The sequence below is a fragment of the Paenibacillus sp. 2TAF8 genome (assembly GCF_052114825.1).
Taxonomy (GTDB): Bacteria; Bacillota; Bacilli; order Paenibacillales; family Paenibacillaceae; genus Paenibacillus.
In genome coordinates, this window is the sequence record NZ_JBFRFN010000020.1 from 57,456 (window position 1) to 110,618 (window position 53,163).

Annotated in this window: 46 protein-coding genes and 1 pseudogene (1 of these 47 cut by a window edge); 29 read left to right on the forward strand and 18 right to left on the reverse strand. The window is 46.0% G+C overall.

Annotated features, from left to right (window positions below):
* Positions 1-301: the 3' end of an MFS transporter gene (locus AB4Z30_RS23510; protein WP_441929867.1), read on the forward strand. The gene continues 977 nt to the left of window position 1, outside the view; 301 of the gene's 1,278 nt are visible here — the last part of the coding sequence; the start codon falls outside the window, past its left edge; it ends in the stop codon at positions 299-301.
* Positions 302-308: 7 nt separating this feature from the next.
* On the forward strand, positions 309-662 hold the full coding sequence (locus AB4Z30_RS23515) for a hypothetical protein (protein WP_441929868.1): 354 nt from the start codon (positions 309-311) through the stop codon (positions 660-662).
* Between the two features lie 384 nt (positions 663-1,046).
* On the opposite strand, the gene AB4Z30_RS23520 is transcribed toward AB4Z30_RS23515, so the two are convergent.
* Positions 1,047-2,096, reverse strand: coding sequence for a glycoside hydrolase family 53 protein (locus tag AB4Z30_RS23520; protein WP_441929869.1), 1,050 nt, complete (start codon positions 2,094-2,096; stop codon positions 1,047-1,049).
* A gap of 379 nt (positions 2,097-2,475) precedes the next feature.
* The gene (locus tag AB4Z30_RS23525) at positions 2,476-2,703 is read right to left on the reverse strand and encodes a hypothetical protein (protein ID WP_441929870.1); all 228 of its coding nucleotides are present in this window, start codon (positions 2,701-2,703) and stop codon (positions 2,476-2,478) included.
* Positions 2,704-2,947: 244 nt separating this feature from the next.
* Between AB4Z30_RS23525 and ppk1 the strand changes: the two genes are divergently transcribed.
* Entirely contained in the window at positions 2,948-5,029 is a 2,082-nt protein-coding gene (ppk1, locus tag AB4Z30_RS23530) for a polyphosphate kinase 1 (RefSeq protein ID WP_441929871.1), read from the forward strand.
* Here the strand turns inward: ppk1 and AB4Z30_RS23535 are convergent.
* Positions 4,989-6,518, reverse strand: a complete 1,530-nt coding sequence (locus AB4Z30_RS23535) for a Ppx/GppA phosphatase family protein (protein ID WP_441929872.1) — start codon at positions 6,516-6,518, stop codon at positions 4,989-4,991. The two genes, ppk1 and AB4Z30_RS23535, sit on opposite strands and share 41 nt — an antisense overlap.
* A gap of 24 nt (positions 6,519-6,542) precedes the next feature.
* Complete coding sequence (locus tag AB4Z30_RS23540; protein ID WP_123064687.1) at positions 6,543-6,797, reverse strand: hypothetical protein; 255 nt, start codon at positions 6,795-6,797, stop codon at positions 6,543-6,545.
* A 235-nt stretch (positions 6,798-7,032) separates the two neighbouring features.
* Here AB4Z30_RS23540 and AB4Z30_RS23545 point away from each other — a divergent pair, with 235 nt between their 5' ends.
* The gene (locus tag AB4Z30_RS23545; protein ID WP_441929873.1) at positions 7,033-7,692 is read left to right on the forward strand and encodes a YheC/YheD family protein; all 660 of its coding nucleotides are present in this window, start codon (positions 7,033-7,035) and stop codon (positions 7,690-7,692) included.
* Between the two features lie 356 nt (positions 7,693-8,048).
* Complete coding sequence (locus AB4Z30_RS23550; protein ID WP_024632651.1) at positions 8,049-8,192, forward strand: sporulation histidine kinase inhibitor Sda; 144 nt, start codon at positions 8,049-8,051, stop codon at positions 8,190-8,192.
* Positions 8,193-8,213: 21 nt separating this feature from the next.
* On the opposite strand, the gene AB4Z30_RS23555 is transcribed toward AB4Z30_RS23550, so the two are convergent.
* Both AB4Z30_RS23555 and AB4Z30_RS23560 read right to left on the reverse strand, forming a co-directional pair.
* Entirely contained in the window at positions 8,214-8,465 is a 252-nt protein-coding gene (locus AB4Z30_RS23555) for a hypothetical protein (RefSeq protein ID WP_441929874.1), read from the reverse strand.
* A 93-nt stretch (positions 8,466-8,558) separates the two neighbouring features.
* The gene (locus AB4Z30_RS23560) at positions 8,559-9,560 is read right to left on the reverse strand and encodes an NAD(P)/FAD-dependent oxidoreductase (protein ID WP_123064685.1); all 1,002 of its coding nucleotides are present in this window, start codon (positions 9,558-9,560) and stop codon (positions 8,559-8,561) included.
* Between the two features lie 507 nt (positions 9,561-10,067).
* Here AB4Z30_RS23560 and AB4Z30_RS23565 point away from each other — a divergent pair.
* Together AB4Z30_RS23565 and AB4Z30_RS23570 are read left to right on the forward strand one after the other, a co-directional pair.
* The gene (locus AB4Z30_RS23565; RefSeq protein WP_441929875.1) at positions 10,068-11,261 is read left to right on the forward strand and encodes an NAD(P)/FAD-dependent oxidoreductase; all 1,194 of its coding nucleotides are present in this window, start codon (positions 10,068-10,070) and stop codon (positions 11,259-11,261) included.
* Positions 11,258-11,512, forward strand: coding sequence for a hypothetical protein (locus tag AB4Z30_RS23570; RefSeq protein ID WP_293199034.1), 255 nt, complete (start codon positions 11,258-11,260; stop codon positions 11,510-11,512). The genes AB4Z30_RS23565 and AB4Z30_RS23570 overlap by 4 nt, the downstream gene beginning before the upstream one ends.
* 359 nt (positions 11,513-11,871) lie before the next feature.
* On the opposite strand, the gene hemQ is transcribed toward AB4Z30_RS23570, so the two are convergent.
* A complete protein-coding gene (hemQ, locus tag AB4Z30_RS23575) occupies positions 11,872-12,618 on the reverse strand; it encodes a hydrogen peroxide-dependent heme synthase (protein WP_441929876.1) in 747 nt (248 codons plus the stop codon).
* A gap of 227 nt (positions 12,619-12,845) precedes the next feature.
* Between hemQ and AB4Z30_RS23580 the strand changes: the two genes are divergently transcribed.
* The 4 genes from AB4Z30_RS23580 (at position 12,846) to dnaI (ending at position 17,196) form a co-directional block, all read left to right on the forward strand.
* On the forward strand, positions 12,846-13,139 hold the full coding sequence (locus AB4Z30_RS23580; RefSeq protein WP_441929877.1) for a YuiB family protein: 294 nt from the start codon (positions 12,846-12,848) through the stop codon (positions 13,137-13,139).
* Between the two features lie 382 nt (positions 13,140-13,521).
* Positions 13,522-15,057 carry a helicase DnaB gene (locus AB4Z30_RS23585; protein ID WP_441929878.1) on the forward strand — a complete coding sequence of 512 codons (1,536 nt, stop codon included), beginning with the start codon at positions 13,522-13,524 and terminating at the stop codon, positions 15,055-15,057.
* A 112-nt stretch (positions 15,058-15,169) separates the two neighbouring features.
* The gene (locus AB4Z30_RS23590; RefSeq protein WP_441929879.1) at positions 15,170-16,084 is read left to right on the forward strand and encodes a tetratricopeptide repeat protein; all 915 of its coding nucleotides are present in this window, start codon (positions 15,170-15,172) and stop codon (positions 16,082-16,084) included.
* A 161-nt stretch (positions 16,085-16,245) separates the two neighbouring features.
* On the forward strand, positions 16,246-17,196 hold the full coding sequence (dnaI, locus tag AB4Z30_RS23595; RefSeq protein WP_441929880.1) for a primosomal protein DnaI: 951 nt from the start codon (positions 16,246-16,248) through the stop codon (positions 17,194-17,196).
* 240 nt (positions 17,197-17,436) lie between these two features.
* Here dnaI and AB4Z30_RS23600 read toward each other — a convergent pair whose 3' ends face one another.
* The gene (locus AB4Z30_RS23600) at positions 17,437-18,849 is read right to left on the reverse strand and encodes a fibronectin type III domain-containing protein (protein ID WP_441929881.1); all 1,413 of its coding nucleotides are present in this window, start codon (positions 18,847-18,849) and stop codon (positions 17,437-17,439) included.
* A gap of 204 nt (positions 18,850-19,053) precedes the next feature.
* Positions 19,054-19,209, reverse strand: a complete 156-nt coding sequence (locus tag AB4Z30_RS23605) for a YqzM family protein (RefSeq protein ID WP_110897381.1) — start codon at positions 19,207-19,209, stop codon at positions 19,054-19,056.
* A 270-nt stretch (positions 19,210-19,479) separates the two neighbouring features.
* Here AB4Z30_RS23605 and trxA point away from each other — a divergent pair, with 270 nt between their 5' ends.
* Together trxA and uvrC are read left to right on the forward strand one after the other, a co-directional pair.
* Positions 19,480-19,797: a thioredoxin gene (gene trxA / locus AB4Z30_RS23610; protein ID WP_090919457.1), complete on the forward strand. Its 318-nt coding sequence runs from the start codon at positions 19,480-19,482 to the stop codon at positions 19,795-19,797.
* A gap of 357 nt (positions 19,798-20,154) precedes the next feature.
* A complete protein-coding gene (uvrC, locus tag AB4Z30_RS23615; RefSeq protein WP_441929882.1) occupies positions 20,155-22,242 on the forward strand; it encodes an excinuclease ABC subunit UvrC in 2,088 nt (695 codons plus the stop codon).
* Here uvrC and AB4Z30_RS23620 read toward each other — a convergent pair.
* Positions 22,211-23,908 carry a CPBP family intramembrane glutamic endopeptidase gene (locus AB4Z30_RS23620; RefSeq protein WP_441929883.1) on the reverse strand — a complete coding sequence of 566 codons (1,698 nt, stop codon included), beginning with the start codon at positions 23,906-23,908 and terminating at the stop codon, positions 22,211-22,213. The genes uvrC and AB4Z30_RS23620 overlap by 32 nt on opposite strands.
* A 453-nt stretch (positions 23,909-24,361) precedes the next feature.
* Here AB4Z30_RS23620 and AB4Z30_RS23625 point away from each other — a divergent pair, with 453 nt between their 5' ends.
* Both AB4Z30_RS23625 and AB4Z30_RS23630 read left to right on the forward strand, forming a co-directional pair.
* The gene (locus AB4Z30_RS23625; protein ID WP_441929907.1) at positions 24,362-25,681 is read left to right on the forward strand and encodes a TrkH family potassium uptake protein; all 1,320 of its coding nucleotides are present in this window, start codon (positions 24,362-24,364) and stop codon (positions 25,679-25,681) included.
* A 33-nt stretch (positions 25,682-25,714) separates the two neighbouring features.
* Positions 25,715-26,386: a potassium channel family protein gene (locus tag AB4Z30_RS23630; RefSeq protein WP_441929884.1), complete on the forward strand. Its 672-nt coding sequence runs from the start codon at positions 25,715-25,717 to the stop codon at positions 26,384-26,386.
* Between the two features lie 113 nt (positions 26,387-26,499).
* Here AB4Z30_RS23630 and AB4Z30_RS23635 read toward each other — a convergent pair whose 3' ends face one another.
* Positions 26,500-27,423, reverse strand: a complete 924-nt coding sequence (locus AB4Z30_RS23635; RefSeq protein WP_441929885.1) for a LysR family transcriptional regulator — start codon at positions 27,421-27,423, stop codon at positions 26,500-26,502.
* A gap of 334 nt (positions 27,424-27,757) precedes the next feature.
* Here AB4Z30_RS23635 and AB4Z30_RS23640 point away from each other — a divergent pair, with 334 nt between their 5' ends.
* From AB4Z30_RS23640 to AB4Z30_RS23665, 6 genes are all read left to right on the forward strand, one after another.
* Positions 27,758-28,426, forward strand: coding sequence for a succinate dehydrogenase cytochrome b558 subunit (locus tag AB4Z30_RS23640; protein ID WP_441929886.1), 669 nt, complete (start codon positions 27,758-27,760; stop codon positions 28,424-28,426).
* A gap of 128 nt (positions 28,427-28,554) precedes the next feature.
* Positions 28,555-30,297 carry a succinate dehydrogenase flavoprotein subunit gene (gene sdhA / locus AB4Z30_RS23645; RefSeq protein ID WP_441929887.1) on the forward strand — a complete coding sequence of 581 codons (1,743 nt, stop codon included), beginning with the start codon at positions 28,555-28,557 and terminating at the stop codon, positions 30,295-30,297.
* A 388-nt stretch (positions 30,298-30,685) separates the two neighbouring features.
* Entirely contained in the window at positions 30,686-31,450 is a 765-nt protein-coding gene (sdhB, locus tag AB4Z30_RS23650; RefSeq protein WP_441929888.1) for a succinate dehydrogenase iron-sulfur subunit, read from the forward strand.
* A 191-nt stretch (positions 31,451-31,641) separates the two neighbouring features.
* On the forward strand, positions 31,642-32,598 hold the full coding sequence (locus AB4Z30_RS23655) for a metallophosphoesterase (protein ID WP_441929889.1): 957 nt from the start codon (positions 31,642-31,644) through the stop codon (positions 32,596-32,598).
* Between the two features lie 31 nt (positions 32,599-32,629).
* The gene (locus tag AB4Z30_RS23660) at positions 32,630-33,361 is read left to right on the forward strand and encodes a metallophosphoesterase family protein (protein WP_441929890.1); all 732 of its coding nucleotides are present in this window, start codon (positions 32,630-32,632) and stop codon (positions 33,359-33,361) included.
* Positions 33,362-33,506: 145 nt separating this feature from the next.
* Entirely contained in the window at positions 33,507-34,091 is a 585-nt protein-coding gene (locus AB4Z30_RS23665) for a GNAT family N-acetyltransferase (protein WP_441929891.1), read from the forward strand.
* A 691-nt stretch (positions 34,092-34,782) separates the two neighbouring features.
* On the opposite strand, the gene AB4Z30_RS23670 is transcribed toward AB4Z30_RS23665, so the two are convergent.
* Positions 34,783-35,592 carry a histidinol-phosphatase gene (locus AB4Z30_RS23670; RefSeq protein WP_441929892.1) on the reverse strand — a complete coding sequence of 270 codons (810 nt, stop codon included), beginning with the start codon at positions 35,590-35,592 and terminating at the stop codon, positions 34,783-34,785.
* A gap of 220 nt (positions 35,593-35,812) precedes the next feature.
* Entirely contained in the window at positions 35,813-36,715 is a 903-nt protein-coding gene (locus tag AB4Z30_RS23675) for a LysR family transcriptional regulator (protein ID WP_441929893.1), read from the reverse strand.
* A 447-nt stretch (positions 36,716-37,162) separates the two neighbouring features.
* Between AB4Z30_RS23675 and AB4Z30_RS23680 the strand changes: the two genes are divergently transcribed.
* The 5 genes from AB4Z30_RS23680 to AB4Z30_RS23700 all read left to right on the forward strand — a co-directional run bounded on the left by AB4Z30_RS23680 (position 37,163) and on the right by AB4Z30_RS23700 (position 42,256).
* Positions 37,163-37,621, forward strand: coding sequence for a chemotaxis protein CheX (locus tag AB4Z30_RS23680; RefSeq protein ID WP_441929894.1), 459 nt, complete (start codon positions 37,163-37,165; stop codon positions 37,619-37,621).
* Between the two features lie 58 nt (positions 37,622-37,679).
* Positions 37,680-38,453 carry an SDR family NAD(P)-dependent oxidoreductase gene (locus tag AB4Z30_RS23685; RefSeq protein WP_441929895.1) on the forward strand — a complete coding sequence of 258 codons (774 nt, stop codon included), beginning with the start codon at positions 37,680-37,682 and terminating at the stop codon, positions 38,451-38,453.
* 436 nt (positions 38,454-38,889) lie between these two features.
* Positions 38,890-40,257, forward strand: coding sequence for a DEAD/DEAH box helicase (locus tag AB4Z30_RS23690; RefSeq protein ID WP_441929896.1), 1,368 nt, complete (start codon positions 38,890-38,892; stop codon positions 40,255-40,257).
* A 25-nt stretch (positions 40,258-40,282) separates the two neighbouring features.
* Positions 40,283-41,035, forward strand: coding sequence for an ABC transporter ATP-binding protein (locus AB4Z30_RS23695; protein ID WP_441929897.1), 753 nt, complete (start codon positions 40,283-40,285; stop codon positions 41,033-41,035).
* Between the two features lie 3 nt (positions 41,036-41,038).
* The gene (locus AB4Z30_RS23700) at positions 41,039-42,256 is read left to right on the forward strand and encodes an ABC transporter permease (protein WP_441929898.1); all 1,218 of its coding nucleotides are present in this window, start codon (positions 41,039-41,041) and stop codon (positions 42,254-42,256) included.
* Between the two features lie 177 nt (positions 42,257-42,433).
* On the opposite strand, the gene AB4Z30_RS23705 is transcribed toward AB4Z30_RS23700, so the two are convergent.
* The 3 genes from AB4Z30_RS23705 to AB4Z30_RS23715 all read right to left on the reverse strand — a co-directional run bounded on the left by AB4Z30_RS23705 (position 42,434) and on the right by AB4Z30_RS23715 (position 44,861).
* On the reverse strand, positions 42,434-42,559 hold the full coding sequence (locus tag AB4Z30_RS23705; RefSeq protein ID WP_208606778.1) for a YjcZ family sporulation protein: 126 nt from the start codon (positions 42,557-42,559) through the stop codon (positions 42,434-42,436).
* A 219-nt stretch (positions 42,560-42,778) separates the two neighbouring features.
* Positions 42,779-44,077, reverse strand: coding sequence for an aminotransferase class I/II-fold pyridoxal phosphate-dependent enzyme (locus AB4Z30_RS23710; protein WP_441929908.1), 1,299 nt, complete (start codon positions 44,075-44,077; stop codon positions 42,779-42,781).
* 166 nt (positions 44,078-44,243) lie between these two features.
* Positions 44,244-44,861, reverse strand: coding sequence for a pyridoxamine 5'-phosphate oxidase family protein (locus tag AB4Z30_RS23715; protein ID WP_441929899.1), 618 nt, complete (start codon positions 44,859-44,861; stop codon positions 44,244-44,246).
* A gap of 257 nt (positions 44,862-45,118) precedes the next feature.
* On the opposite strand from AB4Z30_RS23715, the gene pdxR reads away from it, so the two are divergent.
* Together pdxR and AB4Z30_RS23725 are read left to right on the forward strand one after the other, a co-directional pair.
* Entirely contained in the window at positions 45,119-46,576 is a 1,458-nt protein-coding gene (gene pdxR, locus AB4Z30_RS23720; protein ID WP_441929900.1) for a MocR-like pyridoxine biosynthesis transcription factor PdxR, read from the forward strand.
* A 60-nt stretch (positions 46,577-46,636) separates the two neighbouring features.
* Positions 46,637-47,422 (forward strand): AraC family transcriptional regulator, encoded by a 786-nt coding sequence (locus tag AB4Z30_RS23725; RefSeq protein WP_441929901.1) that lies wholly within the window; start codon positions 46,637-46,639, stop codon positions 47,420-47,422.
* A gap of 459 nt (positions 47,423-47,881) precedes the next feature.
* On the opposite strand, the gene asd is transcribed toward AB4Z30_RS23725, so the two are convergent.
* Complete coding sequence (gene asd, locus AB4Z30_RS23730; protein ID WP_441929902.1) at positions 47,882-48,676, reverse strand: archaetidylserine decarboxylase; 795 nt, start codon at positions 48,674-48,676, stop codon at positions 47,882-47,884.
* An 84-nt stretch (positions 48,677-48,760) separates the two neighbouring features.
* Entirely contained in the window at positions 48,761-49,891 is a 1,131-nt protein-coding gene (locus AB4Z30_RS23735; protein WP_441929903.1) for a YheC/YheD family endospore coat-associated protein, read from the reverse strand.
* Positions 49,892-50,242: 351 nt separating this feature from the next.
* Here AB4Z30_RS23735 and AB4Z30_RS23740 point away from each other — a divergent pair.
* Positions 50,243-53,163 (forward strand): annotated as a pseudogene (locus AB4Z30_RS23740) (hypothetical protein); the annotation flags it as partial.

Sequence of the window (53,163 nt, forward strand, 5' to 3'; positions counted from 1 at the left end):
TGCGTTGATTCTAGTCATGTTGATGGGGCCGTTTGCTGAGCTTGCAATGATCAACCGGCGTACGTTAATTCAGAGTAGTGTGGCTGATCTGATGCTGCCCAAGGTTTTATCGGCTCAAGCCTCGATGATGCATCTCGTATTTTGCATATCTTTGCTAGGCATGGCCTGGCTTGCTGAATACATTGGCATCGTCAACCTCTATTTGTTTGCAGCTGTATTGACGATTTTAGCCATTGTAGCTGGTTTACTGAATTACCGGGCTTTTCAGGATCAAAAAGTTCATCGTCAAATGATGAATTAGGGGGAGAATGATGGTGGTTAATGATGAGTTACTAGAGCGAAAGCCTGATCGTTTCAGACTACCGGGAAATAGGATTCGTTTCATATCTGCATTTCTTTTTTCAGTAATTATCGGGATGATTTATACATGGTTAATCGTTAATGAAACGACAAACGGGTATCTCAGAGCAATTTTGCCAAGTACAGATGGAGCCGATCTCTATCAATATCTTCCGGTCATCTTTCCTGCATTTGTATTTTCGTATATTGTACAGAGAAAACACATGATTCTGATCGAAAATATATCGTTTAGCTGTATTCAAGCGATTATTGCTATCCTCAGTCTTTTTGCATCTCTTATTTCTGTTATGGTGTTCGTGTAATTTCGAACAGGATCATTTGAACTCGCACCCGGAACGCTCAATCGTAGCTCCCTTCAAGCACCCAGTCTATAGGGGGACAACACTAACGCTCTTCAACGTCAAAAGGCGCTATCCCTAAGGGGAAGCGCCTTTTGTGAATCTTATCTTACTCCCGTGAAAAGACCAGGCACGTTTTTAGAAGCCCTTTCCTAAGGAGCAGCGCGTAGTGGAGGGGGCGGGATCGATTCTGGAGAAGCGGAGCGTTCGCGTTTGACCTCGGATTTCCCCCTATGGAGGGGGAATTCAAACAGAAATCCGAGGACAACCAGCGATCGAAAGAACGCCCCGTTCCTGTAACGTACACCCGCAGCCCCCTCCCGCGCATGAGGCTTCTAACCTCTGTGCTTAGTCAATGAACCCTTCCATGGTAGCTGTTGGCATCATATTCGACTGCCATGCACCTTTGGTATATCCCGCATTATAACCTGGAGTAGCTTGTGGTTCCCAGTAGAATACGCCTTTTCCTTTGCCACCGGGCAAATTGCGAATTTGATTTTTCATCGCTGCGACAAAGCTTTTGCCTGCCGCTGCCTGATTGTTGTCCATGCCAATTTCGGAGATCATGATTTCTTTGCCATAACGGTTGATCATATCCTTTGCATTGTTGACCGTCTTGGTCACCGCTGTGTTCCAGCCAGAAGCGGAAGGGTAGAGGGACATCGCGATCATGTCAAAGTTAGCTCCATTATTGATCAGTCCTCCGATGTTCCAAACAAACAAAGCATTATCGTCTCCGTTTGCAAGGTGCACCATCGTTTTGGTACCGTTGCTTATGGATTTTACAGCATTATGTCCTGTATTCACGAGCCATGCATAATTTTTCATGTTGACTGAAGCTTTGCCATCCTCCCATAACATACCATTGTTCGTTTCGTTACCGATCTGTACCCAGTCCGGGGTAACGCCCTTGCTTTGCATCGTTGTCATTACATCACGGGTATGGTTCCAGACAGCGTCCATCAATTGTTGGAACGTATAGTTTTTCCATGCGGCAGGTTTGGTTTGTTTGCCCGGGTCTGCCCAGGAATCACTGTAATGGAGCGTGAGCATGACGCTCATGCCCGCATTTTTGGCGCGTTGTGCGAGAGAAGCAGCGCGATCTTTATTCATGTAACCGTTACCATAATCATTCGAAGGATTAACGAATACCCGGATGCGGACGGAGTTAATCTGGTAATCCTTTTTCAAAATATCAATGATGTCCCGTTGTACCCCGTTTTTATCTTTCCACTTGTAGCCTTGAGCTTCCATGCTGGGAACCCAGCTGATATCGGCTCCCTTAGCAAAACCCGGTGCAGCGCTGACGTGCTGGCCTGCAGGCAGCAGGACAGAAGTAAAGAATAAAACAAATGCCAATAAAAATCTCACTTTGGAACCCCTTACATTTCTAAACATGACAACATGCCTCCTCGGTTATAAGTTGAGATGCATCCTCATTATAGCCTTCGGAAATCATGCTCCTAAAGGGTCCGTTTCCAATATTTTGGTTGTTTTCTTAACTTTCCATCTTTTTCACACGTTACATCTCTATGCATTATAAAAAAGACAAAACAAAAAGCCGTCCGAAGACGGCTTTTCTACCCGTGGCGCTTTTTTGAAACATTGATCCGTATCCCGCGCCTCCATTACCATCCAATTTATTTGGAAGTAGTGGATCGGGTAAGGGACACGTTCAACATGTGATTAGATATGTTGACGCACCTCCTTTCCTTGTGGCAAGAGTATACAACACTCTGTTTCGGAAAGCTAGTCTTTTTTTCATATTTACGCAAAATTATTTTTCAGTTTGAAACATCGTCGTTTCCCGTGCATAGTGGCTTTTTGTTCCATCGTCATTGCGAATCCGTACACTGTCATCACTGATCTGCTCCACAATGCCGCGGCCAACTTCGCAATATACCCCTGCAGGATCTTCTTGCCATGCGGTAACTACACATTGAGACAGGGCAGCGGTAAAAAACTCAATATTTTTTTGTAACGTTCTAGGTTTGTTCGATTTCATGAGATACTCCTTTAAAATGACTTAAATTTGGGATAACAACAGCCGATCAAATCACACTGATATTCACTTTACCTTGTCTATTGTGCTTTGTAAAGGGATGGAAAAAGTTACGGTCATGAGTTATCATTTACATAAATTTAACATTGCGTTAACATTCCGATGACGCTTGGAGTCGATTACGAATAGTACAATTATAGTAGACGTTCAAATAAGAATTGACATGCATCACATTCGGAGGCCATACATGCATAAAGATATTAAAACAGGCAACTATGTTAATCGTGATTTGAGTTGGGTTGAATTTAATCGGCGTGTGCTTCAGGAGGCACAGGACTCCACAACGCCTATGCTGGAGCGGATGAGGTTCCTTAGCATCGTTGCCAGCAATCTGGATGAGTTTGTCAGTGTCAGACTCGCAGAGACCAAGGAGAAGATTAAGGCTGGATTCACACAAAAGGATTTCACAGGTTATGCTCCTCCGGGGCTGTATCGCAGGTTAATTAAACGAACCGGGACCATGGTCGCGGAGCAATATAAAACGTATCATGAGCTCATTCGCCTTCTCTCCAAGAAAGGTGTGAACATCCAGGAGTATGCGGATCTTAATGTTACACAGCAACGGGCAATGGATCAATATTATCATGACATTATTTTTCCGGTGCTTACGCCGATGGCTATCGACCAGAGCCGGCCTTTTCCGCTGGTACACAACAAGTCCGTTTATCTGTCCATAATGCTGCAAAAAGAAGATGAGCAGGATGGCGAGCCGTTTATGGCGATCGTGCAGGTACCTTCGAATCTTCCTCGCATTGTGAAGGTTCCCCTGAGGGCCAATAGCAAGAAAAAAAGTTTCATTCTGATCGAAGACCTGATTAAACAGCATGTGCATACCTTGTTCAGCGGATATGTATCGCTGGCTGTGCAGGAGTTCCGGGTGACGCGAAATGCGGATCTCTCCATTAATGAAGAAGAAGCGGAAGACTTGCTAGAGGCCATCGAAAAAGAGCTGCGCCGCAGACGTCGCGGAGCGCCCGTCAGGCTGGAAGTGTGCAAGGATTTCCGTAGTGACGCACTACAGGAGCTGCAAGAGGAGTTTGAAATTCAGGATCCGATCTTTGAAATTGACGGACCGCTGGATCTCAGCTTTTTGGCTGGATTTGTGGATAGCCTCGAAGGTTTCTCTCATCTGAAATATGGTCCTGTACAACCTGTATATCCGCCTGAGTTCCTGCCGAGAGAAAGTCATTTTGAACTGCTTCGCAGACAGGATGTGCTGGTTCATCACCCGTATGAATCGTTTGAACCCGTAACAGATTTTATACTGGAAGCTTCGGAAGATCCACAGGTTCTGGCCATCAAAATGACGCTATATCGGGTAAATGGTGACTCACGTCTTATACCAGCGCTTGCGCTCGCTGCAGAGAGCGGTAAGCAGGTTACCGTTGTTGTGGAACTGAAAGCCCGATTTGATGAGGAACGGAATATTGCATGGGCTCGGAAACTGGAAAAGGCAGGCTGTCATGTCGTTTATGGTTTGGTCGGCCTGAAAACACATGCAAAAATCATTCTCATTGTACGCCGGGAGCAGCAAGGGCTACGGCGATATGTTCACGTTGGTACGGGGAACTACAACGAAAGCACTGCCAAAGTGTATACGGATGTAGGTTTGTTCACCTCTAACCCAATCATTGGCGAGGATGCATCCGAACTGTTTAACGAGATTACCGGTTATTCTGGTCCGAAGGCATTGCAAGCATTCCGTGTTGCGCCAGATGGCATGAAGGACGAGTTGTTCACATTGATTCGCAGAGAAACAGAGCATGCATTGAAGGGGAAACGTTCTCGAATCATTGCCAAGATCAACTCTTTATCTCATCAGGAAATGATAGATCAATTATATGTAGCTTCGCAGGCAGGGGTGCAGATCGATCTGATTGTTCGCGGTGTGTGCTGTTTGCGTCCGGGTGTAGAAGGGCTGAGCGAGAACATTCGTGTGATTAGCATTGTGGACCGTTTTCTAGAACATTCCCGGTTGTTTTACTTCGAAAATGATGGTAAGCCTGATGTTTTCATTTCCAGTGCAGATTGGATGTCACGTAACTTAAATCGACGCATTGAGCTCATGTGTCCTGTATTTGATCCTTCATTGAAAAAGATGCTGGTGGATATCCTGAATTTGTCGCTGAATGACAATGTGAAGGCCAGAGAACTTATGCCAAACGGCAATTATATATTTGTGAAAAATGAAAAGCCCCCGCTGAGAAGTCAGACGGAGGCGATGGGAATTATCCCTTGGAAGCCTGCTGAGTGGAGTGTTTTATCGTAACTCCCCAGGCTTCCTGTAAATCTTTAACGGCATCTTCTAGACTGTTTAATTCCAGTAAAGGCTCGTCTGTACAGGTCAATGTGACCAGCAGCGAGTCTTTTTCTTTGACTGCGTGAATGGCAGCGATGCTCTCCGCACGGTTGATCGCTTCGGCTGCTCGGAGCAAAGAGCCGATACGGTGAGCATGTTGTGCATCCGAATCTTTTAGAATATCCTCATGCTTCTGCAGCAGTTGGGGTGTTCTTTTTTTTGGATGATAATCAGCTGCAATAGCACTAAGAATCGTTTCCCTGTGGGAAAGACCATAGATGCTTGCATTCATAATCCAGTATGCCGAGTGCTGTGTATACCGAAAATAGTTAATCTGTTTACCAGCCATGTGCAGCATGGAGGAGGCGTACAGAATTCGTTCATCAGATTCATCAGGTGCAGCCTCCTGCAACGCGGTGTATAAGTGAACTGTATCCTGATGGATCCGGTTCAGACGTTTCTCTGGGATCGGCGGGCCATAGTGAAGGAAATTGCGGATACTGTCTTTCAGTGCATCCGGCGCGGCAGGCTGACCAGATGCGAGATAGTCTCTCAAGAGGCCGTCACGAAGTCCTGCTCCGCTCACCACATAACGATCTCCCTGGATGATACGGAAGATGGTACGCAGGATCAGTACGCCAGGTACGATAATGTCAGCCCGATCCTTGGCGAGACCCGGCACCTTTTTGCGTTGGGCCGAAGTAAGATAGGGCAAGGAATGGGCGATATTTTCCATCGCTTCTTGTCTAATCTCATAATGATGTGACACTGGCAGAGAGTACTGTGTCCGTTTTTGTTCTACTTTTGCGAGTGTACGCATCGTACCGCCCAGTCCGATCAACGGCAAACCGGGATGTTCCCGAATCCAGTCCTGCCCCTTTAATGCCTCGATAACGTTATTGCACAGTGCGAGTTCATTGGCTTCGGTCCATTGATCCTCGCCTCCATAACGGGCATGAGAATTCACGGCACCGATCGGCAGGGACACGCTGTGCAATCTTTCGCGATTGCGGAATACGGTGATTTCCGTACTGCCGCCCCCGATATCCACAACAAAACCGTCCTTCAAATCAATGGACTGAATCACGCCCAAAAATCCGTAATAAGCCTCTCGATCTCCCGAAACACATTCAATAGTAAGTCCAGTCTCATTTTCTAGCCAGGAAATAATCTGCGCGGCATTGGTTGCATTGCGGATAGCTGCTGTCGCGGCTGCCCGAATCATTTCCGTTTGATAAGCTTCGCAGGTAGCTTTGAATTGCCGCAAAATAGTCATCGCGGATGTTAAAGACTGCCTTTGAATGCTGCCATCCGGTTCAACAACCCCGCTTAGTCTGGCAGCATATTTGTCTTCATGAATAATGCGGTACGCTCCATCTTCACTCAATTCATAGATCACTAGACGAATGGAGTTTGAGCCAATATCAACAATTCCAAGTGTTTTATTATTTCGTGTCATAAGCATCTCCTTCTACAAAGTCAGTTACCCGTAATGCAACAGGGCAGCCATGGCTTCCGGTGAGCCTGGAGGCGTGGCAGAGAAGGGCGTGGTGAACATCACGACGATGATAAAGACGATGAAACAGGCAAATAAAATACAACTTAGGGCAAAGCCACGATTGCGTTTTTTGATAAACAGACGAATCCCGATTACGAAAAGAAGTACTGTCACCGCGACCAGTACAATCGACATTGCGAAGTAGGCTACACCATAAAGTGATTTGAAAAATGCTTCCATGTCTTCTGAACGCTCCTTAGAACCTCATTTTTAGCTAATACAAGTCATTCTTTAGTAGCATACGACAGATTGAACCGTTTGAAAAGTAAACCGGCGTTTGTCCCGGAATCCGTTGCACGAAGCAGGACATGTTCCACAGAAAAGGGGCCCCTGCCTTGGACAATCATCCAAGAAAATCATCCATGGGTTGAGTATGTATAAGGAAGGAGCATTGTTTCAGAGAGGAGATCAACCCATGTCGAGACAATTAGCAAGCAAATGGCGGAAGACGGCTGCATTAATAAAATATCCGGTGGCTGCTGATCATATTCCGCAGACAAAAGCATTTAATTCAGCTAATTTGCTGTTTATGTTGCAACGTTACGGAATGGTATACATTAAACCCGTTGTTGGCGGTGGAGGATATGGCGTAATCCGAGTATCCAGCAGTGGTGGGGTCTACAGGTATACACATATGAAGGTTAGTCGTTCTTTCGCCAGCTTTAGACAGATGTATCGTTCCCTTGTGCGGGTAAAGGCAAAACGAAGATACTTGATCCAACAAGGGATTCATCTTGCAACCATTCACGGAAGACCTGTGGATTACAGAGTTAAGGTGGTCAAGACTGCGCAGGGCTGGGTATTTCGTTCTTTGGTTGGAAGACTTGCCCGTCCGGGTTTGTGTGTGACAAATCTGAGTAAGGGAGGAACGATGCTGTCCGGCAAAAGAGCACTAGCCTTATCGCTGCCTCACATCGCTAATCGGCATAAACGGCAGGAGATGCGTTCATTGACGCTGACTTGTACACATATTATGGAAACGCAGTTCCCTGGCATTGGTCAGCTGGGATTTGATTATGGTTTGGATCACTCCGGCAGAATATGGATTTTGGAAGTGAATACCAGACCTCAATGAAAATTGCTGGAAAGTCTAAAGAAAACGTAGGGAAAACCGATAGTATATACAAGAGAAATCGGTTGAAAAGCGTTTGAAAATTTTCGGTTTTGGGTAATACAGTCGGAGCATCGAAGGAAAATATGAAAATATCTCTAATTTTTCTGTTTATCCTGAATTTCATAGAGATGCTATTCATCCTGTGTATAATTAATGTCCACATTATCCACCCATATATATTCTATGTTTTTTCCAATTATCAACAAACTATGCACAGGATTTCCACATGTTGTTGTGGATAACAAGAACGCTTGTTCTCTTCCGTGATCTCTGATATGATAGTTTTGAGGAAAATAAAGGAAAGGTTGTGGCGGGAAATGGCTATGTTATCCGATGAGATGTTGTTGGATTCCTACCATAAAGCGATCGAACTGGATCTCGAAAGAGATTTCATCGCGCTGCTATTGGCAGAAATCCATAAGCGCAAACTGGGTACTGACGTATCTGCCATACTTCACTAGAGATCCTCATTGCAGGCAATGTTACAGGTTTCCGGACAAGTCCCATAAAGAGACAGGCAGCAGTGTGCTTGTTTGACAATGGTGACAATACAACAAGTGATTGCAAACGCTCTCGGTTTCGTCTGCCATGTCAGAGGAAGCCTGAAGTTCGTAGGGGCTGTATGGTCCGGTGTAGTCTTCTAATTTGCCGCATTCTGACAGTCCCTGAAGGCAGTGGGGACAAGCCTGCTCCGGTACAACCAGACCGTTACACAGCGGGCATATATAAGACAAGGGTATCCCTCCTGATTATGAGATTGCTCAGGAGTAAGATACCCTTTTTTGTGCCATATTATGTGATTTCTCTTATGAGGTGAAGTCTTTACATTAACGTTTCATGTTACTGCTGTGTCCAGGAGACAACTTGGCATCTGGATCGAAGTATACTTTTGCATTATTCACTGCAGTAGGAGCTTCGCCGAAGCCAACAGCAATCAGTTTCAACTTGCCTGGATATGTTGTAATATCTCCGGCAGCAAAGATGCCAGGTATAGACGTTTCCATGCGTGAGTCCACAACGATGGAATTGCTATCAATTTCGATACCCCATTCGGCAATCGGACCAAGGGATGAGACGAAACCAAAGTTAACAATGACATCATCCACTTCGATTTCTTGTGTTTCTTTCGTTTTAACATGCGCGAGAGTAACCTTCGTAATCGTGTCATCTCCGTGAAGTTCCGTAATTTCGGTTGGTGTGACAACGTTGACTTTGGAATTCATCAGGTTTTCCACACTGTGCTCATGTGCACGGAACTTGTCCCGGCGGTGAATCAAAGTAACTTGCTCAGCAATTGGCTCAAGCATAAGTGCCCAGTCCACAGCAGAATCTCCACCGCCGCTGATCAAAACTTTTTTACCTGCAAAAGCGTTTAAATCACTGATGAAGTAATGCAGATTGGTTTTCTCAAACTTTGCTGCACCTTCCAGTTCAAGGCGTCGAGGTTCAAAGGCACCGACACCAGCTGTAATAATAACGGCTTTGGCATGATATTCATTCTCATCTGTCTTTACGATGAAATGCTGTTCTTCTTTTTTCTCCACCGATACTACTTTTTCTTCCAGACGAATGTTCGGGTTAAAGTGGTTCATCTGCTCGATCAGGTTGTTAACCAGTTCCTGAGCAGTTACTTTTGGGAAGCCGGCTACATCATAGATGTATTTCTCTGGATATAGGGCAGCTAGCTGTCCACCAAGCTGAGGCATACTTTCTACCAGCGTAACGGATGCCTGACGCATACCTCCATAAAATGCAGCGAACAGGCCCGCAGGACCGCCGCCGATAATAAGCAAATCGGTCATTTCATGACCGGATGTCTGTGCAGTCAACAATCAACAACACCTTTCTTATTTTAATAGGTAGAGACCAGTTATTATTTTTGCAAATTACGTAATATAATCTGCATGGGTGCAAAACGTTCTTTCCTATTATAAACGGTGTAATCTGGGTTGCAAAGTTAGCTGGATCACTAATTCGAGAATAATTGATGAAGATATGGTGAGAATAGGATGAAATTGGAAATGAAAGGTTATGAAAAATAACAAAAAAAACCTTGATCTTTGCGTCAAATACAGATATCCTTGACCTGTACTATGTGTTTTTTTGTCAAAATAAGAGTGATGTAATCGGGTCGAGACACTCCTTGTGTTTTGTGGAAACTTGTGGTTAATTTCACAACTAAAATCGATGATATGCGTATAGAGTTTCAAAACCATTCATGAAGTTTACATTTGTCGTCATAATGGATAAGACCTGAGCAATACTTGTAAGTAAGAGCATTTTGCATTCCACCTATGGAAAGGGAGGGTGCGAGCGAAACCGGAAGGAGTACAGATATGAGCAGCATTCCCAAAATCGTCATTCTCGGAGCGGGATATGGCGGCATTCTGACAGCCCAGCGGCTGCAGAAGGAACTGAACTATAACGAAGCCGACGTCACCTTGGTGAACCGGCATGATTATCATTATATTACAACCCATCTACATATGCCGGCAGCTGGCACGGATAAGATAGAACATGCGCGAGTTTCGATTTCCAAACTGATTGATGAGTTCAAAATTGATCTTGTGAAATCATCGGTGAAGGAGATTCGTCTTCAGGACCGTAAAGTTATTCTGGAGGATGGTACGTTGTCCTACGATTACCTAATTATTGGACTGGGCGGAGAACCAGAAACTTTTGGTATACCGGGTATGCTTGACCATGCGATGACGATTCGCAGCATCAACTCCGTAAGGTTGATTCGGGAACACATCGAATATCAATTCGCGATGTACAAAAACGATAACAAACGAAACCGTATTCGTTTCGTTGTGGGTGGAGCCGGTTTCAGTGGAGTGGAATTTGTCGCAGAACTTGCAGACCGTATCCCGCAGCTATGCAAAGAATTTGACGTGGACCCAAAACATGTACACATCTATAATGTTGAAGCTGCACCTTCGGCATTGCCGGGATTCGATCCGGAACTTGTGGAGCATGCAATGAACGTACTGAAGAAAAAAGGGGTTACGTTTAAAATTGGTGTTCCGATTAAGCAATGCCTTCCTGATGGTGTAATTATTGGTGAAGGCGAGAAAATAGACGCAGCCACAGTCGTATGGACTGGCGGCATTCGTGGAAATTCCTTACTTGAACAGGCGGGGCTTGAAGTGATGCGTGGCCGTGTAAAGGTAGATGAATATTTGCGTGCTCCTGGGCATGAACATGTGTATGTAATCGGGGACAACTCCCTTGTGTTTAACAAGGAGGGCAGACCGTATCCGCCAACAGCACAGATTGCGATGCAGCAGGGTGTGAATTGTGCGAAAAATATTGTCGCAGCCATTCGCAACAAGCAGCCTCAGCCTTTTGAATTCACCAGCAAAGGTACCGTTGCCTCTTTGGGTAAAGGGGAAGCAATCGCTGTCGTTGGGGATAAAAAATACAAGGGCTGGAAGGCGGCGCAATTGAAGAAATTGGTGGATATGCGCTATTTGTTTATCATCGGAGGTATTCCGCTGGTCTTGAGGAAAGGACGGTTTTTCGGATGAGACATTGCAGTGTACAGGTACGTGGTCTGTTAACCCGTGAGGAACTGGATCGCTACAACGGCCTGATGCAGGTTGGCGGTTATCTGGAGGAACAGAATCAATATGACTTGGCTTACATCGTTCAGAAAGAAGTGGACATTCTTATCCTGCCAGCGATTGAACGGCTGAAGGAAAAGGGCCGTGACCGTGACCGTGCGACTGCTGAGTTTCTCGAATCTCTGAAAGCGGTTGATGAAGAGGAGCAGGATTAAGATTTTATTAAGTTCTAAAAAGAGTTTACACTCGCACACTTCGATGACAGAATAACCTTTCAATCGCTGTTATTCCCGAATTTTTTGATTCCCTTTTTTAAAGGGGAAAATTCGGTGATAAAGGCGAGCGCTTCGCTTTTCCAGGTTTTTTCTGTCCTCTCCGTTTTTTGTGTAAACAATGAGTTCAACTAAAACAAATCTAAATCAAGCTTGAAGTTAAGTAATACTGAAAGACTAAAAAAAATCACCGCGGAGCAATACGTCCGGCGGTGATTTTTTATGCTGTCCTTAAAATATAAAAAATCGTTCAGCCTACCTTAAGAGAAGGCAAGCTGGACGATTCTTGCATGTATAAAAAATTACAGCTTGAGCATCTCTTCCAGTGTGTTTTCATTCAGCAAGCTTCCGACATAGAAGGAGCCAAATTCGCCATAACGTGCACTGACTTCATCAAAACGCATCTCGTACACGAGCTTTTTGAATTGAAGAGCGTCATCTGCGAACAGGGTAACGCCCCATTCCCAGTCATCAAATCCGACAGAGCCGGTAATGATTTGTTTAACCTTGCCTGCATAGCTGCGACCGATCATGCCATGACTGCGCATCATAGTGCGACGCTCATCCATAGACAGCATGTACCAGTTGTCGTTCAGTTCACGCTTTTTGTTCATCGGGTAGAAACAAATGTATTGGCGCTGTGGCAGAACTGGCTTAAGACGGGCAATAATTTCCGGATTTTGCATCGGATCTTCGCCTTCTTTGCCAAGATAGTTACTCAGTTCAACTACACTTACATATGAATAAGCCTTGGTTGTGTACTGGGCAAACGTTGTTTTGTTGAAAGCGTTCTCTACTGCTTTCAGATCTTCCAGCGTTTCGCGCAGATGCATCATCACAAAGTCTGCCTTCTGGCCGACGACCGTATAAACAACGGTACTGCCTTGGGAAGCCTCCTCGACATTTTTCCATTCGTTCCAAAACTCCTGAAGCTCGTCCAGGGCAACAGCACGTTCTTCATCGTCGGCTGCTTTCCAGGCGGTCCAGTTCATCGAGCGAAAATCATGCAGGGCATACCAGCCCTCCAGGGTTGATGCGGCTTCGTTCATGGATATTGTTCCTCCTGCGGATTATATTTCCAAATCCCGGTAAGGGATGGTTTAGTGCTTTATCGTTATATTGTATCTCAATATGAAGCAGAAGGGCAAATGATCTTCTCGTGAAAATCGGTAGATTTGTCCAGAAAGTTCGTTGCTTCGCCACATTTTTTGCGGTAAACTTACTACTATCCAGAAGGGAAAACCGAAAGTGCGAAAGAAGAGGTGAACGTCAGCCGATGCAGTTTATACCGGTGCTCGTATTAATGGTATTATTTTTTGTTATGATGTTTGGTATCGGTTTCATATTGAATATGCTTATGAAAACCACCTGGTTTCCTTCCTATTTGTTCGTCATCGTTATTTTGCCTGTGGTGGTGTACTCCCTATGGGATCATTCGTCTACGCTCGTATCACATCTGGGATCTTTCCAGATCGTTGATTACATGACAGGGGTTGCAGGTTTGGCGGGGGCGATCATCAGTGGCTGGACGATTCAGAAGCTTCGTCTGGGCGGCTATCGTATGTTCTGATGGCTGGAAAGTGAAGGGAATTGCCATACGGAATGAGAAAAGTCTTGTCTTTGACGCAAACGCTTACGCGTACAAAGGGAAGGCTTTTTTGTTGTGTTGAACGTTGTTAAGCAATATTTGTCCGCTTTTTTTCATATACATTAATTGAGCAGGTTCAAACTATTTCCCTTGTAATCTTGGACTGCAGCTTTTATAGTATTCTAGCGACTCTTTGAAGTGAGTCACTTGAAAATTCGCCCAATTTTGCGAAAACGTGAACGATGTCGACCTAGGACGAAACGGAGTGAGAACGGGTTCGTTTTTTACCTGTTTTTGAACATTTGAGGATCGGACATTTATGATAGAATAGAAAAACAACGTTTGGGAAGAAGGAGATCAGGCTATGCGCATGAAGAATTTGCATCATTATACGGAACATCATCGCTACTGCGTATACAGGGAGTTTGGGTTAAGCGCCCTGGACGACCGCATGCTCACAGGAGCTTACCAGCCTATGGTAGGTGCTTTTGCGGTTGGCTTGTATCGGCTGTTATTTCAGCATCTTCCCGGAGAACAGGTCGGTTATTCCCCACTTGAGCAGCAGCGTAGGCTGTTCATGACATTGGGGCTGGAACCCAGCGAGAAAGGACGTAAATATCTGGTCGAACAGGCATCCAAGCTGGAAGCAGTAGGTCTTCTGCAGACGTCGAGGGTCTATATTCCAGAAAATGATGATTACATCTATGAGTATGAACTGCAACCGCCGCTCTCGCCGGCAGAGTTTTTCCGCACACAGCATCTGACACTGCTGCTTCGGGACAAAATTGGCAAGTTTGCTGTATTGTCGCTGCGAGCTGGTTTTTCGGCAGTTGAAAATGGGGATGCACCTTACGTTGTAGCTAATAAAGAAAATATCTCAGTTCCTTTTTACGATATATTTGAGCTCAATACACATGTGATTGATTATGAGCTGGAGCAGGCATTATCCGAAGTGTCCACCTCGGCGCAGCGAACAGGCACGAATGATACAGCCGAGGAGAACACGCTGAATTATGCTGATATTATTTTACGATTCCCGCGTGAGTCTGTGAACCGTCGTTATGTGGAACAGCTGCGCTTTGATCATGAGCAGCTTGGGATCGTCAATTATGTGGTGAACAAATTTAGCCTTAGTGTGCAGGATGTGTGTCGTCTGCTGGATGAGGATGGTGTCTTCAATCCCCAAGGCCAGCTGTTACTGGATGATCTGCAGCACAAAGCAAGCATGCAATTCAGACAGACCAAGAAACGTCAGGAACAACAGACGGTACAAGCCGCCAAGGTGGTTGCACTTCGGCAGCATATGGAGGAGCCGCAGCCATATACCGATTCTGGCGAACCGCCGGTAGAGCACGTTGTACAGATGGAGTATTATGTCGAGGTGCCGCCGCAATTTTCAACCAAATGTGATATCCATCAATATAATATGATGCTGCGTAACGAGCCGTATACAAGGTTGCTGCAGACGTTCTTCCCAGGGGCTGTACCGGATAATCTGGTTGATATTTTTGAGAAAATCGATCTGAGTTACAAATTGCCTGGGGAAGTGATCAATGTATTGATCCATTATTTGATGGCATTGCTTGTATCCGGTGGCGAGCAGCGAATTAACCGTAATTTTGTAGAGGCGATTGCCTCCAATATGTTGCTCAAGCAGGTTAATACGTATGAGAAGGCTGTGCAATATATTCGTGATCAGGCGAAGGTGAAAGGCAAGCAGGCTGCAGGAGCAGCTGGAACCCGTACCCGTACATACGGCAAAGGAACCAAAGCCAAACCCGAGATTCCGATTGTACAAGACATAAGCCATGATGGGGATAACGTCTCGGAAGAAGAGTTCGAAGAGATGATGCGGTTTGCCCAGGAGATGCAGGCGAGTAAGCAAAAAGGAACATCATAATAGAAGAATACAGGCGGGTCCCTTGTAAGAGGTGACTCGCTTTTTTTAATCAATATAGGAACAGCCTGTTCATCGAAGATGCACACGTCAATTGAGAAGGAGGAACCGTCCATTGAGTACGAATCAAAAAGCTATCGAATGTCTTGAAAATAATGATTATGATACGGCGTTGAATCTATTCCAGCAAGCATTGAATGAATCAAGAGATGTTCAGTCTTTGACAAATCTGTCCTGGATCTATTATCACGAAGAGGGGGATATCGAAGCAGCTATTGAATTGGCTCAAGAAGCAGTGAAGTTGAACCCGACCTCTCATTTTCCTTATAGTCTGCTGGGCGAATTGCTCGTGGTGAAGGAGAGATGGGAAGAAGCTACGACCGTATTAACGAACTCTATCCATATGGAACCTTCCAAAGAGTCTTACAATAACCTCGCAATTGCCAAATACTATCTGGGAGAGTGGGATGAGGCTTCCGTTTTATTTTTGAAAAGTGCTGAAGCTTCTGATTATGCCATGTACAGTCATATCCACTGCCTGATCAAGATGGGTAAAACAGATGAAGCAAAACATAAACTGCATGATTTCTCAGTAAATGATGATGATTTTGTTGGAGAAGTACATGTCGCAGAATTGTACTTGGAGCTTGCATGTTTTTCCGAAGCCGTGCATTGGTTTGAAAAATCTTGGAACACTTATGATAAGTCGCCCCACTGGGTATGCGGATATATCTATGCTTTAATTCAGGCCAATGCAATGGAACGTGCGGTTGAAATTGCAGAAGAATGCATTCGGCTAAAACAAAATGACATTGAGCAAGAAGAGGCAGAAGTGTGCGATGAGAATTGGACAGAAAGTGACAAGGCGGCATACCTGATTCGATTGCAAAATGAGAAACAGGAATACGAACATATGATTGAACAAATTTCTTCGGGATTTGCTCCGCCATTTCAATTGACGACATCTTCAAGCTCCAGATGTTACTTATTCGGTTGTACCAGACATGGTCATTCGGAGTATACGAATTAGAATAGCCATGGAATCATTCGGTGCTGTAGTTTTTCCAAATGTATCAGTTGAGTTATTGTCCGCTTTTCTATAGAATGAACAGTACGAATGATTGAACATCAAGTGATAAGTATGTCCCATTATTCAATAGTATAGATACTTTCAAAAGGGGGCTTGAAGCCATGGAATCCTTGGGAGGACTGCTTCAGCAGCTGAACCCTTCCTTTCGTGAGCAGTCGCGGCGAATTATGGCGGATTTGTTGGAAGACCCGTATGTGCGCGAGTTCCGCGCAGGTCATCCTGAACTGAAAGATACACAGCTCATGCCCGATCTGAGCAAGCTGTTTCAGTATGCCAAAGATTCGAAGAACTGCGCGAATTGTCCGGGACTCGACAACTGTCCCAACGATTTTCAGGGTCATTTTTGCAAACTGGAAGTAGAGAACTTCAACGGTAAACCCGAAATTATAGATATTAAAGCACCTTGCTCGAAACAGATTGCCCGCCAAAACGAACATATCATCAAACAGCGGATTCGCAGTTTCTATGTGGATGAACGTGCACTAAGTGCTGGCTATAATGATGTGGAAATTATGGGTAAAGATCGCATGCGTGCGCCAGCGGTGAACCGGGTGCTTCGTTATATCAGCGAGGCCAAAGCCAATGGACTTTCAACGCAAGGGCTTTATCTGGAAGGTTCGTTTGGAACTGGCAAGACGTTTCTAATGTGTTATCTGCTGCATGAGCTTGCAGTTGCAGGTCATACGGGCGTTATCATTTATATGCCGGACTTTGTGGAAGATCTGAAATCCATGATCAGTGAAGGACAGAAGCTTAAGGAAATGACGGATGTTCTGAAAAGCTGTGACCTGCTCATCTTTGATGATATTGGTGCAGAGAACCTGAACCCATGGGTACGGGATCATGTGATGGGCTCGATTCTCAATTATAGAATGAATCGCAAGCCAACGTTCTATACGTCCAATTACAACCTGGAAGGGCTAGAGAAACACCTGAGCTTTACCAACCGGGATGGCGAGGAAACGAACAAAGGTCAACGTCTAATGGATCGCATTCGTCCATTTGTGGATGTTATTCAGGTTCGGGGCGAGAACCAACGGGGGAAGAGTTGAACTGATCTGCTAAAAATCTTTGAATCAGAGTAACCTGAAATCATTAGAACTGTTTCGGGTTTAACAAAGTAAAATGGAATGTAGTACAGAGATTTATTCCGAAGAGGAATATTTATAACATTCTCTATAATAAATATAAGCCCTTTCGAATTCCTATTATGGAAGCGCAAGGGCTTATATTTGCAATGATTATTAAATTAGAGGACACTTTCTATCTAAAGTGCTTGTTTACGTATCGCTTTATTCGTTATTCTCAACCTCATACTCATCAACGTCAAAGGATAAAATTTTATCAAATATTACATATTCAGTTCTAGTTTTGAAGGGGCCTTTGTTCCAGTTCTTCGTGAATTTATACATAGATGAGCCCGTACCAGCCTCTTTCTTGTTAAACCACTCGATAAAAGCCTGAACTTCTACCATGGTTAAATCATACTCTTTGATCTGTCCACCGGATACATAAATTGTAAGAAGTGCTTTAGTTTTATCAGAAGCGTGTGGAGTAACATTAATTGTTTCACTTTTACCGAGTTCGTTTCCGGATGAATCAACTGCAGTGACTGTGAAATTGTAATTCGTGCCGTTCGTTAATTCTTTTACTTCAAAAGAAGTTTCAGGTGCTGGTATTAATGCGATAAATTCATTATCTTTATATACCTTATAGCCTGTAATATCACTATTTGATTCTGCAACCCATGTTAGTGTTACAAGAGAATCACCTGCTTTTCCAACTAAACTTAATGTTATCTGAGGCGGAGTAGTATCTGAAATTTGAACAGTCACAGATGCAGATTTCACAGATTCGTTACCATTCAAATCAACTGCACTGATTTGATATGTATACGGGATACCAACTTCTCTTTCGGTATCTAAAAAGAAACTGCTTGTTAAGAGTGTTGTATTAATTTTTTTACCGTCTCTATAAATATTGTATCCTGCCAAATCAGATTCAGTATTATCAGACCAATCAATTTCTATCTGCTTGTTACCAGGGACTAAAACTACATTTTTAGGAACTGCGGGAGCTACGTTATCTATAGGAGTTATTGATATTGTTGCTTTAGTACTTTCTTTACTACTACTTACCGAAGTAACACTGAAATTATAAGATGTCCCATTATTTAAACCATTCACGACATATCTATCTGAATTGATTGGAGTCGTATTTTGCTTAACATTGTTTAGGTATACATTGTATCCAATTACATCGGAATTGGTTGTTTTATTCCATTTGAGACTTACCGTTTTATCACTAGCAACACCAGTAAGGTTTGTTGGAACAGGAAGTGGTATAGGGCTTGTACTAGTAATCTTATTTATTGGTATTGGTATAATCGCTGTTTCAAATGCACCTGCCCCATAGTACATACCAGTGACAGATTCAACCTCAGTGAATTTCAAATACCTTACTGTGTGTGCTTCAGAATATGTAATACCGTTGTTGTTCTTTAGAGCTCCATGGATTTCAAATTCCCCCTTATCATTATAAAGTTCAAATCTTGAAGTGCCAGAACCTTCAAACCTTAAACTTTTTATGGAAACATTACTACCGATATCTATGTACTTTGTACCAGCTGCAGAAATGAACCCTGCCGGAGTTAGACATAGAACCACTAAAATCATCATTAACCAAATTAAATTCCTTTTTCCCATATAATATTCCTCCATTACTTATGAATAGGAATATTATACTAAAATGAAAATATTAAGTATAGTCCTAAAGTATTAGTTTGAATAAGGATCTACACCGGATTTACAATTAATAGCTAACTAAAATTTCAAAAAAGCCTGGCTTTCGCAATATGCGAGAACCGGGCTTTTTTGGTCTGTGAGAGCCTGAGTACTGACTTGAACATCCTATTCGGTTAGGAATTTGAAAATTACCATACCAAAGAAGATGACAGTCATCAGGCCGCCCATACCGACAACGCCCATAATCAGATCAAAGAGATCGTTACGCGGCTCCTCGTTCACATGTTCACGCGGGTCGGTCATCCGAATATTAGCGTCCATAGGTTTGCCTCCTTATGAGGATTGACAGCTTGGCCTGCAAGCAGGGCTGGGGCTCCAATCCGGAGTAATTTTAGTATACTTGGAAAAGAAAGCGTTTGTAAAGATTTTGCAGATGGGCTGTTGCACCTGTAATTGTGAAGATTTCATGTTGGGAAGATGAACATTACCTGTTCATTTCACATGTCTAATCCACATGTGTTATACTGGAAGTGTCGTTCACGACGTTACAGGTTAAAATAAACCGTAAGTATATATAAGGAGGACAATTTCATGGCTATTGTTAACGTATCCGATCAATCCTTTAACACGGAAGTCGAAGGAGAAGGAACGGTTCTGGTAGATTTCTGGGCGCCTTGGTGTGGTCCTTGCAAAATGCTCGCTCCAATTCTGGAAGAACTGTCCACAGAAGTTGGCGATTCCGTAAAAATTGCTAAAGTAAACGTGGATGAGAATCCAGAATCTGCTTCCCGTTTCGGCGTAATGAGTATTCCAACATTGATCTTCTTCAAAGACGGTCAACCGGTTGATAAAGTGGTTGGTCTGAACTCTAAAGAAGCTCTCAAAGGAATCATCGAAAAACATCAATAAGCAGCAAGCCAAAACACGAATAAGTGCAGGCTGACACATCGCCTCCGGTTTACATGCCGGAGGCGTTTTGCGTCGAAAAGCTTGATACAGGACAATATAAAAGTAAAATATAAATGATGTGAAAATTTATTTATATTTTATAATTGAATTAAAATGAAACTGGAAATTTACATGATTAACGGAGAGGACAGAAATGAACAGGAGAAACGAAGTGGGCGCGTTTATCACCGGATTTTCCCTTTGAAAAGGGAATCAAAAAATCTGGGGATAACAGCGATCGAAGGTTCATTCTGTCGTCGGAGTGAAACATGTAAGGTGAAGGCTTCAATTTTTTCGGAAGGGAGGACTCACCGAATTATGGATCCATTTATGCAGGAGCTAAACGAGCAGGAGAAGGCGCTGGAGCAGATTCGCCACAAGCTCGCATTGCTTCCTGATCTGCCAGGCTGTTACTTGATGAAAAACAGTGAAGGCACGATTATTTATGTTGGTAAAGCTAAAGTGCTCAAAAACCGCGTACGCTCTTATTTTATTGGCAGTCATAATGGAAAGACGCAGCGTCTTGTATCCGAAATCCGTGATTTTGAATACATCGTGACCGGTAGCAACATGGAAGCACTCATTCTGGAGTGTAACCTGATCAAAAAACATATGCCGCGTTACAACGTGCTACTTAAAGACGATAAAACATTTCCTTATCTTAAAATAACAAATGAAAAGCATCCACGGCTCGAAGTGACCCGCCGAGTGCTGAAAGATAAAGCCAAATACTTCGGTCCCTACCCGAACTCATATGCGGCACACCAAACGAAAAAACTGCTGGATCGGATGTATCCGCTCCGCAAATGTGGTGTGATGCCGAAAGAAGTCTGTCTGTATTACCACATGGGCCAATGCCTTGCTCCTTGTGTAAAGGAAGTGGGCAAAGAGCAGTATGACGAGATTTCCCAGGAGATTGGATCATTTCTAAGCGGCGGGCATGAAGAGATTAAAAAGGACTTGCAGCGCAAAATGCAGGAAGCGGCCGAAGATTTGTATTTTGAACGTGCCAAAGAACTGCGTGACCAGGTTATCGCGATTGATGCGATCATGGAAAAACAGAAAATTACGATGGCGGATGCCAGAGACCGTGACGTCTTTGGATTTGCGATTGATAAAGGCTGGATGTGTGTCCAGATTCTATATATGCGTCAGGGGAAAATGATCGAACGTCATGTGTCTACCTTCCCGTTTTACGGTGAGGCCTATAATGATTTCATGTCCTATGTAACCCAGTATTATAGTGATAACCCGGCTTTGCCACAGGAAATTTTGCTACCGGAGATGCCAAAAGAACTACTCTCTGGCGAGGCAACAATCGATACTGCAAAAGGGAGTCATACGAATACATCCGAGGATAAACATTCTGAGGGGGCAGTTGAATCCACAGAGGTTGAAGTGAAAGCGGGGATGAACCAGACCGCTGCTTCGATGCCGCTTGTTGCCGAGACACTTGTAGCTTATGGGGCAGAAGCAACCGAGGAAGAAAAGAATAACGCATCCGATTCACTGGAACCGTCAATCGCCAAATTGCCGTCCGAGCTCGAGGACCCGTCCCAAATGGCTGCTTCTCTGCAAGAATGGTTGGACATTAAAGTGTACATCCCGCAGCGCGGACTGAAACGCCAGATGATCACGATGGCACTCGACAATGCACGGGTGGCATTGGAAGAGAAGTTCCGCCTCATTGAGCGTAATGAAGAGCGGACATCCAAAGCATCCGAGGGATTGGGACGCTGGATTGGACTGGATCAGCTGCGCCGGATTGAAGCATTTGATAACTCGAATATTCAGGGGACGAATCCCGTATCGGCCATGATTGTATTTACCGATGGTAAACCGGACAAAAAAGAATACCGTAAATATAAAGTGCGTTCTGTCGAAGGACCGGACGATTATGAAACGATGCGAGAAGTCATCCGCCGCCGTTATGAGAGAGTGCTTAAGGAAAATCTGACCCAGCCTGACCTGATCGTGGTCGATGGCGGTAAAGGGCAAATTTCGGCTGCTGTGGATGTGCTTGAAAACGAACTGGGATTATTTATTCCGGTGTGTGGATTGGTGAAGGATGCCAAACACAAAACATCACAGCTGATGATTGGCAATCCACCGGAGGTGATTGCTCTGCCGCGGGATAGCCAGGAGTTTTATCTGTTGCAGCGGATTCAGGAAGAGGTTCACCGATTTGCGATCTCATTCCACCGCGAGCAGCGTGGTAAATCGATGGTTACGTCACGGCTTGATGCTATTCCGGGTATTGGGGAGAAGCGTCGCAAGCTGCTGTTGAAGCACTTTGGCTCTTTACGCAAAATAAAAGAGGCCAGTGTCGAAGACTTCCGGCCTCTATCTATTGGAGATAAACTAGCAACTCAGATTATTGCAGCACTTCGTGATGAGGAGTCGTGACATACGGCTTCTCTTTTTGTTTGGGATTAAAATGGTAGACCACATATCCAACAATAGCCGGCAACACAATCCAGAAAATTCCGGCGCCCATGTTCAGTGCGTCTCCCATGAAAATCAAGCTGAGTCCCATCAGCAAGCTGTCAAAGATGACATGGGCGAAAACAACAGCAATGAAGCCGTGACGCAGCATGATCAGACTGAACAACAGTCCAATAACAGTCAGTTCGATCGGTCGTGTAATAACCGGATAGATCGGATACAGCGTATGTCCAAGTGCCCAGATGATGGTAGGAATCAGACAGGCGATAAACGTGTTACGTACAACCTTTTGCATCATGCGAATACCAAACAGTCGATATACCGCCTCTTCGCCAATACCGGCCATCCACGCCATAATCGGGAAGATCCAGGCATATGTCATGTTATATGTCGATTGATCTGCCGAGGTTGTAGACCATGTGCCAATGCTGCGTTCCAAAATAAAGAACAGAACGGATTGTACACCAAGCAGAATGAATGCCCATAGATAACCGGCATACATACTGTGTAGTACATATTTGCCGTAACCGGGCTCCTTGGCACGAGGCCATGGATTCAAGCCGATTTTGCGCCACATGCCGTCTCCGGCTACAAGCGACAGATAGATCGTAGCACTCATCACGATTGTTATGCCAGTTTGGATGAGCATAAGGAATACTAACATGAAGCCAGAAAGCCCCTGTGCCTGAAAGAGAGGCAGCATGTTCAGTGTACCGATCATAGAAGCTGCAAAGTACACCAGTGACAATACCACGCCTCGTTTGAACGATGTATTTGCACGAGCCAGAATGCTGTAAATGATGGCAAGCACCCCGAGGACAAATGTCAGAAAGGCGTAACCACCATAAGTTAACCAGTTGGCTAACTGGGTCTGGTCTTTAACATAATCTGTATGAGATTTCGGTACAGAGAATCCTGGATCGAACGAACGGACAGCCCCATTTTCAAATGTAAAATTCAATTCTAGCTTGGAGTTGCCAATCGTTTTACTTGCATCCGTGTACTTCAGACCTGGCTCGCCATCTCGTGTATCCAGTTGGAGTGTCGGGATGTCATATCCGAATTCTTTCAAAACTCCAGCCGCAAGATCTTCTTTTTTGTTCAACGGCACATTGCCTTCTGCAAGCGACTCTGAAGTTCTTCTGATACCCTGTTCTTGCTCTGATTCAACGGCCGTATACAGGGACGAAGGCAGCACGCGTTTGAAAGCGACCACTTTACCTGTTTTCATATGTACGTCAACGTTAAGGTAACCGCCTCTGTCCTGATCAAGCAAACGCACACGGTATACATCGTAAGGATAAGCTGCTTCCCACTTCTGATTGTATGTGCTGAGTTGCTTAGTCTTCGCCATATAACCGTAAATATCGGAATGGGTCTGATACGTTACAAGGGGTTTACTAGCATTGCTGGGGAGCGTATAGTCATCAACAGAAGCCGCGAATGAACGTGCAGATTGGATCGCTTGATCCTTACTAATAAAGGATGTTGACGAAATTTCAGTCGTTTGTGACGAAGTCGCAGGAAAGATCTGAAAGACAAAAAATAAAATCAGTCCAATCACCGCAAGCAACCCCAAACGCTTGAAGTTAGCCTTAAGCTGCAAAGGCTGCCCTAAGGGATTCATGGAATGGTGTTCCTCCTTTTTTTCAATTACATCGTAATGTAAAGATAGCATAGGGCATGTACTTAATGCCAATGACAGAACGAAAACTGGTGTAAATCTTTGAAAATGAATGAAAATGTTCGAAAAAATCTGATCTTGCAGTCCGGGTCTAAATGTTTTTCCCATTTTGAACGAATTCGATGTTATTTACACAAAAATCGTTTTGTGTGCATTCGCCGCAGCGCTTATAATTTTGAAGCAAATATGCAAAAATCCGCATGTCTAACTTGCAACAAGGGAACGAATAGAACGAAGAGTGCTTAATAGCTGGAATGGCTACTAAAATAAACAGGTTGTATACCAACTCCAATTATATGTTGCTTTTTTACGAATCATACATAGGCTCCACGGGATGGAGTCATTTTCTTTTTAGCAGAGGTGGATGATACTGAAGTGAAAGCGAATGTTCAATGGATGCGATTATCGCCGCCACGTATTCTGGTGTTAGGGTTTGCTGGCATTATTATGCTGGGCACATTGCTGCTGATGCTTCCGGCATCCAGCCGTAGCGGTGACAGTCTGGACTTTATCGATGCACTCTTCACGGCGACATCGGCTGTCTGTGTGACAGGACTGGTTGTTGTGGATACAGGAACCTATTTTTCCTTACTGGGTCAGGTGATTATTGCTATTCTGATACAGATTGGCGGTCTTGGCTTTATGACGATGTCTACGCTGGTTGCGATTGCCTTCAAACGAAAAATATCGCTCAAGGAGCGATTGATTTTGCAGGAAGCGATGAATCACAGCACGATGGAAGGCATTGTGAGGCTGATTCGCAAGGTTGTGATCTACTCGCTGATTTTGGAGGGGATCTGCGGTACGTTGTTCGCCCTGCGCTGGTCATTCGATATGCCGTTGGGACGGGCGATGTATTACGGATACTGGCACGCGATCTCAATGTTTAACAATGCAGGGTTTGATATGTTTGGTCATTTTAGCAGTCTGACGAGCTACGTCTATGATCCGTTTGTTAATTTTACAGCCATGTTTCTGATTGTTTCCGGGGGAATCGGGTTTGTCGTGCTGTCCGATCTGGTAGATTATCATAAAACAAAGAAGTTGTCGCTACATTCCAAAGTGGTCCTGCTGATGACGGCCTTGTTGATTGTGTTTGGCGCATTGGTCATCTTTGTGTTTGAGTTCAGCAACCCGCGGACCTTGGGCGGCCTGGACTGGGGCGGTAAATTACTCGGTTCGTTCTTCCAATCAGTGACACCGCGTACAGCGGGAGCTAATACGGTAGATATTGCCGGACTAAGGCAGGCAACGCAATTTTTCATGATTATTTTGATGTTTATCGGTGCATCTCCAGGTTCAACGGGAGGTGGCATCAAAACAACAACATTCCTGATTATGGCCGGAGCAGTCATTGCGATGATGCGTGGACGGGAGGATATCGTCTTTTTCCGGTATCGGCTTGTGCAGGAACGCATTTTCAAGGCGCTCACGATAACGCTGCTGGCTTTGTTATTCATTATTACGGTCACAATGGTGCTGAGTACAACAGAGGACAGTAATTTTTTAATGATCTTATTTGAAACGACATCTGCCTTCGGTACCGTAGGGCTTTCACTTGGTTTGACGCTGAAGCTGACCACGTTTGGCAAGTTAATGATCTGTTTTACGATGTTTGCAGGACGGCTTGGACCGATCACACTGGCGTATGCATTGGGTCAGAAAAAGGGTAAGGACTTATACAGGTATCCGGAAGGCAAAATGATTATTGGTTAGTGATTATTTGGACAGAGGGGTTCGTGAAGAACAATGAAAAAACAACAGTTTGCGGTGATTGGACTTGGCCGGTTCGGCTCTAGTCTGGCGCAGGAATTAATGGAACTGGGCTATGAGGTGCTTGGTATTGATAAAAATGAAGAGCTGGTCGAAGACATGAGTGATCTGGTCACTCATGCTGTTGTGGCGGACGCTACAGATGAGGAAGTGCTTCGCTCTCTGGGCATTCGTAATTTTGACTGCGGCATCGTTGCCATCGGCGACGATATTCAGACGAGTATACTGACCGCCATCCTGCTCAAAGAGCTGGGTGTCAAAACGGTTGTAGCTAAAGCCATCTCTGTTCTTCACGGACGTGCACTCGACAAACTGGGCATCGACCGTGTTGTTTATCCTGAACGGGATATGGGTGTTCGGGTCGCTCACCAATTGGTTACACCAAACTTGCTGGATTATATCGAATTGTCCAATGATTACAGCATTGTGGAGATGAAGGTACCTGCATGTCTGCACAATAAAACACTCTCCAGTCTTAATGCACGCGTGCGCTTTAACTGTAGTATTGTAGCCCTGCAAAAAGAAGCCGGGGTCATTATTGCCCCGACGGCGATGGATTCCCTGCAAATGGGGGATATCATGGTCATTATTGGTAATAATAATGACATTGACCGTTTTGAAGAAGAAGTTATTAGTCAAGAGAGCTGAGCAGATAAAGTTATTTTGATCGTCAACTGTTGATGAGGTTAACCCTATAACCCTCTTCAGCCTCTTCAGAAGCTTGTCTCAATAAAGGGATAAGCTGCCCCATCTTCATGAAATCAAGGCGTTGTTGTCCTCCGTGAGGGCAATGACGCCTTTGCTGTAAAAAATGCAGCGGTCTCCCTGACCCATTGTTTGGAGGTTTCGCTGAGGTTTTCCTTTTCCCCATAGATCATGCAGGTTGTTCTACGGGTCTGTTTCAGCTGGGGCAGATGCACCGCAACGAGATCATTATCTGCTAACAGTTGAGGACGAAGATAGGATTTAGGCAGCAAGGCAGCAGCTTTGCAGGTCGGCAGGAGACGGATAATCGCCTCAAACGAATCGATCTCCATACGAATGTCAGGCATCACAGTGCAGCGTTGGAACAGATCATCTGTCAGTTTGCGATACCATGTTCCTTTGGAGAACGTAATCATGGGTAGATCCTGCAAATGCTCCATCCCGGCTTCTTTGCCGGCAAGCGGGTGCGTGAGCGGAACGACCAGTTCCAGGTGATCATCAAATAGCGGCACACAGTTGAGTCCTGCTTCGCTAATGGATGAGGCCACAATGCCTACATCGGCTTTTTTATCACGTACAAAAGAAACGATCTCATGTGTCTTGCCAGTCAATAGTTTCAATTCTGCATGAGGATGCTTCTCCATGAAGGCGTTGACCAGCGGAGGCAAGGTGGTCTGAAGTGTTGTCAGGCTGGCACCGAGTGTAATAATGCTCTGTTCCTCATCCTTGTATTGAGACAGCATGGTGAGAAATTTCTGCTGCTGCTGTTTCTGCTCGACGGCGAAGGTGTATGCGAATTGACCTACACTTGTTAATTCAAGACGTTTGCCACGACGATGAAAGAGGGACACGCCTAGCTCATCCTCCAGTTTGGAAATTTTACGAGAGAGTGCAGGCTGAGACAGATTCAGTAATTTGGATGCACGGTTTAGACTGGATTGTTCCACGACCGCTGCAAATGCGTTTAATTCTTCGAACATGAACACAGACCTCTTTTCTTATGTGTGTGATTCTTGCCCTTGATTAATCGTTTGCCCTATTGTATGGCCTTGAGACCGGATGTTTGGAGATTGTATAGCCTGCAAAGCCGTTGTTTCAAAGCTTATACCTATAGGTTATAACATTTAATAATTATATTGCAATTCCCTTATAAGAAAAAAAGGAGTAACATGAATCGTGACACAAGTTGTTCACACCTGATGAAAACGGAACAATTTGTCGAACCTTTTCATGGAAAAGGGTTCGAGTCGTGATAAGGTATGAGTATTAACATTTATGAAAACGTTGTATTTAGCGAAAGGGGATCGACATTTTATGAAAGGGTTTTACTCCAGAAAGCTGCACTCCTTGCTTGGCGTCATTCCGCTCAGTCTGTTCTTTGTTGAGCATTTGGTGACGAACTTCACAGCAGTTGAAGGCGGCAAAGAAGCATTTTATGGTGCCGTTGCATTTCTGAACGGTCTGCCTCTTGTTATTGTGATTGAGGCTCTCCTCATCTGGCTGCCGCTTTTCTATCACGGTGTATATGGGCTGTACATTGCCTATCAGGCCAAGCCTAATGTGGGTCGTTACGGCAATGAGCGCAACTGGCGCTATACGTTGCAGCGAATCAGTGGTGTTATCACGTTTGTCTTCGTGATCTGGCATGTATGGGAGACTCGTGTACAAATTGCCTTGGGTAATGTTACACATGAAGAGATAGGCGGCGTTATTCATAATGCTGTGACGAATCCGATAACCTTTGCTATTTATATGGTTAGTGTGGTTGCAGCTTCATATCACTTTGCCAATGGTTTGTGGTCGTTCCTCGTTAGCTGGGGAATTACAGTCGGACCTCGTGCACAGCGGGTATCCTCGTATGTATGCATGAGCTTGTTCGCTCTTATTTCCATCATGTTTATCGCTTCATTGTTTGCTTTCCGGAATGTAGATTTCCAGACAGCAACTTCAATGATCGACGCGGTAAAATCGGTTTTGGTCTAAACTTGGCGAATCAACACTTGTTGATTTATGTTTTCTGATTATTAAAACTCACTGTTTTAATTTCTGTGATTTATGCTTACTGATCAACTTTAGTGATTAATGCTTATCTATAAGGGAGTGAACTAGCAATGGCATCATCGAATGTAATTATTGTGGGCGGCGGTCTCGCGGGATTGATGGCGGCGATCAAATCGGCTGAAGCCGGAGTCCATGTTCATTTATTTTCACTGGTTCCTGTTAAAAGATCCCACTCCGTATGTGCCCAGGGCGGTATCAACGGTGCGGTAAATACCAAAGGGGAAGGCGACTCCCCATGGGTTCACTTTGACGATACGGTTTATGGCGGAGACTTTCTTGCCAACCAACCGCCAGTTAAAGCGATGTGTGAGGCAGCACCTGGCATCATCCACTTGATGGACCGGATGGGCGTTATGTTTAACCGTACACCGGAAGGTTTGCTCGATTTCCGTCGTTTCGGAGGAACGAAGCATCACCGTACAGCATTTGCCGGAGCGACTACAGGGCAGCAATTGCTCTATGCTCTGGATGAGCAAGTGCGTCGCTGGGAAGCAGCAGGTCTCGTAACGAAATACGAGAACTGGGAGTTCCTGCAAGCCGTTGTGGACGATGAAGGCGTATGCCGCGGTATCGTGGCACAAGACCTCAAAACGATGAAGGTGCAGACCTTCCCTGCCGAGGCTGTTATTCTGGCGAGCGGTGGTCCTGGTATCATTTTTGGTAAAACAACGAACTCTGTTATCAATACAGGTACTGCTGCAAGCGCGGTATATCAGCAAGGCGTGAATTATGCTAACGGCGAATTCATTCAGATCCACCCGACTGCAATTCCAGGAGACGACAAGCTACGTCTGATGTCCGAATCTGCGCGTGGTGAAGGTGGACGAATCTGGACATACAAAGACGGTAAGCCTTGGTATTTCCTTGAGGAGAAGTATCCATCCTACGGTAACCTGGTTCCGCGTGACATCGCGACTCGTGAAATATTCAGTGTTTGCGTAGACATGGGACTTGGTGTGAACGGCGAGAACATGGTGTATCTCGACCTCTCTCACAAAGATCCGAAGGAGCTGGACGTGAAACTCGGTGGAATCATCGAAATCTATGAGAAATTCATGGGTGACGATCCGCGTAAAATTCCGATGAAAATCTTCCCGGCAGTTCACTATTCCATGGGCGGCATGTGGGTAGACTATAACCAAATGACAAACATTCCGGGCTTGTTTGCAGCCGGCGAATGTGAATATCAATATCATGGTGCGAACCGTTTGGGTGCAAACTCACTCGTATCCGCAATCTATGGCGGTATGGTGGCAGGACCTAAGGCAGCTGAATATATCAAAGGTCTTAAGAAATCATCCGCTGATATCTCTTCTTCTGTATTCGATGGTTATACCAAGCGCCAAACCGACAAGTACGAAGGCATCTTGAAAATGCAAGGTACGGAAAATGCTTATGTGATCCACAAAGAGCTGGGCGAGTGGATGACAGCCAATATGACCGTGGTTCGTTATAACGACAAACTCGAAGCGACCATTGGCAAAATCAAAGAATTGAAAGAGCGTTATGGCAAAATCAACATGTACGACAACTCTGGCTGGAACAATCCGGGTGCGGCATTTACCCGCCAGTTGTGGAACATGCTTGAGCTTTCTGAAGCGATGACACTTGGGGCATTGCTGCGTAACGAGAGCCGCGGAGCGCACTACAAACCGGAGTTTACAGAGCGTAACGATGAAGAGTTCCTGAAAACGACCATCGCGAGCTGGTCGAAGGAAGGCCCACAAATCTCGTACGAGCCAGTCGACGTATCCTTGATTCCACCACGTATTCGGGACTACTCAAAAGACTAATCGGATGAGGGAGTAACAGCGATCGAAGGGGGATTCCGCGATCAGAGCATCTACCCTTGCTCCAACATTGCTTTTCGCACCTTCATTCATTTCAAGGAAGCCTAGCATTAGCAGGCTTCCACAAAAATACAGCAATCCAGCATGAATGGATTGCAGTTCCAGCAAAGCAGGAAGAGGTGCAAGGCGTAGCGTAGGGAACGGAAATGCCCGAAAGAAGCGAAGTGTTCGCGTTTATCCTCGAATTTTCACCCTAATAAGGGTGGAACCAAAAAATTCGAGGATAATGGCGATCCAAAGGGCATTCCGCGACCGAAGCGTCCACCCTAGCACCAAAACAGTTTTGTGCACCAGCAATACAATCATCGTCACCAGAGGAGGGGACAACGATATGGCGGAACAAGCAACAGTGAGTAAAACCGTCAAGTTTATTATCACCCGTCAAGACAGCCCGGAGTCATCTTCCTATACCGAGGAGTTTGAACTTCCGTACCGTCCGAACATGAACGTGATCAGCGCCCTGATGGAAATTCAGCGAAACCCGGTAAATACGGATGGTAAATCCATTGCGCCGGTTTGTTGGGAATCCAACTGTCTTGAAGAAGTGTGCGGGGCCTGCTCCATGGTTATTAACGGCAAACCGCGTCAAGCGTGTGCTGCCTTGATCGACAAACTCGAACAACCGGTTCGTATTGAACCGATGAAAACATTCCCGGTGGTACGTGACCTTGTCATTGACCGTACGCGGATGTTCAATGCTTTGAAACGTGTTAAAGCATGGATTCCTATCGATGGCACATATGATCTTGGTCCTGGACCCCGGATGCCTGAGAAGAAACGTCAGTGGGCTTATGAACTGTCCAAGTGTATGACTTGTGGCGTGTGTCTCGAAGCTTGTCCGAACGTAAACGAAAAAACTGACTTTATCGGTCCAGCAGCGCTTTCCCAAGTACGTCTGTTCAATGCTCACCCTACTGGTGAGATGAATGCAGAAGAGCGTCTGGAAGCATTGATGGAAGATGGCGGTATTGAAGGTTGCGGAAACTCGCAGAACTGTGTGCGTTCATGTCCAAAAGGCATCCCGCTCACGACGTCCATTGCAGAGATGAATAAACAAACGACCAAGCACATGTTCAAACGTTGGCTGGGTGTATAAAGTTGTAATGAAGAAGAAGAGGTCTAACTCTGCTTCTCGAAGAAGTCGTGATCCCGTGCAGTACTAAGCGGGACACGGCTTCTTTTGTCATCAACCGAAGGAAGCGGGCAACCCATGTAGAATATGGTATACTACAGGGATGGATATGGCTTATAACAACTTTCAAGAAACAAGATCCGAGGAGGGAAGAGATGGGAAAGACACCTCGTTCAAACAACGGTAATTCGCCGTCCTCGCACTTGAACAGGCCAAACGGATCGAATGAACCTCTTTTCCCTGGAGAAGAAAAGGATCACGACCCTTCTCGTCGAATGTTCCAACTACGAAAAAATGTCATGACTTTGGTAGCTAGTGTCCTGACATTGGGATACGCGCTTTGGGAGCCGAGGCGTTTACAGATCAATCACATTGATCTCAAACTCCCTTCATTTCCTGAAACGTTTGACGGACTACGTGTTGTTCATTTCAGCGATGTGCACCTTGGGTTTCATACAGGACAGAAAGAATTAAGTAAGCTGGCATCACGGATCAAGGATCAGCAGCCCGATCTCATCTGTTTTACCGGAGATATCGTTGAGAGACAAGCGGAGCCAATGCGTGAGTGTGTACCGGTTTTGGCTTCCATGACGGCAAGGTACGGGAAATTTGCTGTTATGGGGAATCATGACTATCGAGGGCGGCAGCAAAAGGAAGTGCAGGACATGTTTCGTGAAGCAGGTTTCACGTTGCTGAGCAACCAGCATGTCGTCATAGAACAAGGAAGAGAGAAACTCGCAGTAGCAGGTCTGGATGATGCATTAACGGGCAGGCCAGATCCCGAAGAGGCGGTTGCAGGACTGAATGAGTGTGTATGGAAATTACTGCTCATGCATGAACCGGATTATGCCGATTACGCTGCTCCGTATGGATTCGGGCTACAACTCTCAGGTCACAGTCATGGTGGCCAGGTTCGTTTTCCCTGGTTAGGTGCAATGACAACTCCACGGGGTTCGCGCAAATATATACAGGGATTGCACTATACCTCTAAGCTTCAAATGCCGGTTTATGTGAATCGAGGATTTGGTATGACGCAGCTTCCTATTCGTTTTCTGTGCAGGCCTGAACTGACTGTGCTTCATTTAAGCCGGGATGATGTGAGCAAACGATAAAGCTTAATAAACATGAATGGAGGTTAAACAGATGGAACGAATAGCGATTGTATCCGACATTCATGGCAACATGACTGCTTGGGAAGCTGTGATGAAAGATATTAAGGATCGCGGATTGAACAGAATCTTTTGTCTGGGTGACCTTGTAGGCAAGGGACCGCAGCCCGCTGAAGTGGTGGAGCAGGTCAGAGCAGCATGTGAAGTAGTTATTCGTGGCAACTGGGATGAACTTGTCGCAGTGAATCAGGATGTCCGGGATTTCACATGGCAAGCTGAGCGGCTGGGAGCCGAGAGAGTGGCTTATTTGGCGAGCTTACCCTTCAGTCATGAATTTAAATTAAGCGGGCGTACTGTTCGATTAGTTCATGCTTCACCGCAAAGTGTATATCACCGTGTTCAGCCATGGGATGAGATGGAGAAGCGACTGGCGATGTTTGATCCTCCGGCGGACGAATCAGAGGCTGGAGCGGCTGACGTGGTGGGTTATGGTGATGTGCATAATGCTTTTCTGCAATATTTGGATGGGAAAATGCTATTTAATACAGGCAGCGTAGGGAATCCACTCGATCTTCCGCAGGCTTCATATTGCATTCTCGAAGGGGAGTACGGCGACGATAGGCAGAAGCCCTTAAATCTTCAGTTTGTTCGGGTTCCTTATGATATTGAAGCTGAAGTACAGATTGCGCAGCAAGCACAAGTACCGGCACTTGATGCATATATTCGTGAGATACGTTTGGGCATCTATCGCGGATTACAAGAGTGAATGTAATATACTGCCCGAATAAAGCTGAACAATTACAGGACATACTACAATTTATGTCATTTAGATCAGTAGTATCATGCCGGATCATCCTTAGAGCGTGCTTGTCTTACCGGACTAAAACCCGTTAGGCAAAGGAGTGATTGTCATGCTTAACCGAAACATGCTGATTCATGGCCTGCCAGCCTTATGGACAGAGCGTCTTGTACTTCGGTCATTACGTCAGAGTGATTACATCACGTTATCAGAACTATTATCCGATCCTCAAGTGATTCGATACGTCAATCGAGGGAGCCAGCCTCCACCTATTCGGGCGAGGAAACTGCTAAACCAGATCCGGAGCAGCAGTGCCAAGCTGGATTCGTTGCATTACGGCATCTGTTGGAAAGGGAGGGAGCAAGTGATCGGCATTACCTCTTTTCAGCACTGGAACGATCAAAAAGGGACTGCACAGATCGGATATATTCTGGATAGGTCTTGGTGGGGAAAAGGCGTGGCGACTGAGGCCGTTCATCGCCTGCTGACATTTGGGTTTGACGAACTTCATCTATGGCGAGTTGAAGCTCGATGTTATGAGGCCAATGGTTCCTCCGAGCGGGTACTGCTTAAAATGGGCATGACATACGAGCGCAATCTTCCATCCTATGGTCTGAATGAGGGGGAGGATCAAGCATCTGGATGCTCCATGGATGTTAGGGTGTATGGTGTGTATCGGGAACAGTTTCAGCATTGAAACGAACTTCAATCTTTTGTTACACAATTGAAATATAGCTGCAATTGAACTCTAACAGACAAGGGGTAAACTTATCTCATGACCCCCTTTTTGATAATAGATAATGCTGTTGGGACCCGCGATGAGCGGGTTCATTTTTTTTAACAGAAAATATAACCTACTAGAGTATGTCTGAAAACGTTGAAGAAAGCCAAAATTGCTGAATTTTCGTTCTAAGCCAGTGATTTTCCCGCAGATATGCTGGGGTACATTAAGGGAGAGTGACATAGGAGGAGGTAAAAGGCGGTAAAGGATGCACAACAGAAAGTTTCAAGACACACCTTGTTTGGAATTTATGAATTCTGGATAACTCTGGAATTCTAACGATCTCAGAAAACCTTATTTGCCCCCGAACAGGCTGCCTGGAAATGTAACGATCCCAGTGGAGCTTATTTTGCTGAAACTCGGTCAAAATTCTATTATTTACAGCAAATTCACGCAAATAACGCTTCTGGTGATCGTTAGAATGTAAAACTCGCCAATATACACGAAATAAGGTTTCTGGTGATCGTTAGAGTATGAGAGGAACCAGAAACAGGGTGTGAGTTAGATATGACGAGGAGCCTTACCAAGGGAATTAGATAAAACAAGAAAAGAAAAAAATCCTCACGCATAGTTATGCTACGTGGGGATTTTTGTGTTCTGTCAGCTTTTATAGAGGGACGATCTGCATCTGCTTCTGCTTGAAATACACCCAATCTGTGAAACCGATCTCCCGCAGACGTGTGCGTACCAAGTCAAGCTCGTCTCCCACCCGGCCGGGGATATGCGCATCTGAACCGAAGGTGACCTTTACACCGAAATGATTGGCACGTTCCAGAATGGCATCGGAAGGGTACCAGCCGCCACTAAGCTTGGTTTTGCCCGAAGTGTTGATTTCAATCGCAACGTTGGCGTCAGCTATTACCTGGAGAGCTTCGTCAATGGCATGGTCTGCGATAATTTCGGAGAATGGTGGATAATTTCCTTTCATCGCATCGATGTGGCCAAGAATCTGGAACATGCCGCTGCGAGCCGATTCTGCGATTAACGCATAGTAACCTTCTTTCACTTCAATTTTGCGAGCATTGCTTAGTCCGTTCCAGCGGGTTTTGTTGAAAATACTCACATCTTCCGTATGATGAACGGAACCGATAATATAGTCAAACGGATATTGCCCCAGCGTTGCCCGGTACAATTCAGCATGAAGCGGAAAGTAGTCGGATTCGATCCCGAGCAAAACATCAATTTTGCCGACATATTCTTCTTTTAACGCGAGCACTTCAGCTACATAATGTTGTAATTCAGATTTACCCATTGCAATTCGTGGATGCGCCTGCTCCAGTTCACTGCCAAAGTAAGGGGTGTGATCGGAGATTCCTATGGCTTGAAGTCCTGCCTCAATGCCTGCTTCAATGTAATCCCTGATGTTACCATCCGCATGACCGCAGCGGAAATGATGTGTATGAAGATCAAATTTCATATGGAATCCCTACCCTTTCTTTTCATCTATTTAAGTTGAACTGAAGATTTTACACAATCCACTCCGATGACAGAACAACCTTCCAATCGCTGTTATCCCCAGATTTTTTTGATTCCCTTTCCGAAGGGGAAAATCCGGTGATAAAGGCGAGCGCTCCGCTTTTCAGGTTTTTTCTGTCCTCTCCGTTCACGTGTAAAAGAATAGTTCAACTTATCTAGGCTTATTCCGAGCTGATAAATTGAGTCTCCGGCATGCCCTTAAGATCACTCAGGAATTGATGCATTGCCGAGTTGAGATAACGACTGGATTTATAAATGACCCCTACGGGATGGCTAACCTCCAGCTCACTTAAAGGAATCATTCGCAATGTACCTTGCCGCAACTCTTGTGCAACGGATTGTTTGGAGATAATGGCCGCGCCGAGATCAATCTCCACCATTCGTTTGACTTCTTCACTACTCGACAGTTCCATAACCACGTTGGGTTCAATATTGTATTTTTTGAAAACCGTTTCTGTAAACCTGCGTCCGACCGTATCGGGGGACAGAAGAATCAGAGGTGTGCTTCGCAGGACATCGACTGCTGCATGTTTTTTCTTTGCGAGCGGGTGTGAAGGTGATACAACAAGTTCGAACGTATCATAGTACAGCACAGACGTACTGAGGTTAGGGTTCCGCTCGGTCAGATATCCGATCCCGAGGTCGACCAGACCGTTCTCGACCTGTGTATAGATCTGAGAGGAGGGCAGAGACTGAATGCTTGTTTTGATGAGTGGGAATTGATCCTGAAAGTAAGAGAGTACTCTTGGCAAAATTTGAATGGCAATCGACGTTGTTGTTCCAAGCACAATACGTCCTTGCGGTGTTTCATCCAGATCGGACAGCTTCTGTTTCAACTCGTCCACAATATCAAGCATCCGTTCAGCATGTTCCAGAAAAACCTGTCCGCGATCTGTGAGGGTGACGGGCTGGTTGCGATCGACAAGAACCGTGTTGAATTCGTCTTCCAGACTTTTGATCTGGGCCGAGACAGCCGGCTGGGTCAGGTTAAGGAGTTCTCCCGCTTTGCGGAAACTCATCGTTTTGGAAATAGTAATCAGCGTTTCCAATTGGCTTATGTTCATATACGGCCTCCTTGCAGCAATATATCCTCTGTATGTCATGTGTCATGCAGCGAATTCCGTGACGGATATGTTTCTTATATCTTAAATTATAGGGGATTACGGAGAACAGAGCAATGAAGGGCACATGTCTATTTGAAAGTAGACTAACGTACTAATAAATAGAATAAATCTGAAGAGAGCTAGAAATTAAAATTTGAACTATATAAAAACCGGTATAAAAGTCCTATGCTCCTTTTATAGCTGGAAAGAAGAAATAATATTTCTTTCAAGAAGTGAAAAGCGACAAAAACAGCTATAAACATTTGCTATTCGAATGACGATAAATTATAGTACACAAGATTTAGCGAATTCTTAATGAATTCTTGTACGTGATAAAGTATAATAAATTTAACCAATATGGGACTTTTGGTATGTGACCAATAACCCAGTGTGAGGAGGACATACACAGTGAAAGCGGAAGTGATTAACCCATTCCTGGAATCTGCACGGAACGTATTTGAACAGCTCATCCAGGTTTCGCCTTCCACCGGGAATCTTGGCGTGAAGAATGTAGAATACATTGCTGACCATGTCTGGATCGTGATTGGAATGACGGGACAGTTGAACGGTAATATTGTTTTTGGTATACAAGAAACAGTGGCATTGAAAATTGTTTCAGCCATGATGGGTGGTTTTGTCATCACCGAGATGGACGATATGAGTAAAAGTGCGATCTCCGAGCTCGGTAACATGATCAGTGGCAATGCAAGTACAATTCTGTCCAACCAAGGCGTTGTTGTGGATATTACTCCTCCTCAAGTTATGCAGTCCGAAATTTTGTCTACATTCAGTGCAACGAAGGCGCTTAGCATTCCATTGTTGATGGATGGGATTGGTGAGATGGATATTCAGGTGATGATCTCGTAAAATAGAAGCATAGGCCTTAATAAGGCAAATGTGTTTTATTAACGGGAGGACATCAACCATGCTGAAAGATCAGGTTGTTTTTATAACAGGAGCATCGAGTGGAATCGGTGCGCTCTGCGCGCAAATGCTGATCGAAGAAGGAGCCATCCCGATTCTGGCTGCCCGTTCGCGGGAGAAGCTGGATCAGATTGGTGCTTCACTACAGGGACGGCATGAACTGCTGACGCTGGATGTTACCGATAGTGAGCAGGTTCAGACGGCTGTAGATGCGATGTTACATAAATACGGACGAATCGATATTCTGCTTAACAACGCCGGATACGGAAAGTTTGCCGCGATGACGGAGATGTCTGTGCAGGAATTTGATGATATGATGGACGTGAATTATATGGGGATTGTCCGTTGTACCAAAGCAGTGCTTCCACATATGCTGGAACGGGGCAAAGGCCAGATTGTAAACGTAGCTTCGATGGCCGGCAAGATTGGAACTGCCAAATCAGCCTCTTATACGGCCACAAAGCATGCCGTACTCGGATTCAGCAATGCACTGCGTCAGGAGCTTCGCAAGACTGGAATTACCGTCACGACGATTAATCCAGGTCCTATTGATACACCGTTCTTTGACCGTGCGGATCCTTCAGGGAATTACGTAAACAATGTGCGCTGGATGATGCTGACACCTCAGAATGTAGCAGGCCACATGATTCGCGCCATGAAGAAACGCAAGGAAGAAGTGAACCTGCCGCGCCTGGCATCCGCAGGCATTTGGCTGTATCAGTTGTTCCCGCGGCTTGCCGATCGATTGTCCCACGGAGTAATGAATCAGAAGTAGAATGTAACAAGTGCACCATATACCGGATGAAGAAGGGCTCCGCCGAGGGGCTTTTCTTTTTTTTTGCGCAGACTTGACCATTTCGGGAATAAGATTTGGTACACAGGCTTTTTTCGCATATAATGAAAGGTAATGTGATGACAGGCTTTGTTTTAAGCGTACAAGCAGGTTTTAGAGGCGAAATGGTATATTTACACGAATAACGGAGAGAGCAGAAAGAACCTGAAGAAGCGGAGCGGTCGCCTGAAAGCTTTCTGAAAGAAAGTTGCATCGGAAGCATACGCTTATCACCGGATTTCTCCTTAATATAAGGAATAGAAAAAAATCTGGGGATAACAGTGATCGGAAGGGAATTCTGCTATCGAAGTGTTTAGTGTAAAAAGAAAAATTTGAGCCTATAAATCATCAAAACGAATAAATTTAAAGGATGGAATACATGACGAATCAAACTTTTGCATCAATAGGCGTGGCACAGGATCTGGAGGCGCTGCTGGCCCAGCATGGCATTAACGAACCTTCTCCGGTACAGGCGCAGACCATTCCGGTTATTTTGGAAGGCAAGGATGTCGTATCCAAGTCCCAGACGGGAACTGGTAAAACACTGGCCTATTTATTGCCACTACTGCAATCCATCAAGAGTGATATTAAAGGAACCCAGAAACTGATTATCGCGCCAACCCAGGAGCTTGCGATGCAGATTGTACGTGAGGCACAGCGTTACGGTGCAGATCGCGGCATCGGTGTACAAGGTCTGATCGGCGGCGCGGCGGTAAAACGTCAGATTGAGAAATTGCGTGAGCATCCGGAGCTTGTTGTCGGTACACCTGGACGGTTAAAAGAACTGATTACACTCAAAAAGCTGAAAATGCACAACGTATCCACCATTGTTATCGACGAAGCGGATCAGGTGTTCCAGCTCGGCGGTGTAAGTGACGTGGAATTTGTACTCAAAAGTGCGCTGCGCGACCGTCAGTTAATCTTCCTGTCCGCAACAATTGACGAGCATACCGCTACACTCGCGAAACGCGAGATGAAGGAGCCTGTGCAGATCGGTATCGAACCGGATCGTGCAACGGCTGCTGGACTCGAACATTATTATTTTGTAGAAGAGAGCCGTAACAAGATCGATATGCTTCGTCGTCTCGTTCGACAATATAACCCGGATCGAGCCATTGTTTTTGTGAATGCAACGGAGGACATCGGTGAGGTTGAGGCAAAAATGAACCACTTGGGGCTGAACGCAGCTGCACTGTACGGGGACGCCGACAAAGTAACTCGCAGTAACGTACTGGCTGCCTTCCGTAACGGTAAAATTCAATTGCTGATCGCCTCGGAGGTGGCAGCAAGAGGACTGGATATCGAAGGCCTGCCAATGGTCATCAACTATGACCCTGCCTTTGACTCGGAGCATTACGTTCACCGTGCTGGCCGGACAGGCCGGATGGGACGTTCAGGTATTGTGCTGTCTATCGTTGATGAAACACAAATTTTCATCATGCGTAAATTCGCACGCGAACTGGGCATCGAATTGCAGGAGCGTACACTCTTTGGTGGTAAAGTTCTGGTGGCTGATCCACGGCCGGATACTCGTCCTGAAGGACATTCGTTCTCTCGGAAACCGGGACAATCCCGGGATCGCAAGCCGGCTCAGGGAAACCGGAAACCAGGCACGAGAGCAACTATTTCGAATTCAAGCCAGCGTCCCGCAAGCGGCAATGGAGGTCGCACAGGTAGTGACCAGAACCGCAAAAACAAGGGAGCACCCAAGTGGAGCAAAGACAGAGCGCCGCGCTCTGAGGAATAATCGGAAGAAAGGGGTGCAGGGATAGATGGAAAGTGTTCAATCGCCTGTGCTGCAAATCAGCGGGCTTAGCGGAGGATACAGTGCCAAACGGCCAGTGCTTCATGGCGTTGATCTGGAAGTTGGACGCGGGGAAATGGTCGGACTGATCGGATTAAATGGGGCTGGCAAGAGTACAACCATGAAACATATCCTGGGACTTATGACTCCGCAGCAGGGAGAAGTTCGGGTGATGGGCAAAAAGCGGGATGAGGATGCACAGATCTACCAGTCTGCGATGGCCTTTGTCCCAGAATCTCCCGAGTTATATGATGAAATGACGGTTATGGAGCATCTGGAGTTTACGGCGAGAGCTTATAACGTGTCCGAAGCAGATTTTAAACATCGGACAGAGAAGCTACTGAACTTGTTCCGCATGAATGAGAAAAGTACAAGTCTGTCTACACATTTGTCCAAAGGTATGCGGCAAAAGGTCATGATCATGTGTGCTTTTGTGGCAGGGCCACCGCTCTACATTATCGATGAACCTTTTCTGGGACTTGACCCGCTGGGCATTCGTTCACTGCTTGATTTTATGCTGGAGATGAAAGCTGCCGGGTCTTCCATTCTGCTCAGTTCACACATTTTGTCCACGATTGAAAATTATTGTGACCGTTTTGTTGTATTGCATCGTGGGCATGTCATTGCACAAGGAACACTGAATGAGTTACGTACAAAGTTCGGGGAGTCTGACACAACGCTGGAGCACATGTTCTATTCCCTAGTGCAAGGCAGGGATTAGTATATGGATCTCACGCTGTTATGGAAGCAACGTCGGACAGGTTTCTGGAATGGAATTCTTCCTTATGTGGGTTATGTCATCCAGAGCGGTGTAGCGATGGTCTTTCTGTTTCTGGTCATCGCTTTCTCTGCCTGGTATACATCGTTTGTACAGAACATTCCTGCGGGATTTCCGATTCGCTGGATTGCTTTATTGTTGCTGGCTCCGCTTGCCCTATTTAGCAGTTATCGTACATATCTGCTTCCGGCAGATATTGTTTTCCTGCGGCCGCAGGAGTACCGGATGCAGGATTATTTGAAAAACAGCTTTGTTCGGGGCGTTATTTATAAAATGCTGTTGCTACTATTCGTATTTCTTACGTTATGGCCGCTCTATGTAAGGGCAGATGTCGATGCCAAGCCGCTGGGCTGGTCCATTCTGTTTCTTGTGTTATGGAAAGTACTGTCCAGTTATGGTGCATGGCAAGAACTGAGGATGGTTCAAGCCGGTGCGTCCAAGGGATATCGGATACTTCGATGGGCACTGGCTATTCTTGCTGTTGCGGCCTGGTTATGGCAGCCACCGCAGCGTAGTCAGTGGTTTCTGTTGCTGCTTGCTGCTGTTTATGTCGTTGCACTACGTATACCTGTTAAACACCGAGTCGCTTGGGAGCGTCTGATTCAAGTGGAGCAGACGCAGGCAGGCAGAGTGATGCGCACATTAGGCTGGTTCGTGGATGTGCCATCGTCTGGAACGAAAGTAAGCTCCCGCCGCTGGCTTAGCAAATGGGGGAACGGTCTTCCATGGAATGCCGGGCAGGCTTATCGGTATCTTATGACCAAAACGTTTATTCGAACGGAAGTATTTACGATTGTACTTCGTCTCACGATCCTTGGTATGCTACTGTCCTGGTGGACGGCAGGCAGTTACTTCGGTGTCGGTGTATACCTGTTCTTCCTGCTGCTTACAGGTGTTCAACTCGGGGTATTGCGGCGGAGTCACAGTGAGTCCTTCTGGGTTATGATCTATCCGATCTCAGGAGAGAGTCGGCGCTCACAGGTACTCGGGTTCATCTTCCAACTGCATGCCATTACCGCATTGTTCATGTGGTTACCGATGCTGGCGGCAGGAGTAGAAGGACTGAGTGTAACAGGCATAACACTTGTACTCGGTATACTGGTCATCGTGCTGATGCGTCGTTCGCAGGGTAGTAAATGGCTCAAAGAGGAAGAGGACGAGTAGAAGAACCAAGTTAGCCCAAGCCTTCGCTGATCCTCAGGTTATTTATCACAAGTGAAATGTGTATAGTAGCAAGAGAAGAAGTGTATTTCGGGCTGTATCCCCAAATACACTTCTTTCTTTTTGATGTGTGATGTACACTCATGATGTCATGCGAGATAAATACCTAAGGCGTACGTATTAGTACAGGAATGATTTTGTGATGATTACGAGCAGGATGAACAGTACGAGGATGGCACCGATGTTTGTGAATCCTCCAACGCCACAGTATCCGTATCCGCCTCTTGTATCTTCAACTTGGGACATGGGTCATACCCCTTTCGATTAATGGTTTGGCACGCCCTTGCGTACATCGTATATTATGTGCCATGGCGTTAGGCTGATTGGGCCTCTGCCCGTGTGCATTTGTTTTGGGCATTTGTCCGGGAAACAAAAGAACCCTTTGGCGCTGACATTAGCTTTCGCAATGTGTCCAAAGGGTTCTAATAATATAAATCATCTAGGTTAAACCGTTATATTCCATATTTAAGTCGTTTGCAAATCCTGCACGCCGCGATAGACCGTATCAAACAGCTCTTCCAAATCACTCTCTTCAATACATGAGAAGGCAATCCGTAGATCAGATTCACCCAGCGCGATTGTACCTACACCATATTGATGCAAGAGATGGCTGCGAAGTGCTTCAGCACCGACTTGTTTCAGCTTCAGACACATGAAGTAACCGGAGTTGAACGGGTAATAATCCCATACGTCTCCATACTTTCCACTGTCGAGAATCGCTTTGACTTTGTTGGCACGGCCTTTCATAATTTCAAACTTTTCCTGTTTCTGAGCTTCAAACTCCGGTGCTTTGAGCGCGTCCAGAACAAATGTCTGTGAAGGATGTGGTCCACTGGAGATCGTTGCACGGATGATGCCGAGCGTTTTCTGTTCCAGTGCATGCAGCACAGCAGCATCCTCATGGGCAAAAGTAATGAATCCTACACGGAAGCCCCATACAAATTCTTCTTTCGTTGCACCATCAATTTTCACCGTTAATACACGCGGATGAATATTGGCCAGCTTACCAAATAGAGATTCATGAATGGAATCTTCGAAAAATAGACCAAAGTATGCATCGTCTGTAACAACAACGACATCAACACCCGCTTCTGCAGCTTGACGAATGGCATCTACGATGGCATCTGCTTCTGCTCCGCCTGGTGTGTAACCTGTCGGATTGTTTGGGAAGTTAAGCAGAACGATGGCTTTCCCTTTGTCCTTCTGTGCAAGCAAAGCCTGAAGCAGTCCATCGCTGTTAAAGTTCATTTGATCATCAAACAATGGATAATGAATCAACTGACCGTGTCGACGAATTCCGAAAGTCAGCTCGTAATTCTCCCAGTTTTTATCCGGATATATCACAGCGTCCCCTTCTTCAGTGAACAGGTCGGCTACGATGCTGAGTCCATGAGTCAGTGCGTTCGTTACAATCGGGTTTCCGAAAGATTTGCCTTCCAGTGAAGGGGTTTCTCTCAGCATCTTCTCTCTCCAAACGGTTCGCAATTCAGGTTTGCCTGCAGGCGGCGCATAAGGATACAGATCCTTCGGCTGGAAGGCAGACAATTTTTCCTGAATTACCGGGAGATGCATCGGGACACCACCCTCCAAAGCGATACCAATGGTTGCATTATAGGTCTTGGCCAGGCTTGCTGCTTCAGCAGATTGACTCAAGATACCTTCTTTAGGAAAATAAATTTCTTTGCCGAGTTGTGACAGCATAGAGTAGACGTGACTGCTGCCGGCCTGAATACTTTCGTTCAACTGTTCAGCCAGTGGATTCATTTTTTTCATCCTTCCAAGTCTTTGTGATTCACTGCCTAACATTATAACACCTTGACATGGCCCCGTCACGGAAATTACGCAATATGACAGTTATATCACTTCACCGCGTTGTTGCGCAGGGTAAGGATGCAACATTAGCATGAATTTAAGGCCGGATCTGGCCGAGTTACTCCTGGTGGTACGGGCAATATTTTCGCATCATTTCAGCCGTCTCATGATCCCGGCCTTCGTTTCGTTTATGCAATTCACCGCTGATATGTTCAAAACGTTCAGGAGTCAGATTCTGCCCAAATTTAAACTTGGCACTAATTCGCTCCGGTACGATTCGAACGACAGCAACGGCTTTGAGTCGCCCGGTGTAGCGAGGATCTTCTGCATCAATAGGTATGTAACCTCCTTGTGGCTGCAGTTTTTCCATAAAGCGCTGCAGCACTTTGCCTTTAATTTCAAGTTCCTGTACAGGTTCTGCCTGACCAAAAGCCATCACACTTTTGAAAAAGGAGGTGGCTGGACAAGCCAGTTCGGGATCACTGAAAAAGGAAGGAATCAGCGAAAATTCTTCTGCCACGGTAAAGCTGACGGATGTGTGCTGCTTGATCTGTTTCATTTTTTCTCCGGCTAAACTTCCATGAAAATAAAAGCAGCCATCCATATATACAAAATTCAGTGGTGTCACTCTCGGTTCACCATCCGGGCTGACGGTTCCCAAAAACCCGAAGGAGCACTGATCCAGAAAGGTGATGACTTCTTGTTCTTCTTCTATTGAAAATTCTTTGCGTCTCATTTGATTTCCCCCATTATTTAGATAAGTGTTAGGACAAGTCTGAACGTAGAAACCATTAGACATGTCAGCAATTTTGGGTTGCAGCGTTGTTTTTTCTAGAGATAACCATAAAACGAACATTGACAGTAAAATAGATCCAATTTACATTCATTTTTATAGGCCAATTGGGATGAGAGATCGTAGTTAGCCAAAAGTAAGGATTTGGAAAAATGAAAAGAAGGGTCAAGCAGGAGCATTAACGAAGGGGGAGAAATCACATGGAATTGTGGCTGCCACTTGATTCATACGAGCTTCAGCACCGCTACAAATATCAAGCGTTATATCACGCACTGCGAGATGCGATTCATTCGGGTACACTGGAGGCAGGAACACGTCTGCCATCTACACGTGTACTGGCGAAACAGTATGACATGTCGCGCGGTTCTGTAGCTCAGGTATACGATATGCTGCTTGCAGATGGGTATGTCCGTGCTTTTCCGGGGAAAGGAACCTATGTTACTGAATCTTTGTCTGCATACGATAACGATCAGACTGAAGCCGTGCTATCCTTATCTCCTTGGGGAGAGCGTCTTCGTGTACTAATCGCGGAACACAAACATCCCCATGAAGAGGTGCAACTGGCGCAGGAATCCGTCATTGATTTTCGGATGCAACGTTTGCTGCCAGAACATTTTCCAGCAGCCGAGTGGAAAAGTGCGCTTGCTGCAGTTCATCGCAGCGGCTGGCGAGAGCCGGGTGGTGCCGCCGGAGACATGGAACTGCGGGAAGCGATTGCCTCGCATCTTCGCTGGACACGCGGCATTCAGGCGGAGGCTTCCCAGATCGTACTCTTTAGTGGATCGATTCAGGGTATTACCCTGTTGTCCCAGTTGCTGATAACGGAGGAGAGCCCTGTTGTTGTGGAGAGTCCGGGTTATCAGGGAATTGTACATGCAGTCAGATCCTGCGGTGGTCGGTTGGTTCCAGCAGAAGTGGATGAAGGGGGCATTGTCCCGCAAGACTGGCAGGCACGGACGTTGTTTGTCACGCCGACGCGTCAGTTCCCGACAGGAGCCGTGCTTGGGCTTGAACGAAGACGGGCACTGCTGGCTTGGGCATCGAAACGGAACTCCGTTATTGTCGAAGATGACTATGACAGTGAGTTCCGGTGGGGCGGGCGGCCAATTGAACCGCTTAAGGTGCTTGATCGCGAGCAGCGTGTAATCTACATCGGTTCCTTCTCCCAAACGATGCCAGCTTCGTTCCGGCTAGGTTATGCGGTATTACCCCGTAGTCTGGTGGAGCCGCTACTTGCTGCGAAAGCGTTGTATGAACCGGTATCGCCTGCTCTGCTGGAACAGCGTGCACTCGCCAGGTTCATGACAAGAGGAGGGTACATGCGGCACTTGCGGAGATTAACCCGGCTATATGGGGAGCGGCATGATTTTTTTGTAGAGGAGATGAAGCGTTGTATGCCGCAGGCGTTTACCATGCAGCCCGGGGATGCCGGGCTTACAATCTATGCAGTCTGGAACGGCGACTCTACGAGTTATGAACAGTTCACCAAAGGGATTCAGGAGCAGGGCGTGTTGTTCAGGGATGTAGAACAATACCGGTTAATACCAGGGCATTCCGCCATTTGTTTCGGGTTTGCGCATCTGGAAAAAACGGAGATCCGCGAAGGCATTGAGCGAATGAGAACGGTGTGGGAGAAGTGTACATTTTCGTTTCAGTGAATTCCGCTGTATAATGGGATAAGTGTTTAAAGAGATTAACTGTCAAGGGGGAGTGGCGACATGCTGCAGGCATCGCCATCATCATTTGTAATTTTGCCCGCAGTCGCCAAAATAGTCTGTGAACCGGGCTGGAAATGGCAGAAGCGGGAAAAACCGATGCAAAATTATGATTTATTTTACGTGTGGAGCGGCGAAGGCACGGTTATTTTGAACGATCAGCCTTACGAGGTTGGCAAAGGAAGCTGTTTTTTATTTCGTCCGGGAGATCATACCAGTGCAACGCATAACAGGCAAAAACCACTTGTGCTGACGTATATTCACTTTGATGTGGACGGACCCGTTATTGATGTGCCCCAGTCTTATCGCGAAGTGCAGGAGACTGTGGAGTTCGAGCATTTGTTGGCACGGTATGTGAGGTTGTTTTTATCGGATGTGTATGGACGTGATGAAGAGAGCAGGCTGATTCTGAAGCAGTTGATGATTCATTTGCTGCGTGCGGATACGGAAGAGCCTGTAGAGAAAAAGGTAAGTAACCAGTTATCGGATGTGATCCAGGAGGTGGCAAATTATGTTCGTCAGCATCCCGGAATTACGCATCGCGTAGAAGATCTGGCAGCACGTGCCGGTCTGTCGCCGCGTTACTTTTCCATCAAGTTCAAGGAACTGGTCGGATCATCGGTACAATCCTACATTATTCGTATGCGTATTGAGCGGGCAGAACATCTTCTCGTACATACCGGCATGAACGTGACCGAAGTTGCGGATGCACTGGGGTATCGGGACATCTTTTTCTTCAGTCGTCAGTTCAAGCAGTATACTGGCAAAAGTCCGTCAGAGATTCGTTGAATACTTATTCCTGAAGATTTGCTTCCAAGTATCTCACAGCGTTTCAATGCTGGATAGCTAGGGTAAGTAACTAGCATTCCAGATGACCTTACAAGGAGGAACATGTGATGATGAACGGAAAACGACGGGTTCGCAGCCGCAGAAATTCCATTAAAGGATGCAGCATTTTTCGGAAACGTCTGCGCCGGCTTAAACCGGTCGAGGAACTGCAGGATGTATGGTTCTAATGCCTGGTGATATGGTTTTTAACGTTTAGTGAACAGCTATTCAGGCGAAGTGAAGCTCCGCCATGCATGTATACATGAAATGATGTTTATTAATCAATTGAGAATCAATTCAGAAATTCGGAACGATAACCTTTCATATGATGAATCATATGGTTGGAAGATAAAAAATAAAGAGGATGGCATGACACCTGATTGCGGGTGCCACGCCATCCTCTTTATTCTGAATAACAAATTATAGACGTTTGGGTTTTAACCGACCCAGTAAGGCCCCCATTTTAACCGAGTCTCCGGGTTTCAGATCAGGGCGCGGTTCGAAGGTGTCGGTCTGCATAAGCAGTACAACGGTAGAGCCGAACTCGAAATAGGCGAGGTCATCTCCCTGAGCCCAAGCTTCTGTGTCGACGTCTGCATATTGAATGCTGCTGACGTTCATTGCTCCGACTTTGACGACAGCCACTTCACCATAATCATGCTCAATATACGTAATGAGTCGTTCATTGCGGCTGAGCACGGATTTCATATGGGTGAGTCCGAAATCATTCACGGGATAAACTTTACCTTTGATATGTTCGCTCTCCATCTTGCGACCGCTAACAGGTGCATGAATGCGGTGATAGTCGCGCGGGCTGAGATAGAGCACAAAACCATAACCATGCTTGTACTTCTCCAGGTGTGGAGAATGGTTTAACAATTCAGCGAGTGTATAATTTTGTCCCTTTACATTCAGAATGGTTCCTGCAGAAATCGGGCCAGCTGCCGTAATTTTGGCGTCGACAGGGCTGATTAATGCATGTTCCGAAAGGTCCAGAGGGCGCATCCCGGGTTTTAATTTGCGAGTGAAGAAATCATTCAGGGAACGATATTCTTTCCAATCTTTCTCGGCTTCCTGTGCAGGGATGTTGTAGGTCCGGACAAAATAAGGAATAAATGCCTTGCTTCCCCGGCTTTTGGAGAAAGCTCCCACGGTCCGGGAGATCCATTTGCGCGAAGAAAGCTCAGTCATTAATCGCAACAGCGTTTTTGCCATGAATATCCCCCTTAGGGTTAATACAAACTTCAAGGCCGCAAATGCGGCCATTCTGCATAATATTGACACAAATCACGAATGAAATCAATACAATCCACGATCATAGGTTTGTGGCTGTCTTGGAATGCTGAAGTTGTGATTGACCAGCAGACGTCCGTACGCAATTGGTTTGTTATATGTCATCTGCCAATGTTCCTGCATGCCAGCCTTACGAAAACCATATCTCTGATCCCTGCCATTGCATTCAATAAAGTAAATTCCTCCGTCTTGTGTCACGCCAAGGTCGAGGCCCAGATCAGCCAGATGAGGCAGGTTTGTTGCCAGTGTGTGGGCAATACGTAGCGCAACTATTGCAATGCGAGTCTCCAGTTGGAACAGATCAGCACTCGGTGCAGTCAGACCAAGAGCTTCGTTAACGGTCATGACTTTACCACCCTGAGCGATGTTGGTCACAAACGTATGCGCCGGAGCTGCCTTGGCAAACATGCCAGTGACACTCCATAACCCATCTCCCCCGCGCTGCACGGATACTCTCAGATCAACGGGCCTTCCCTCATACCGGATTAGTGGAATTCGTTCTTCAATCAGATAAGCATGGCGGAGTATCCGTCTTAGCGTAGCGGAAGGCAGCTGCCCACGGTTCAACCTGAAGGTTGCCCAGCCTTTGCGTGCGGCTCTGGTTTCACAGGTTAGTCGCCAGTTTCCGTCTTGCTGGTACAGCCGCATAATGCCATGACCAATGCTGCCGCTGCACGGTTTAATAACGAGATCCTTATAATGTTCCATCATGTAAGTGAGGGCATCGGGTGTTGCTTTGACTGCATGTGGTAGATGATCTTTTAAAAAAGGATCTTGTCGCAGCATATCATGTACATGGTCTTTGCGGTAGCGATTCCGCACGTTATATACCTGGATGCCTTGCAGCAGCAAACGGGTAATCTGTCGCTGCTCTGCGCCGCGAAGCTGGAGCGAACGGTTATGGATGACGGAAGGAAGCGGTATACGCTCACGGACGTATCGACCTTCTTTTTTCACATAAGCGAGGCATGTTTTGCGATCCAGATCGATATCCTCCAGCCTCAAAAAACAAGGCGTTAATCCGTAAAAGGCTGCAGCCTGCTCATAATTTGCGAGTGATTCCTGACCGGTCCTTCCGGCCGGTATCCCCCGGTACATGCGTGAATCGAACATAATGCCGATCGTTTCTTGGAGCATGACCGTTCCTCCTTCGTTGTTATCGCGCAACCATGAATCTTTTTTTCAGCACGCCGACCTGTCAATGCATGGAGATAACATCGCGATAACGCAGACCGGTGTGCAGAGGCGCTTTTATACATCCGTTGATGTTCAGACACCATATCTTATGAAAAGAGCGGAATTGGGGCGTGGACAGCCGCCTTGTCTCTTCAATTCAGACAGCCTAATTACACCAGGACAGGTATAGTGTTTGCCTGAATAGACATAAATCTGATCATGGATATGCAAAAGTAGGGTGAAGAAAGTGGCAGATGCCCAGTTCAAAGCATATGATGCCGGAGATGAACGTTAGGGGAAGGAGCTGGCCTCATGAGTAAAAAAGGCAAAAAAAAGGTAGTGACGCCTAAATTGCGTCATATCAGTCCCAAATTCAGGGAACTGGAGCTAACGGATCGGCGAATGGAATTTATTAAGCCGGAAAAAACAGTGAAAAAGGAAGAGGTTTCGAGTTCGTATACGGCTGTTCCCAAAGCGGTTATTGCTGATACAGCAGCAACATCCGAACAAATCACGTCCGATTCATTAAATAATAAACCCGAAGTGGTTGTGGAAGTGCAAGATGTGGAACAGCAAGAACGGAAGCAGGAGCAGGAGCAGCAAGTCACTCCGGTGAGCGAAGAAAAAAACAGTATGGAAAAAGAAAGATTGGAAAAAGAGCTTCAGATCAGGAGTGTTGCTCAGCTTCCACTGAAAGAACAGAATAATGAAAGCCGATTAACAGATGAGAAGCGACTGGAACGATTGAATCAGAACCAGATGCCGGGTCATACAGGACATTACATTTATACAGACGACATCAGCGAATTTGCTATAACCGAAGGTAAGCTGGCTCCCTTTTCGGTGGATGCTTCGAAGCTGAAATCGGGTGCTGTAGGGAGTGAGGCTCTTCAAGATTATGCAGTGACCAGCATTCATATTGCGGATGGTGCTATTGTATCTGCAAAGCTGGCTGAGGCTTCGATCGCAGAGGAGCATCTGATTGACGGTTCTGTCTCAGGTCACAAAATCAGAAATGCATCCATCGCTGGAGACAAAATTCGGGATGGGAGCATTACCTCACAGAAGCTCGGCAATCAGGTCATTGATTCAGCCAAAATAGCGGATGGCTCCATCGGTACAAGGCATTTGAGTCGCCTGCTCGTCACAGAGGAATTAATTCAGAATCAAGCCGTTACTGGTGAAAAAATTGCGATTAGCGGGATCGAGACTCGTCATTTAGCCGGTGGTGCGGTCCACACCTCGAAACTGGCAGATGATGCGGTCACCAGTGCCAAGATTCGTGATGGAGCAGTGACAGGCAGTAAGCTGGAGGAGCAATCGGTTGATTCAAGCCATATTCTGGCCGGTTCGGTGAAACAGTCTCATTTGGCTGAAGGGTCCGTTGGACGTAATCAACTGCTGGCAAGCAGCATCGGCAGTGAGCAGATTGAGGACGGTTCGATTCATACACGGCATATTGCCGAACATGCCTTGAATGGACGACATTTGGTGGATGGTTCGATCGGATCGCTACAGATTCGAGCTGCTGCTATCGGCAGTGAACAGATCGGGAACGCCGAAATCGGCAGTGAGCATCTGGTTGACGGAGCCATCATCAGCAGCAAGCTGGCGGATCAATCGGTGGGGACAGCAAAATTGCTGGAGCAGGCGGTGACGGCCTCGAAACTGGCAGACCAAAGTGTTGTCGCATCCAAAATATCAGATGAGGCCGTGCTAGGGAAACATCTGGCCAAAGGTTCGATTCGCGGGGAACATATTGTCAATCGAGGTATCACGCCGGTTCATGTGGATAATGGAGCGATACATTCCATACATCTGGCGAGTGGTAGCATTGAGACAACACATCTATCCGAGGGAAGTGTATCTGCCGATGCGCTGGCTTCTGGTGTGGTGCTGGAAAAACATCTGGCAGAGTCTTCTGTAGGATCATTCCAATTGCAGGATGAAGCTGTCACAACTGCAAAGCTGGCGCCAGAGAGTGTGACGGCTGAAAAGCTCGCTCCAGCTGCCATTACAAGTAAATCCATATCCCCAGGTACGGTCAATTCATCCCATCTGGCCAAAGCAGCCGTATCCACTTCTCATCTGGCTCCTGGCAGTGTTGACTCTGCAGCACTAAGACCGTATGCAGTGAAAGCCGAGCACCTGACAGAACATGCCGTAGGTGCCCCTCATTTGCAACCAGGTAGCGTTCAGACCGACGCCATATCTCGCGCAGCGATCACCACAGACAAAATAGCTCCGGGCAGTGTGACTTCAGCACTGATGGCAGGCGGTTCCATCTTTCCACCACACCTTACAGATCATGCGGTTACATCACCTAAACTTTCACCGGAAAGTGTCTCTACGGATAAGCTGGCTGATCTATCGGTGACCTCGGCTAAACTGGCGGACGGCAGTATCACTTCCGCCAAAATTATGGCCGAAAGCATTGTTGCAAAACATATCCCTGCTGAAACGATCCGTGGATATCATCTGAAGCAGCATACGATCTCGCTGGAGCATCTGTCCGATGAGGTGCGTACGCCAGAATTATTTGCAAATGGCAGTATCCCTGGTAGCAAGCTCCGTCAAAGAACAGTGGCGACAGAACATCTGGCCTCCGACTCGGTATCTGGAGAGGAATTGCAGTACGGGGCAGTAAGCAGCGAACATCTTCAACGAGCTTCGGTGGATTCTATGCATCTCGCAGAAGGCAGTGTTAAGGCAGACCATTTGGCTGCACAGTCAGTGGACGGTGCTCACCTGAGAGAAGAGGTCATTCGAAGTGAACACATTACCGAACAGGCGATATCTTCCCGCCATCTGACAGCTGGTTCGGTACAAACGGAACATCTGGCTCCGCTCTGCGTAACGGAAGCACATCTCCAGCCGGGGCTCATCAGCGGACTACATCTGCAAGGGGAATCGCTGGGTGCCGCACATCTGCAACAAGGTGCCGTTCAATCCCGTCATATTCAGGATAACGCTGTTCTTTCTTACCATATTAAGGAGAAAAGTATCGGAACAGAGCATCTGGAAGAAGAGTCTGTCCGTTCTGTTATTTTACAAGATGGTGCAGTTACTGTGTCCAAACTGGCAGATGGCAGTGTGGACGGTAGTAAACTGACCGAAGGTGCAGTATTGAGTATTCATTTGGCTGAAGAGAGCGTGCAATCTGTTCATATTGCAGAAGGTGCGATACAAGCGGATCACATTGAAGATAGCAGCATCACGTCAAGCCATTTGAG

Coding starts and splice junctions, on each gene's coding strand:
- AB4Z30_RS23515 (WP_441929868.1), top strand. CDS start 309: ATGATGGTGGTTAATGATGAGTTACTAGAGCGAAAGCCTGATCGTTTC.
- AB4Z30_RS23520 (WP_441929869.1), bottom strand. CDS start 2,096: ATGTTTAGAAATGTAAGGGGTTCCAAAGTGAGATTTTTATTGGCATTT.
- AB4Z30_RS23525 (WP_441929870.1), bottom strand. CDS start 2,703: ATGAAATCGAACAAACCTAGAACGTTACAAAAAAATATTGAGTTTTTT.
- ppk1 (WP_441929871.1), top strand. CDS start 2,948: ATGCATAAAGATATTAAAACAGGCAACTATGTTAATCGTGATTTGAGT.
- AB4Z30_RS23535 (WP_441929872.1), bottom strand. CDS start 6,518: ATGACACGAAATAATAAAACACTTGGAATTGTTGATATTGGCTCAAAC.
- AB4Z30_RS23540 (WP_123064687.1), bottom strand. CDS start 6,797: ATGGAAGCATTTTTCAAATCACTTTATGGTGTAGCCTACTTCGCAATG.
- AB4Z30_RS23545 (WP_441929873.1), top strand. CDS start 7,033: ATGTCGAGACAATTAGCAAGCAAATGGCGGAAGACGGCTGCATTAATA.
- AB4Z30_RS23550 (WP_024632651.1), top strand. CDS start 8,049: ATGGCTATGTTATCCGATGAGATGTTGTTGGATTCCTACCATAAAGCG.
- AB4Z30_RS23565 (WP_441929875.1), top strand. CDS start 10,068: ATGAGCAGCATTCCCAAAATCGTCATTCTCGGAGCGGGATATGGCGGC.
- AB4Z30_RS23570 (WP_293199034.1), top strand. CDS start 11,258: ATGAGACATTGCAGTGTACAGGTACGTGGTCTGTTAACCCGTGAGGAA.
- hemQ (WP_441929876.1), bottom strand. CDS start 12,618: ATGAACGAAGCCGCATCAACCCTGGAGGGCTGGTATGCCCTGCATGAT.
- AB4Z30_RS23580 (WP_441929877.1), top strand. CDS start 12,846: ATGCAGTTTATACCGGTGCTCGTATTAATGGTATTATTTTTTGTTATG.
- AB4Z30_RS23585 (WP_441929878.1), top strand. CDS start 13,522: ATGCGCATGAAGAATTTGCATCATTATACGGAACATCATCGCTACTGC.
- dnaI (WP_441929880.1), top strand. CDS start 16,246: ATGGAATCCTTGGGAGGACTGCTTCAGCAGCTGAACCCTTCCTTTCGT.
- AB4Z30_RS23600 (WP_441929881.1), bottom strand. CDS start 18,849: ATGGGAAAAAGGAATTTAATTTGGTTAATGATGATTTTAGTGGTTCTA.
- AB4Z30_RS23605 (WP_110897381.1), bottom strand. CDS start 19,209: ATGGACGCTAATATTCGGATGACCGACCCGCGTGAACATGTGAACGAG.
- trxA (WP_090919457.1), top strand. CDS start 19,480: ATGGCTATTGTTAACGTATCCGATCAATCCTTTAACACGGAAGTCGAA.
- uvrC (WP_441929882.1), top strand. CDS start 20,155: ATGGATCCATTTATGCAGGAGCTAAACGAGCAGGAGAAGGCGCTGGAG.
- AB4Z30_RS23620 (WP_441929883.1), bottom strand. CDS start 23,908: ATGAATCCCTTAGGGCAGCCTTTGCAGCTTAAGGCTAACTTCAAGCGT.
- AB4Z30_RS23625 (WP_441929907.1), top strand. CDS start 24,362: ATGCGATTATCGCCGCCACGTATTCTGGTGTTAGGGTTTGCTGGCATT.
- AB4Z30_RS23630 (WP_441929884.1), top strand. CDS start 25,715: ATGAAAAAACAACAGTTTGCGGTGATTGGACTTGGCCGGTTCGGCTCT.
- AB4Z30_RS23635 (WP_441929885.1), bottom strand. CDS start 27,423: ATGTTCGAAGAATTAAACGCATTTGCAGCGGTCGTGGAACAATCCAGT.
- AB4Z30_RS23640 (WP_441929886.1), top strand. CDS start 27,758: ATGAAAGGGTTTTACTCCAGAAAGCTGCACTCCTTGCTTGGCGTCATT.
- sdhA (WP_441929887.1), top strand. CDS start 28,555: ATGGCATCATCGAATGTAATTATTGTGGGCGGCGGTCTCGCGGGATTG.
- sdhB (WP_441929888.1), top strand. CDS start 30,686: ATGGCGGAACAAGCAACAGTGAGTAAAACCGTCAAGTTTATTATCACC.
- AB4Z30_RS23655 (WP_441929889.1), top strand. CDS start 31,642: ATGGGAAAGACACCTCGTTCAAACAACGGTAATTCGCCGTCCTCGCAC.
- AB4Z30_RS23660 (WP_441929890.1), top strand. CDS start 32,630: ATGGAACGAATAGCGATTGTATCCGACATTCATGGCAACATGACTGCT.
- AB4Z30_RS23665 (WP_441929891.1), top strand. CDS start 33,507: ATGCTTAACCGAAACATGCTGATTCATGGCCTGCCAGCCTTATGGACA.
- AB4Z30_RS23670 (WP_441929892.1), bottom strand. CDS start 35,592: ATGAAATTTGATCTTCATACACATCATTTCCGCTGCGGTCATGCGGAT.
- AB4Z30_RS23675 (WP_441929893.1), bottom strand. CDS start 36,715: ATGAACATAAGCCAATTGGAAACGCTGATTACTATTTCCAAAACGATG.
- AB4Z30_RS23685 (WP_441929895.1), top strand. CDS start 37,680: ATGCTGAAAGATCAGGTTGTTTTTATAACAGGAGCATCGAGTGGAATC.
- AB4Z30_RS23690 (WP_441929896.1), top strand. CDS start 38,890: ATGACGAATCAAACTTTTGCATCAATAGGCGTGGCACAGGATCTGGAG.
- AB4Z30_RS23695 (WP_441929897.1), top strand. CDS start 40,283: ATGGAAAGTGTTCAATCGCCTGTGCTGCAAATCAGCGGGCTTAGCGGA.
- AB4Z30_RS23700 (WP_441929898.1), top strand. CDS start 41,039: ATGGATCTCACGCTGTTATGGAAGCAACGTCGGACAGGTTTCTGGAAT.
- AB4Z30_RS23705 (WP_208606778.1), bottom strand. CDS start 42,559: ATGTCCCAAGTTGAAGATACAAGAGGCGGATACGGATACTGTGGCGTT.
- AB4Z30_RS23710 (WP_441929908.1), bottom strand. CDS start 44,077: ATGAATCCACTGGCTGAACAGTTGAACGAAAGTATTCAGGCCGGCAGC.
- AB4Z30_RS23715 (WP_441929899.1), bottom strand. CDS start 44,861: ATGAGACGCAAAGAATTTTCAATAGAAGAAGAACAAGAAGTCATCACC.
- pdxR (WP_441929900.1), top strand. CDS start 45,119: ATGGAATTGTGGCTGCCACTTGATTCATACGAGCTTCAGCACCGCTAC.
- AB4Z30_RS23725 (WP_441929901.1), top strand. CDS start 46,637: ATGCTGCAGGCATCGCCATCATCATTTGTAATTTTGCCCGCAGTCGCC.
- asd (WP_441929902.1), bottom strand. CDS start 48,676: ATGGCAAAAACGCTGTTGCGATTAATGACTGAGCTTTCTTCGCGCAAA.
- AB4Z30_RS23735 (WP_441929903.1), bottom strand. CDS start 49,891: ATGCTCCAAGAAACGATCGGCATTATGTTCGATTCACGCATGTACCGG.